Genomic DNA, 57,671 nt, shown 5'->3' with positions numbered 1-57,671 from the left:
CAAGGATGACGACTTTGAGATTTATGTTCTTACGTGTGTCTTCATCCCATTCTCTCTTTACAATTTCACTCCAATTATTGATTTTTTGGATTTCATCAATCACAAGAAGATATTCTCGTTCTTTGCGGATTTCCATAGTGACTCGAGCCGCCTCCCATACTCGGTGTATCCAGTCACTATCGTTTGGATCTACTCCGTCAGCCACTTCTATTGAGTGTGGAATTGAGATGCTTCTTAACACTTGAGTGATAAGCGTGGATTTCCCAACTTGTCTTGGACCGGCTAAAACTTGTATAAACTTTCGTGGTTCAAGAATCCGGTCTTTAAGTATATTGTATTGTTGACGAATGTATTCCATATTGTGTAATTGTTTCCTAAGTTTTGCCTTTTAGTTCAAATTGAGATGTAAATTTACTCAATTCTATATGTAAATTTACTCAAATTGAGATGTGAAATTACTCGATTCTATATGCAAAATTACTCAATTTATTAGACTTATTCAAATACTCGTATAAATTTATTTGGCTTTTTTTCTCCCCTTTATGGGGGGATGAGTCTGGATAGCTTTTTTTATGTAAGCGTCCAATTTTGACGTATGGCATGGGAATTAAATAAGATCTATCATTGCACTGACAAATTTTTAACTCGAAAAATATGTACAGTGACTCAGATTTTGAAAGATTCTATGTCGGCTATATGGCCGAAGCAATGCCTCGGGGGAGTATCGATACAGGCATACTGTAAAAAGAACAATGTGCCATACAACCTGTTTGACAAGTGGTATACCGATACACGGCTCATGGTTGTACCGGTAACCGTGAAGGGCAACCTTATCACGACTCCGACTCCGGGAAACCACTCCGGATCCGTTTGATGATCCATATTCAGCAATGAGTCCAGACGAGAAATCAAAACTGATCATACTCCTGCAGCAGATGCTCGAAGACTCAAGGGAGCAGGCTCAGGCTTCGGAACAGCGAGCAGAGATGGCGAGGGCTATTGCCAGGGAGAACCGTGTTCGGATAGAATGTTTTTGGTTTTTTCGGATTTTGTTTGTAAATTTGCTTGACAAATTATTTAACTGAAGTTTCGCAAGCTGCACTTCAGTGGTTTACAGTTTATTGTTTAAGGTTTAAGATTCACGGCAATCTATGAATCTTTTCATTATACAAAACGTAATGATAATAAACCATAAACTTTAAACCTTAAACCATTTAAGCATTATGATTGACCGCATAAAGATACAAAACTTTAAGTCGATAGTGGATCTGAAATTCAATCCGGGGAGTTTCAATGTCATTATTGGCCCTAACGGTTGCGGAAAATCTAATATTCTTGAGGCTATCTCTTTCGCAAGTGCTGCATCCCAAAATAAACTTGATTATGAATATCTTGTGAATAGGGATGTGAGAATGTCTGAACCGAAATTCATGTTTAACGCATTTGATGATGAGGAGGATGCTCCTACAGAAGATAATGATGATGGTAGTAAGAAAATTAATGCTATAAATATCGCTATTGATTGTAGTGATACTCGTCATGTAAACAAAATAATATATCTGGATGAGGTCAAAAGATGGATTGATCTTGCATTTATGGCCAATCGTGGAATATATGAAATGCTGAAGACGGATAAGGATTTGGCTGTAAGTATATTAAAACCCATGATTGAAAGCAGTGGTGAGAAGGTATATGACGTCAGTGATGTAGAGGATCTTATCAAGTCGTTTGCCACAAAATCTACCGACCTGGAAAGGTTTCTAGTATATCGCCCGACAGAACATTTCTTACGCAAGACTTTCGATACATCGATTTTTCCGTTGGGTGTGCATGGAGAAGGTCTGTTGAAGTATCTTAAGGAGATGGCTGAGGAACGTAACAGCCAATTGTTTGATGAGATAAATAATGGCCTTTCGTTGCTTGACTGGTTTGACGGATTCATGGTGCCGGAAAATCTGATGTCGGATGAGTATCGCCTTTCTATTGGCGACAGGTATCTGAAGGATTCCTTGCATTATTTTGACCAAAGAAGCACTAATGAGGGTTTTCTGTTTATGTTGTTTTATCTTACTCTCTTTAACAGTCATGACATGCCGCGTTTTTTTGCTGTTGATAATATAGAATCGGCTCTTAATCCGAAACTTCTCACACGTCTTATAAATTATCTTGTAGAGAGAACGATTGCCGGGGATAAACAAGTGATTGTCACTACGCATAGTCCTTTTGTGCTCGATGCGTTGGATCTGGAGGACGATAGGATACGTCTGTTTGTGGCACGGCGAGACATTGATGGTCATACCCGTCTGGAACGTGTGCCATACAGAAAGGACCGTAAGATGAAACTTTCTCAACTTTGGATGAGTGGTCTTATTGGTGGATTGCCGGATAATTTCTGAATGGATTTATCATGAGCGTTAAAATTGGAATAGTCTGCGAGGGAATTTCCGACTATCGGATTCTTAAACATATCACGGAAAGGTTTTTACGTGAGTATGATGCGTATGTCATTCCTTTGAAACCTAAGGAGACTCCTGATGGTAAACAAGACGGATTCGGATCCTGGCAAGGTGTATTGCAATATATAAAGGGTGAGGATCAGATGATTCTGGAGGCTATATCTGAGGGTTGCCGTTTTGTCATTGTCCACATAGATACTGATGTAAGAGAGGATTATGGGTTGATGGGGGAATATGAGGATCATGAGAAACTTTATGAGGAAGTTGTAAGGATGCTGACCTCTCATGTGCATCAGGATTTTGATAGGGATAATTTGGTGTTTGCTATCGCTATTCATTAAACGGAGTGTTGGCTGATTCCTTTTATTTCTGCTGACAGTAAGATGACCTGTAAGACCAATAATTGTGTAGGGGTTATCAATCATCTGTTGAAAGACCGAGGAAATATCAATAAAGATAATAAAAATTCAGATAAGGCAAGAGCAGCCTATGAATTGATTCTGAAACAAAAGAAAAAGGGGAAGGATATTAAGGCGGCATCATTAAATAATGTAGGATTCCGTCGTTTCATAGAATCGCTTGAAAATATAAAAGAGCGTTTGTCATAACTTAAAAATTTACGTAAACGTCTCGTAAGTGGTAATTTCTTGGTCCTTGTGAAAAATATATAGCTTTGCATCGACAAAAATAAAAATTGATGGGGAGGCGGTATCGAAGTATTGGGAGCTGGTACACTACTGGTTTCAGTAAAAGACAGAGGTGGAGATCCACGCATACCGCTTGAGAAATTCTGCCGGGACAGAAGATATCCTACAAGGCACTTGATAACCCTAATACCTCGCTCTTTCTCTGGTCGGGAACTAATCAATATCTCCATTTTTTTAACACATGCAAATTAATAATGATGGCTATCTGGTCAGCAATTGTCATGCATTTTTAATATGGAACCGGATAATTACCACTTACATTCGTTCATAGTTTGTAAATTATAAAGTGGTACTTTAGATTTTACAAAGTTATAATTAATATTCTTAATATCTAAACTAAATAAGGCTGAATTATGTCAGATAGAATCTGCGTTTACCTTTGTCTTACCCACATGAGCGGTAAGGATATGCGGTATAGGGCAGATGATGATCTTCTTTAGGGGGATATGTTTGCGATGACCGGATGGATAGCTTTGTTTTATGCGGATTGGTGGGATTGAGTTTGTGAGGAGTGGGGAGGGGCTTTCTCCCCGGGGTTGTCCGGAGTTTTGGTTTGTGACGCGGGATGGGATGTCGGCGGCACGATGGATGGGGTATTATCTGGAGGTGCCGGGGGTGGACGGTATGTTGCGCGTCAGGAGGCGGTGCCATGGGGGATGGATGCTGACGAATGTGCCGGTGTATGGGGATGTGGTGTTTCTGCCGGAGGATGGCTCGCCGGAGGGGAATGGCTCCGGTGGTTTGCGGGAGGATGGTTCTGACGGTAGGGGGAGGATTTTCCGGCGAGTGTCGGAGGCGGGGGAGGATGGCATTCTGATTGCGGATTTGTGGGAACGGTATTTTCTTTTGACTCCGGATGGGAGGAGGAGGGAGGTGACGGCACCTCTTGTCCTCTGAAGGGGAGGGACGTGAGGGACGGCACTTCTCGGCACCCCTCGCCCATGGGCTCGGGCACGGAACTCCAGTAACTTGAAAGCGCACATGAGATTGCAATCTCATGTGCGCTTTTTTTGTGGGTTGGCGCAAGCCCCCGGGGGCTTGCGGTTCTATTGATTTGCAAGCCTCTTGGCTTGCTTTCCTGAGGAGCTTGCGGTCTCGGGGGCTGTCGGGGGATTAGCGGGGGGTGATGGTGAAGGTGATGGAGCCGCGTGTGGAGGTGGCGCCTTTTTTTGCTGACCAGCGGGCCTGGCGTGCGGCTGCCTCGCATTTGCGGCGTATGGTGGCGTCGGCACTCCCTTTGGCGGTGGCTTCTGTGACGCGTCCTTCGGCGTCGATCACGACGTTGACGGTGACTATTGTCTTGTGGCGTAGGGCTACGTCTGGCTTGGGACAACTGATGAAGCTGCGTCCGTGGGCGTTGCCGCTGACCCCGACTCCGGTGCCTCCAGCTCCGGTCGCGCCTTCGGGTGTGCCTTCGGTGGATCCGTTCTTGGGCGAGAATTTGTTTGCCACGGTGCTCGTGGCTTTCTTACGCTCTTTTTCGGTCTTGTCGGGCTCCTCTGCCTTGACTGCGCTCTCCTTCTTCTGTGTGTTGAGTTTCGGTTTGGGAGGGGTGGGCTTAGGTTTCGGTTCCGCCTTCGGTGCCGGCTCGATTATCTCGGCGTTATCCTCTGGTCCGGGGTCGGGTTCACCTTTGACGGCGGGTGCCGGCTTACTGTTTTTTACCGCATTCTCCTCGCCAAGCTCTTTCAGTTCCGGCTCGATGAATAGCTCTTCCTCCTCTGGCATCATCAGGTCGGGGGGCGTGGTCTTCGCTACCTGCACGCTCTCCCATGAGATCTTACCATAGAAGAGGGTGATGACGATTGCCACCGAGAAGAGCAGCGTCAGTAGCAGTGCGGACAGTCTGTCGTTGTTATCTTTTTTCATTTCTGGGAGCTACGGGTTGCGAGAACGAGCCGCAGGTTGTTGCGTGCGGCGAGGTCGAGCACTTCAATCACGCGGGCATACGCGACAGTGCTGTCGGCGTATAGTGCGACGGCACGGAGCGAGTCCTGCTGCTGTATGAGGAGAAGGTCGGCGAGGAGTTCATCGCGGGTTACGGGTCGGGCTGTGGAGTTCTCTTCGATAGAGTCGTTGCGGTCAGCCACGAGATATAATTTGGATTCGGCATCGATGTATACTTCCGTGATTGGCTTTAGCGAGGTCTGTTCGCTGCTTTGCGGGAGGTTGACGTCGATGGCTGCGGGGAAGATCAGAGTCGATGTCACCATGAAGAAGATGAGCAGGAGGAATATGACGTCTGTCATCGACGACATGGAGAAGGTGTCAAGCGTCTGAAATGGTTTCTTCAGTGCCATTCTTATCGTGGATTATGGATTGTTACAGATTCTGGGAGAGGATTGTCATGACGGCTCGTTGAGGAGGTCCATGAATTCCATGGTCTTTGCCTCAAGGGAGTTCATGATGCGGTTTACGCGCGACACGAGGAAGTTGTAGGCGAAGAGGGCGGCGATACCGACGACGAGACCGGCTACGGTAGTGACGAGGGCCTGGTAGATGCCGGAGGAGAGGACGGTGATGTTGGCGGATGTTCCGGCGTTGGCGAGTGCGAAGAAGGCTTCGATCATACCGGTCACGGTGCCGAGGAATCCGAGCATGGGGGCTCCGGCGGCTGTTGTGGAGAGCCATGTGAAGCCTTTTGTGAGGTTGGTCACTTCAATGTTGCCGGTGTTTTCGATTGCTACGAGCACGTCGTTCATGGGGCGTCCGATGCGGTTCACGCCTTTGAGGATGAGCCGGGCGTAGGGTGTATCGGTGCGTTTGCAGAGGTTGACGGCGTTTTCGATGTCGCCTTCCATGATGTAGTCGCGTATGCGCTTCATGAAGGTCTCGTCGTTGCGTGATGCGCGCATGAGGGCGAAGCATCGCTCGATGAATATGTATATGCTGACTATAAGGAGCACAGCAAGAGGGATCATGATGTAGCCGCCGTCCATGACGAGCGACCAGAATGAGAGGGTGTTCATTTGGTTATGTTGTTTTTTTGTTTCTTTTTGCTTTGGGATTTGCTTTGGGATTTTTTCGCGGGATTTTCGCGCTTCGCGCTCACACCTGGATCAAAACGGCTGCGCACTGCCTGCCTTCTTTGCTTCGCTTCTTTGCTTCGCTGCCTGGCTTCTTTGCTTCGCAGCTTCGGCTTTTGATTAGAGGCAGGCGCGGTAGCGGCGGATGGTCTCGGAGATGCCGAGGTAGAGGGCGTCGGAGATGAGGGCGTGCCCGATGCTTACTTCATCGAGGAGGGGGAGGGAGGCGTGGAAGTAGGCGAGGTTGTCGAGGTTGAGGTCGTGTCCGGCGTTGAGTCCGATGCCGATCTCGAGGGCTGTCTGCGATGCTTTGACGAAGGGGGCTACGGCTGCGGCAGGGTCGGTGGCGTAGTTGTCGGCGTATGGCTTGGTATAAAGCTCCACGCGGTCGGCTCCCACTTCGGCTGCTTTCCTCACCTGGTCAGGGTCGGCGTCAACGAATATTGATGAGCGTATTCCGGCTTCGCGTAGTCGGGCACATATCCCTCGCAGGAAAGCCTCGTTGGCGATGACGTCCCATCCGGCGTTTGATGTTACGGCGGAGGGTGAGTCGGGCACGAGTGTCACCTGGTCGGGGCGAACTTCGATGACGAGATCCATGAATTCGGGGGCGGGGTAGCCCTCGATGTTGAATTCGGTGGTCACCACGGGACGGAGGGCTCTCACGTCGGCGCGTGTGATGTGGCGTTCGTCGGGACGCGGATGTACGGTGATGCCCTGTGCGCCAAATCGTTCGCAGTCAATGGCAAATTTCACTACATCCGGCACGTTCTCCCCCCGCGCGTTGCGCAGAGTGGCGACTTTATTGATGTTTACGCTTAATCGGGTCATTGTCAGATAATTGTTTATAATATAGAACTGTGGGAAACACGGCTGCGGCGGTTTGATTGCTAAATTTTTGTGTCATGTTATGAAATTCGGCACAAAATTTGTAACTTTGAACCATCAGCAGCGTTTTCCGCATGGATTCCCTATTTTCAACCCTTTTCGGGGCGTGAAAGTTCGGTCTTCCGTGATTAAACTGCAAAAATATAAAAAAAGGACGTTGAGACAAAGAAAAAAACGCACGGATGACGTTTTTTAATTAGTAAGTAATAGTTAAAAATAGTAAGGAGCAGACAAATATGACAGCAAAAGAGATATTATCACCCGGAAAGACAGTAGCGGACCGTATGCCAGGCAGGATAGTCGAGGCAGATATGCCGCTATTGGAATTGTTGCCACGTCTGCTTGATGCTCCCGGACGAGAGGTGGGAGTCAGCGACGGGGAAACAACACTCGGAGTAGTAGACCAGACCTCGATGCTTGAGGGTCTGGCAAGGATGATAGCGGCACGCGACGATTGCAGTGAGGTCACTGTGGAATGCCGTCCGGAGGACTACAGCGCGAGCCAGCTGGCGCATGCCGTGGAGGATAGCGACGCGCATCTGGTCGACCTGTTCTCCTCGCCGTCGGCAGACGGGCACATCCGCGTCACGCTTCGCTTGCGTCATTCCGATCCGTCGGCAGCCGTGAGGAGTCTGGAGCGTTATGACTTCAAGGTGCTTGAGGCACACGGCTCTTCCGACGGCGTACGTGATGCCGCGATAGCGACGGAGCGGCTTATGGCACTTCAGGCGTTGCTTAACGTATGATTGCGCACCGATCCGTGCAGGGTCGGGACGTATTGACATAATATAATGGAACTGACAAATAAAGTAGCAATATTCGGAAGCCGCAGGCAAGATCCCTATCTGAAGGAGCTTGCCGGGCTTTTCGCGCATTTTGAGGGTATCGGTTTTAAAGTGGCGGTCCATACTAAGATCGCCGGCTATCTTGCTGCGCATGGCATAGACATGCACGGGGCAGAGGTGGTGGAGGATATTCCGGAAGGGACGGGGCTGGTCATAAGCATCGGCGGCGACGGCACGTTCCTGCGCGCCGCACGTTGGGTAGGTAAGCGGGAGATCCCGATTCTTGGTGTCAACACGGGTCATCTCGGATTCCTGGCAAGTTGCCGGCTTGAGGAGGTGGGGGAGATGATAGGGGCGATATGCCGTGGCGATGTCATCGTGGAGCGCCGGATGCTTCTCTGGGTGCAGAGTTCTGCTTTCCCGGATGGTTGCTGGCATTATGCCCTCAATGAGGTGGCTCTGATGAAAGAGGAGTCATCATCGATGATTTCCGTCAACACGGAGATCAACGGCAGTTATCTCGCCACTTACCGCTGCGACGGGTTGATAGTATCGACCCCCACGGGGAGCACCGGTTATAATCTCTCTGCGGGGGGGCCGATATTGGAACCTACAATCGATTGCATCACGCTGTCGCCTGTCGCGCCTCACACGCTGACGGTACGTCCTCTCGTGGTCGGGGGCGGTTCGGAACTGGAACTGACGGTAGAGAGCCGCACGGGACGGTTCCGGCTGAGTCTTGACGATTGCTCGTATCTGATGCCGGAAGGGGAGAAGATATGGGTGAAACGCGCGGGTTTTGTGACGCGGCTCGTCAGACGGAAGGATTCGACGTTTGCGACGATTCTGCGCGATAAGCTGCTCTGGAGTGCGAGCGCATTTTAAAAATTTACTGGTAATTGGTGGTGATGTTGACGTAGGTGTCGACGGTCGGGGTGCCGAAATCGATGGACCCCATCTCTTCATTGGAGTTGATGACCACGTTGTAGATATACTGATAGCCGGGTTTCCACTCGGAGAATGAACTTGTGGAGAGTGGGAATTTCAGCAGGCCGTCGCCGTATGTGCTACCTTCCACGATGTTCTCTTTTGGGGTGTTGGCGTTAGGCCAGAGCTTGTCGCCCGTGGTGGCATCGTATACGGAGCACATCACCGCGAGGTAGGTGTCGTTGCCCATGCCGCTGCTTCTCCATGTCAAAGGCTGCGGGATCAGATATTTCGGCCCTCCCAAGGCAAGGTCGGAGCTGCTGAGGTCGTTCGGCGTAGTGGTGAGCAGGATTACGTCATCATGACTCTGCGACATGTGGTATATATATGTCGAGGGGGTATTCTGGTCAGTCCAGTGTCCGGTGTTGAGATCAGAAGATTCCGTGGCGGTGGATTCTCCGGGGAAGTGGAAATTACCTTTCGTGGTAATATTTGACATGGCTACATTTGTCACCCTTACTGCCAGACTCGTATTGGTAGAGCTCAGCTTGACCGTCACTTTTGACAGGGCATGTCGGAAGTTGAATATCACCTGAGGATTTGCACTTCCCGTATTCCCCGAAAGATTGGGACTTACGGCATACACGATATCCTCCACGCCCCCCTGGTCAACGTATTCCACTGGTGCAAGCGGTCCTGTCGCACCTACCCAAGAGGTGGGTGCGAAAGCATAGAAATCGACCGTCTCCTTTGCAGGCCAATACTTTACCGGAGAATATGTCCATACGTTGGAGGCAGTCTTGCTGACAAGCACGTTATCCATGAATATCTTTGGGGCGGTGGCGTTCCCGGTATAAGCATAGACGTTGAATGAATTCAGATTGTTTGTCGTGATATCCCCGCTGCGGGTGAGTTCGGTAGATGCGGCAAATCGTATACGGTTGCCAGATGACGGTTCTATCGGATCGTTAGTCTCATCATTTGAACAAGCCGACAGAAGAGTCGCACCGGAGGCGATGATCAGGGCTGATGAAATCAATGTTGTCTTTTTCATATATATATGTATTAAGATTATAAATTCTTATATTTGCGGATATATTCCATAGTCAGGTGGAAAGGTCAATCTCTATCACGTTCCAGCCGTCTACATCCACGTCAATGCCTACATCATCGTCTTTATCGGGAGGAGTAGGTCCCGGTTCCGACGGAATCGAGAGTCCGCTTATTGTAATATAAACGCAGTGGATAGAGAAAGTGTTGACCGTCAAATCGGATGCGGTGAATTTCTTTGAATACGATTTGCCGGATTTTGACGTGACGTTGAGGGTCACTCCATATTCCGTCGTATCATCAGGCAAAGGAAATCCGCAGGTGGTGCCGTCAAGCGTGCCGCCTATCAGGTCGGTTGTCATTGTGCAAGGCATTGACAGCGATGGCGCGACAGGCGTCAGTGAAGAGAGGTTCATCCCTTTGGCGGGACCCTCCACGTATGCCTTCGCACTGCGCAGATACTCCATCCCCTCCACGTCATTGATAATAAGATGATATATTGTAGACAGGGTGTCGGGATAGCATTTTATGACAGAGGCTCCGCATTCTTTGACATCGTTATCTTCCCCCGTGTATCCGACGCCGCATGGTGATACCGTCACATCCTTCATACGGCAACCGTAAGACATACCGGGACACATGATTGCGACATGGTCGGCACGCTCGGTCGTGGATAGCATCACGGAAGATTCCTGATCCTGTCCGGAAAGTATTATCCCGGCAATGTCATTGTTGACGGCAAGCATCCTGTAATGTCCGAAAGGCAATTCTATCTGACCTCCATCTCTTCCCGCGATATCAAATCTCCATATACCACCCCCCTTATCCGAGGAATAGAACAGCAGGGTCATCCCTTCAGGATCGGCATTAATGGCATTATCCCAGAAAAAACGCACATTTACCACGTCGCCCTCCTGTTCTGAGAGGGCGAAGAATCTCTGAGTGCAACCTGTGAGAGCCAAAAGCAATATGGGCAAAAGAGATAAGCGTCGGTGTAAACGTAGAATCATACATTAATAACACCTTTCCCTTTTAATGGTTTATACTTGATTTTTTATTGAAAGTTAAGTTAAAAAAGGGGATAAATGTCAATCTAAAAAATTTTTTTATCTAAAAAATAAATTTTGTTTATAAAAACATTGGATTGTGAAAAATTTTAATTAACTTTGGCGCAGAGAAAAGATATCTTTTTTTGAGACATACGCCTGAAAGGGTTATGATTCTCACGTGTCACTCATTTGCTTACGTAAAAAAAGAGATCTACAACCTTTAATTTACACGTTTACCGTACTGTAAGAACCGGCGTTATGATAATATCTGCCTTACATACTGACTCATTCGCCAGATTGATTGGGAAAAAGGAGGTTTTGAAAAATACCCCCCCCCCGATTATAATGCGCTTATAATCAGCAATTTAGTTTATTATTAGATATATCCTGCAATCATTAGGTTGCGGGACGTTGCCGTTTATGCCTACATCAAGGATAACCGTGAAAGGTAAAGCAATTGTAAAATATTCCATTGCAGAGAATTGATAAAACAACACAACAAATTATATAACGTATGAATAAACATTATTTTCTACCGGTAGCATTATCCGCATTGGTGCTTGGGGCTTGCTCTAACGAAGATCTCCCCGGCAATCCGAATATGCCGGAAAAGCAGAACACTGTATTGCTCAAGTCGCTTGATGTAGCATCTCAGGCAGGACGTATCACTGTGAATAACCCAACCCGTGGACCGAAAGCCGAACGCCTTCAGCTCGTGGCAAAGATTGCCCCTGTTGAAACCTCGGATGCCGCCCAAAAGAATTGGTCTGCCACTGCCATTGCCGTAGATGGAGGTAAGGCCTATATCACATGGCATTCCAATCATCAGGCTACCACGGCTGCCACCGCATGGGGCGGCGCGATTGATGAGATCAACATCCCCGTAGCTGAAAGCGACCAATGGGCTTTTGCCAACATCATGGTCAATGAAGAGCTTAAATTCAACCACGTTATCGTAAACGCCTCCAACCTCTATCTTGCATCCACCAGCTCAAAGAACGGCGCAGTGGTAGGTCGTCTTCCTATCGGAGCCGGAGAGTTGGAATATATCAATATTCCCGGATCTTCAGCCAATGCAGTGGCTGCCGATGGTGCCGACATCGTGGCAGTGTCAGGCTATAGCGGTGCTGCTGTCCGTTTCCCGTCAGCATTCACGGCTGAGACAGAACCGACTGTAATCGTAGCTGAGGCTATCGACTTCGGTGGCAAATATATTGACGGCGGTTATATCCTCCGTACAGATGACGCTGCAGCGGAGCTCCTTCCTGTGGCAGGCGGTCAGGGTGTCGCACTTGATGCCGCGCTCGTATCTAATGAGAAATCTGCTGAGTCTTATAATCCCACCACCGGGGAATGGACAACAGTGGAGGGTGACGGCGCGAAGCATTATGGCAAGCACACTATGGCAGTCAGCGGCGGCTACGTCTACGTGGCAGCCGGTCATAACGGTCTCCGTTCCTACGCTGTAGGTTCCGGCACAGCGGCATGGTCAAATGAGACTTACACTACAGCCGTATATGCCGATGACCAGTACGTATATGCAGCCACCGGTGCCGGTCTCCGCGTATATGAGAAGAAAGAGTCCGGTAATCTCGAACTGTTTGCCTACGAGGTAAAGGAGTATGACAATGCCGGCAACGCAGGCACAACCGAGGCAGGCACGGAGGGTCATTCCGCCAACTTCATCGCCATTGCCAACGGCTATATCTTCGTGGCATACGGACAGAGCGGCGTCTACGTATTCAAGCTCAATCCGCAGGGTTCCGAGCAGCCTGAACCTCCGGTAGAGGAGAAGGTTACACTTACTCTCAATATCCCGGCTATCGAATCTAAGCAGGATAAGGAAGTTGAGAAGGGAGAGAATGCAGAGTTCACTATCCCGGAGACTACACCGGAAGCACCGGAAGGTAAGGAATTTGCAGGATGGTCAAAGACTGAAGGTGGCGAGACTCCGGATTATCAGCCCGGTCAGCCTATCACTGTGACCCCGGAGAATCCCGATGTGACTCTTTATCCCGTCTGGACAGACAAAGTTGTGGAATATGAGTATGTGCTGTCATTTGATATTGAGTCAGACATTCCTGAAATGGGTATGACAGGTGTGGCTCCGGAATCCAAGAATGTGAAGAGTACAGAGGAGTCTGTTGAGATTACACTTCCCGGTAAGGATGGTTTTGACAGAGAGGGCTTTGATTTCAAAGGTTGGTGTGAGGTTTCTACTGCCTATCAGGAGGTTTCAACTAAAGTATATACAGAATCTTACACAATGACCAAAGATAAACTTAACGTTACGCTTTATCCGGTCTGGACAATCAAGCAGACAGTTACCCCGGCACCTCCTGTAGGTGGTGATGATCTCTGATTTGGGATAATCCAAGCAAACAGGATATAGTTTGCAAGCAACTGAAAACATTCTCCTTAAATAGAAGTGAGGGTGGATTCCCGATACCTCTATTAAGGAGAATGTTTTTTACATCTGATACCATTTACTTTTTTACACTTGAATATTATGAATTATAAATCAATATTGGCATGTGCTTTTGCAGGCATGGCACTTACTGCTTGTAACTCTGACGAAAATTCCATGCAGCCGACAGAATCCGGCGAGACAGTTCACATGACAGTCACAGTTTCCAGAGAGACAATACAGTCAACCCGTACAGAATTTGAAGAGAATGCCGAGGGAGGTCTTAATTGTGTGTGGAGTGGGAATGACAAACTTTATGTCACTGATGATAAAGGATTCAACAAAGGGGTTCTTACGGTGGCAGAACTTAAAGACAATGGGGCAAATGCCGTGTTTGAGGGTAATATTTCCGGAATTGTAGGTAATAAAGCCACTCTCAATTACTATTATTTGGGTACAGCTTCCGAATCCCTTGTTGTTGATGATACTAAAGTCTATACAGCAGACTATTCCGTTCAGGATGGCAAGTTTGAATCACTTCCTCAGAAGGATATATTGTCGGCGACAGCGGAGGTGATCATCAGCAATGGAAAATCGTATGTTGCTGATATGACGCTTGCCCGTCGTATATCTTTCGCCCGTTTCAATCTGAAATTTGCCGAAGATATGAATGTTAATCCGAATTTTAAGGTTACTATTTCCGGTAAAGGTCTTAATAATGTTGCAAAGATTGATACCAAGGATTGTAGCGCAACCTACAATGCAGGAGAAGTGGTGATGGAGAATGTGTCTGCGACAGAAGATATATATATGGTGCTTCTTCCTAACACATTGGAAAGTGGCTTTGATTTGAAATTTGTAGTGGAAGATGGAGAGAATACTTATGAGGGTATCTGTCCTGTAGGTAAAAAGATAACTCAGGCAAAATATTATCGTAAGTCGCTTGACGGTGGCAAGTTCGGAGGTCTTGAGGTGCCGATGTCGTATGCAAATGAATATACTCTCCGTTATCATGCAAACTTTGACGGTGCAGATCCGGCATATATTGATGACGTGAAGCATCAGGCAGCTCCTGTTGAATTTGTTTACAAAACTTATGAAGAAACAGGTCTTCCTGTTAGGGACGGTTATGAATTCAACGGATGGGCTGGAAGTGAAGATGCTGAATCGGGAGATGAACCGGGAGCAACTCTTACTATGTATGAATTTATGAATAACAAGGTAAATGACGTGTATGCCATTTGGAATAAGATCTTCAACTATTCCGTTGAGTTTGATATAACAGGAGCAGATGCAGGTCAGAACGCTCCTGAGACACTGACTTATTCGGGTACTGAAACGGAGCATAACTTCACACTTCCTAATCAGACTATCAACAGAGATGGCTTCGAGTTTAAGGGATGGAGTGAGACCCCGAATGCTTCGGATAATGCCATTACCGGCAGCATCATTGTCAAATCAGATAAACCCCAGATAACACTATATCCGGTATGGGTTCTTAAGAAATCCGTGATTGAAGTTCCCGGTGCAGGTGGAGATGAACTCTGATTCAAACGTTTTGGCAGGATATTTTATTCAGAAAAGATAAAATAAAAAAAGGGAAACAGGGGATCCCCTCTTTCCCACCAATACTTTAGATATCGGTCATGAACAAATATTTAAAATATACATTGGCAGTCTCTATTGGGGCATCAAGCCTTTTTTCATGTAGTTCGGATGAAACGATTGTAGAATCATCCGGTTCCGGAAAAAGTGTGCAGATGACAGTCGTTGCCTCCAGAGAAGATAATGGGCTGACGCGTACTGAACTATCGGAGAATGCCGGGAATCTGGATTGTGTATGGACATTGAATGATCAGTTGCTCGTGACCGATGTCAACGGTAATCGCAAGGGTGTCCTTACTGCTACTTCCATAAGCGAAGATAAGACTAAGGCTACATTCACCGGAGAATTGCATGGGTTACAGAACGGTGCAGTTACTTTCAATTACTACTATTTCGGTAATAAGGTAAATGCGGAAGAGGTAGGATCTGATGGAAGCTATATCGCTGACTTTTCCCGACAGGATGGTTCGTTTGGTTCGTTGTCAGATAAAGATTTACTTACTACTCAGAAGGAGATTACGATTGGTGGTGGGTCATCTTACGTGGCAGACCTGACACTTGTGCGTCGTGTCTCTTTTGCTCATTTCAAACTTGCGTTTGCAGATGATGTCGCATTGGCAGAGAATGCAGAGATAGTCATTTCCGGAGACGGACTAAATAATATGGCTACGGTCAGTCTTACCAGTCCTGATGCAGTATATGCTCATGGAAATGTAGTCGTGTCTCCTGCTTCGTCAGATATTTATATGGTGCTTCTTCCTAATGAAATTGAAGAGGGCTTCAGACTTAATTTCAGTGTAGAATCTGATGGCAAGACATATAAGGGAACCTTCCCTGTTGCTAAGGCGATAGCCAAAGGGAAATATTATCGTAAGGATAATAAAGATGGCACTTACTCCGCTCTGACTGTCAACATGAGCGGCGAAGACGGTTCGGATGATTCGATGGATGATGGTGATGTTGTGGGTCCAGTATTTGAGGTGAATGGCAAGAAATTCCGTTTCACACGTGCCAACCTGCAGTATAATACCAAGACATCTACCTACTCTATCCCGGAGAAACAGACTGAATATATATGTGCGTCTGGTCGTAGGGTAGGAGCAAGCACGGTAACGGGGAATCCTGAGATTATCGGACTTTTCCGTTGGGGTGCAACCGGAATAGATGATAACGTGTGGCAACCACAACCTGCCGATTTTTGGAAAGTCAATTCATGGGATAGTTCTAATTCAACGGTTAGTGATAATCTTCCAAGCCAGAATTCTTCTGTGAATAGAACTCTTACGACAAATTCAACGTTGTGTCCGAATGGAGAAGCTCAAGATACTCCTTTTGACTGGGGTGTGGCATATACTGCCCAGCAAGGGACCGGACATTATTTTACTCTTACATCAACAGAACTTAAATATGTCATAAATAATTGGTTTGCGGCATGTTGTACGGTTGATGGAGTGGAGGGAGCCATTATCCTTCCGTTCACCACGCTTAATGAGGCAAAAGAGGCAATAACGGCAGTCGGAGGGAAATATAATGCTCTCTATAAGCTTAATGATCATTATACTAATAGAACTCAGTTCGGATATGATCGTATGACTCTTGATTACGAGCAGTTGACAAAATTGAACGGTGTTTTCTTTCCGGCATCAGGTATGGGTAATCCAAATACAGGGTCTGTATCAAAACCGGCTGCCACAGATTACCAAGGCAACTGTTATTACTGGACATCTTCACCATCCACTACACCCAATGCTATTATATGGTATGTGAATGGAGGTAAGACTCAAAGTAGTAGGGAGTACCATGTCTATGGTATGGGTAAATGTTTTGGAGCGAGTGTCCGACTGGTGAAGGAAGTGACAGAGTGAAAACCTAACATTAAAATTTTATATTATGAATATATTCTATAAATCATCATTAGCACTTGTGTTGGTGGCAACAGGATTGACATCCTGCTCCAACGAGGAGATTCCGGCTACTATGGATGCCGGACAGTCTGTGCACATGACGGTGACTGTATCCCGTGAAAATATGGGACAGACCCGTACGGAGTTTAGTGAGAACAATGGTAATCTTGATTGCCGATGGAATAAAGATGATATCCTTATTGTAACTGATGAGAATGGTATAAATAAGGGAAATCTTACGGTTAAGGAGCTTAAGGATGGCGGTGTGAATGCTGTCTTTGATGGCGAGATTAAAGGAATAGTAGGAAATAAGGCTAAACTTAACTATTATTATATCGGCACGAAGGCGGAATATAAGACTGATGAGAATAGGGTCTATACGGCTGACTATTCTGTTCAGGATGGTAATTTTACGTCTCTTCCGGAGAAGGATCTTCTTTCAGCAACAGCTGAGATTGTTATAAGTGGCGGTCAGTCTTTTGTAGATAATATGGAACTTTCGCGTCGTATCTCGTTTGCTCATTTCAATCTTCAGTTTGCTGATGGCACTACGCTTTCTTCTAATGCGACTGTTACTGTTTCCGGAGAGGGTCTGAATAATGCAATTTCAATCGACACTAAGAATCGTGAAGCATCTTATACGGCAGGAATCGTGACAATCACGCCTGCGGTTGCTGATCTCTACATGGTTCTTCTTCCGAGTACAAAGGGTTTTGATCTGACATTCACGGTAACGGATGGTGATAAGACGTATAATGGCACTTGTAAGGTCAATAATCCCATTGGTGAGGGTAAGTACTATCGTAAAACACTCACTGACGGTACATTTGCTGGTCTGCCCGTGGAAATGATTAAAAATGAAGAACAGCCTAATAACCCTGGTAACACTGGAAGTTGGGGTGGAGAGGATCTCCCTCCTGCTTGGCATCGTGAAAATATATCATTAATTTCAAAAGCCGATGGTTGGACATTGAATGTTAGCACAAAATTTGCTGAGTCTTATGGCGGTTTTGGTTATTATGTTGGCTACGATCATAATGGAATTGTTAATGGTATGCTTACTTCTAAAAACAATAACCGTATCGATAGTTCAGCAATATTCTATCAGTGGGGACGTTGGCTTGGTTTCCCATGGTGTGCTAACTGGATTTATTTGATACCTACAGGTGATGGAGAGATATATTCACCAGACGGGAATATTTATACAGAAATGCTACCGCTTGGTGTAAATTATGGTGAAATTAAAATTGGTTATTCTTGGTGGAATAGTGGAAGTGGTGCTTATGTAAGTGCTTATATGGGTGCTAATGATACTTGGACAAAGAAAAGAGCAATTGATTGTTCAATTTGTTATGGTTTAGGTAATAAGCTTACACACATGGATTACGTCTTTGATAATGAAGTGTGCACGTGGGAAGAAAGGGGAGGTAATCCTGCTCCAGATGGTTATGCGGTCCCAACCGTAGCTCAGTTGAAAGCTCTTATTCCGAATGATGGTCAGATCGTTTCAAATTCAGTACAATATAAGACAATTGAAGGGATACGGTATGCCATGAAATGGTCAATATTTATAGATTCAGAAGGAGAACTTCCTGGGGTAGAAATCCGCTCGTTTGCTACAACAGAAACAAATGTAACGGCAAGTGATTCAAGATTTGCATCGGCTAATCCTGTGAAGTTAATTACTTATGGATACTTGTCACAAGAAGGAGATCTTATGAACGAAGGGTCACGAGGATATTTTTGGTCATGTGAATCTGGGGTTAATGATATTGATGGTACGAAAGGAAATGGTGGTAAAGCATTATATGTTTATGTTAATGGAAATACTATTCAGATGGGAATTAAAGTACTTCCAAGAACATTTGCTGCCAATGTATATTTGATTAAATGTGAAAATAAGAAATCTGATTCCATTAAACCTTGGTTCCCATTGACAGGAGTAGGCACTCCTCATTGGTGATAATAATCCTAAGAATATTTCTGGATGTTGAGATAGAGTGGAGGGGGCGACCCCTCCACTTATACCCATTAAATGTTTGAGGATTCTCAAACTTTATCTAAATAACCAAAAACGAATTGAAATGATAAGAAAGCGGTTAGTAAGTGTCGCTCTGTTTGCATGCGGAGTTGTGGTCGGGATGACGGCGATTGCAGGAAATGGCAGCCGGTTCATTTCTCGCTTCGACACGACGTTTGCCGCACTTGATTCCCTAATTTTCCGCACGTCTGTCGCGGCTGACCCCTCCGACGGTGCGTTTGATGGATTCGGATACCGTGCGACAACCCCCATCTCTCCGCAACTCGATGAAGCTCTCTCCCGTAATACTGAGGCCAAGATCCTCGAAGGTAACAGTAAGACCGGTCTACAACTTACAGGTCAGGCTTATTGGAGACCTACAAATTCTTTCGGACTCGATGATGAAACAGGCGAGTCAAGATACCGTGCTAAGTTCCAGGCTGAGCTGAGATGGTATATCCTGCAGAGCCGCCTACTCGGTGCCGACGGGCGTCGGAAAGTGGCGTGGCTACAGGAGGATATACAGCGCGCAACTTATGAGAAGGAGCGCACGGATCTTAATGATTTCCGGATAAAGGAGATGCTCGCTCAGCATTACGACAGCCTTACTTCCGGAGTGCTTCAGCATCGTGTCAATACCCTGCGCCTTCTTGATGAGGCGCAGAATTATCTGCTTGCTTCGGAGAACATCAGCAGCGATGAACTCGTGCGCACGCTTGATGACCGCATGGAGGCTGAACGTAAACTTGCCGGGATTCCCGGCACATATCCCCCCGCCAAGTCGCTGGCGGATTTTGACGGGACATGGGTCACAATCGACTCCGCCGCTTTCCTGAAGCATGTGGAGGCAACCCAGTCCGACATGAAGATTCTTCAGCTGCGTGTCCGTCTGCTCGAGGAGCAGGAGAGGAATGTCAGCTATTGGCAGACCGTAAATCTCGCCCCTTTCATCAGATATTCCTACTACGACCGCCGACATCTCCCCAACTCCTCAAATCTCGACCTCGGCGTGACGTTCACCATACCTATCTCCGGGGAGACATCGCGAAAGAAACAGACCTTGCGCACAGAGCGTGCCGTGCTTGATGCCGAACAGGATAGACTTAGCCGCCGTGTGGTGGATAAAGTCAGTCTGATTATTGCTGAAATCGACCGACTCAACCGCGCTTCCGCAGGGGAGGGACGACGGGTCAGTGAGTTGAAAGGCTATCTCGCCATGCGCACGAAAGCCTACGCCAAAGGGCTTGGCGAGTACAACCGTCTTGCCCGCGCACGTGAGTATATCATGTATGTGGCATGCCTTGAGAGGATGATTGAATATCAGTATCGCCGCGATTGTCTCGTGGCAGATCTGCAGGCTCTTCTCCCCGATGAATCAGTGCTAAGATTCTGCGCCATACAGCCCCTGAGAGACAGAATAAACCAATTACCATAACGTCAAAATTTCCGGAATCGTGAAAAACTTCACCTACCGCTCATTTGAAGAGAAAGAAAACATAGAGACGATTCTCAAACGCCGCAAGCGCAAACTCAACCGACAGCAGATACTGTCGGGGTGCATACTCGGCGTTATTCTCGTGACCCTCGCTTTATATATAGGGCATCATCTGTATTACACGGAGCTTGACGGCTACGTGCATGTGGATGCCAACAAGGTGCGTACCCCCTTCGACATTTATCTCGACAGCGTATACGTTCATACCGGGGATTTCGTCGAGCCGGGCGATACCCTCTATTCCTACTATATGCTCGACATGCTCGTGGATAATGCCAATCCCAACGAGGAGCCGGCTATGATAGCAGTCGGCAGAAATTATACTCTCCAGCACACCATCGCCGTGCAGGAGATCGAGGTGATGAAGGTGCGCATCGAGGAGCTGCGGAAGCAGATCCTTGCCGAAGATCACAACATCTCGTTCGGGCTGAGCGACAATTCCCATAAGCTCGACCTGCAGCGTCAGCTTCGCGAGGCGGAGGCAAAGCTCCGAGCCCTGCAGGGGGAATTGGATGCGCTGCGACGTTCGCAGCCGGAGGCAAGGGTGCTGTATGGCGGCAATTCCCGTTTCCGCAACGACAGCACGCTCGTGCCGCAGATATATGACGATGCCCGTTCGGCATATATGAGGAGGGCAATATCCTACCGTCTTGCCAGCGACTCGTCGCTAATCACCGACGTGAAGGCTCCTGTCCACATGATATTCTTCAAGGAGGAAGAGATTCTGTCGAAACAGCATCTCAACCTGGAGGCAAACAATCTGAAGGTGGTGGCTTACGTGCCCATCAACAAGATGCACCGTATCAACAATAACTCGCGTGCGGAGGTGGTCGTCAACGACGACGTGAAATTCACTGCCTCGGTGTCGGTGCTCGGCACGCGCACCGAGATGATACCGGAGAATCTGCGCAGCTATTTCTCGAAGAAGAATACGGCGGTAATCGCCATACTTACACTTGACCCGGGGCAGACGGTGCCTCTATGGAGCCTCGCGTCAGGCATACCCGTCACGGTGAGGGTGAAGAATTATAATGCCGAGAAGCAGGATTGCGGCAAACCGGATTATCTGTGGTTTACGACAGGACGGGGAACGTCTGCCGACAGCATTCGCAGCCCGCAGGAGACAACACTAATGCAACAATCTTCAAAAACGTCTACTGAAAATGACACAACGCCAAGAGACTCAATATAATCGCGAGGCTCCATACAGCATCGTGACCAACCGTAACCAGCGGCGTATACTGGTGATCAATGATGTGGTCAACGTAGACCACACTCCCGAAATCCATTTCGAGGATTTCGATGCGATATTCATCAACGTGATCGACAGCATAATGGACAGGGTGATGCTTGCCATACGCCTGGCATCCCCGCTGCAGTCGGAGAAATGTCGGTTTAAGCCGTGCTACGTGACGCGTCGTCTCACCGGATGGCTCGGTAAGGCGCAGGTGATAATCGACGGATACGCCACGTCGCCCGATGATAATTCCATGGCACGCGGCATAGAGGATATATATGCCAACATGAGGAGGCAGAATTTCCTGTTGGGCACCGACCCTGTGGTGACTCATGCCGAGGAGGTGGTGCGTCTGTGCCGCTTCGCGATATCACGCGGAAAATATACGTTCTCCTCCCAGCCCACGCCGGGATTGAGCGAGGGGTATATGGCCCTGTACTACTACACCCTATGGTTTGCCGGACAGCAGACCATACAGGCAGAGGAGCGCGATTTCTTCCATAACCAACTGTTGCGCCTCGGCTACATACGGCGAAACCGCTTCATCGACCGTATCCACGTATGCCCGATATGTAATAGCAGCCACCTTCTTTTCTTCGAGACGTGTCCCCACTGCGGGAGTTCCGACGTGCATGAGGAGCCGGTGCTGCATCATTTCCGATGTGCCAATGTGTCGCCGGAATACACGTATAAGGCAGACGGAGAACTGGTATGCCCAAAGTGTAAGCGTGTGCTTAGGCATATCGGTGTGGATTATGACCGTCCGTCGTCGGTATATACCTGCCGTCAGTGTGAGCAGACATTCATGTATCCCGACATGCGCGCTCTATGCACCAACAACCGCCGGTCGTGGAAGCCGGATGAGCTGCGTCCGGTAGATGTGGAGGAGTATGAGTTCACTCCGGAGGGCATAAAGGCATTTGCCAACAACGAGGTGCGCCGCACGCTGAGCCACGTGGGATTTTACGGCTATTCCTCAATGACGGATTTCGTGTCGTATCTGCGCCAGTTTTCCCGTCCGGGAGAACTGACCGACTCAATGATCATCGTAGGGCGGTTCTATATTTTTGATCCCGCGATGGACGACGTGATAGGCGACGACATGACGCCTCCGCTGGTGCATGCCATGAAACGCTTCTTCAACTATAAGCAGGCGATATGGGGCAATAATTATTATTTCCTATGCCGTGTAGCCGATGGGGAAGTGGCGAAAGGTTTGAGCGACATGGAGTTTGAGATAAAGGAGCAACTCCGCGACTATCTGGAGATGCATCCCGGATTCCAGTTTGAGATGATCGACACCTACACCTACCATCCGGGCGATGACATCGATGCCTTTATCCATCGGATAGAGGAGGATAGGGCAATCTAAGAGATTTTTTATGGATTACGCATTTGGAATAATTGACGGTATAATAGCCTGCTTCACGGCGAATCTGTCGTGGGATTATCTTGCCACGACATATTGGTTTCTGATTTTCGTGGAGTTTCCGCGCTATTATCTTACTGATATAGTGGCGGCAGTGCGTTATGGCGTCACGTGGCGGAGTCGCCGCAGACGTGAGGCGATAGCACGTCGTCAGCTATTTGTGGAGCGTCCGCTTGTCACGATTCTCGCGCCCGGAAAGAATGAGGGGGAGAACCTTTACCGACTCTTGGAGTCGTTGCGGGAGCAGACGTATGACAATTTTGAGGTTATAATCGTGGATGACGGGTCGGATGATGCCACGCCGCTTATATGTGCCGATCTTCAGAAAGCCGGGATGATAAAGCATTATTTCCGGATGAATGAACGCGGAGGAAAGGCATCGGCAGCCAACTACGGGTTGGAACATGCGTCTGGTAAATATCTGGTGCATATCGATTCCGACAGTTCGCTCGACCGCGATGCAATAGAGCAGATCCTTATACCCTTCTATATGGATCGCGACGTCAGAGGGGTCGGCGGATGCATCAAGGTGAGGAATATCGACGACTCTATGTGCACGTCGATGCAGGCTCTCGAATATCTCCGCACGATACAAATCGGACGAATGGCTACGGATATGCTCGGCATCTTCCACATTATCTCGGGTGCGTTCGGAGCCTTCGAGACTGACACCATCCGCCAGATCGGGGGATGGGATATAGGTCCGGGACTTGACGGCGACCTCACGCAGAAGCTGCGTAAGGCGGGCTATAAGGTGACGTTTGCCAACAAGGCGGTGTGTCTCACCAACGTGCCGGTGAAATGGAGCAAGCTGTTCATGCAGCGTCTGCGCTGGTCGAAGTCCCTGATACGTTTCCGTGTGCGCAAGCATCGCGATATATTGTGGAGCGACCGCAATTTCTCCTTCCTCAACATGGCGTCGAATCTTGACTGTATCATTTATGACTGTATCTTCAATTATATCTGGGTGTTCTATATCATCACGCTTGTGCTCAGCAATGTTGATCGCATCGCTGATGTGATGCTTGTCGGCTGGCTGATACGCCTGTCGTTCTCAATAATGGCGTTTGTGGTGATGCAGTGTGTGTCGGAGCGCACACATCAGGAGAGGCGTCTGGGAGCATTGCTTCTGTTCCACTCCATCTATATGGGATATTTCCTTAGGGTGGCGCGTCTTATCGGGCACACTGTGGAACTCTTCTTCTATTCCTCCTATCATGATAACTGGAATCCGAGAAAGACATCCATGGTGGCGCAGGAGGAGGGTTTATGAGCGGGAGAGTTTAATGTTTTGTAAAAAAAGAGAAAGATGAACCATAGGAGTTGCAGCGAGATAATAGGGATACTTGGATTGGGATATGTAGGACTTCCGTTGGCATGTCTCTTCGCCTCAAAGTATGAGGTGAGGGGCTATGACTTGAAGAAGCGTAGGGTCAGCGAGATTAACCGCTATTATGACTCCACGCGTGAGGTGACGTATCATGAGCTTGAGGATGCATTTTCAAGGCGACTCACGTGCAGCACAGATGTGGAGACGTTGCGTGGCTGTTCGTTCTACATAGTGGCGGTGCCGACTCCTGTCGACAGCAACCATAATCCTGACCTGTCGTATCTTGAGGCGGCGTCACAGACGGTGGGAAGCGTCATAAAACGTGGTGACGTGGTGGTGTTTGAGAGCACTGTCTATCCCGGCACCACGGAGGATTTCTGTATCCCTATCATCGAGAGAGTGTCGGGGCTGGTCTGCAACCTTGATTTCACCGCCGGCTATTCACCGGAACGTATCAATCCGGGCGACCGAGAGCATACCGTGCGCAATATCTGCAAGATAGTTTCCGGCTCCACGCCGGAGGCGGCGGAGCGTATCAACAGGGTGTATTCCTCCGTGCTGACCGGGGGAACGCATCTGGCATCCTCGATAAAAGTGGCGGAGGCGGCAAAGATAATAGAGAATACACAACGTGACGTAAATATCGCGTTTATTAATGAAGTGACGAAGGTGCTCAATTCTCTCAACATAAATACCGACAGAGTGCTGGAGGCTGCATCCACAAAATGGAATTTCCTTAAATTCCATCCCGGACTTGTGGGGGGACACTGCATCAGTGTCGATCCTTATTATCTTATCCGTCAGGCTGAACGCCACGGAGAGCATCCGCATCTGATGAAGGAGGCGCGGAGAATCAACGAGTCGATGGGATTCTATCTGGCGGAAAATGTGGTGAAGACAATAAGGGAGCGTGGTAAGGAGCCATCGGAGATGCGGATTCTTGTGCTGGGATTCTCTTTTAAGGCTAATTGTCCGGATATAAGAAATACAAAGGTGTATGACACAATCATGAGGCTTCTGGAATATACTCCCCACGTGATTGCCTACGATCCGGTTGTCAACATAGACACAGTAAGGCATGAATATGGAGACGTGCCGGTGTCGACCGATTTCAAGGAGATTGTCGCGGCAGGGTCTTTTGACGTGGTGGTGAGATGCGTGAATCATTCCTGCTTCTCTCGTCTTGACCTGAGATCAGTGACGCGTCGGGGGTTTATTGAGCAGGCTATTGTCAATCCTGATTTATGATCCTTAATCCCGACTTATGAATATAAAGAATGAATAACAAGAAAGAATAACCCTATGTCGGCATACCGTTATTTCACTCCTTTCTTCTTTAAGGTAATTCTGATTCTCACGTTGTTGCCGATGTTCGGCAGTGCTATGGCTCAGGAAGAGAGGCGTCTCGTGATTCTCAACGCCTATAATGAAGGGGCACCCTGGGCACAGGATATCATCACCCCGATAATGCAGGAGATATCCCGGCGCGAGAATTTCCGTGCTGCGGAGGTGGTGCATCTCAACAGCACGCTCATCCATAATGCCACGGACTACAACAATATGTCGGACGGAGTGTTCCACCGTTATTCCGATGCGCATCCCGACTACGTGGTGCTGGTGGGTAATTTCGCGTTTACACTCCGGGACAGGATTGTCAGGGAATGGGGCGACGTGCCTATGCTTCTTATCTCCCAATCTGACCTCTATGGACCGCAGGATTTCTACTATACGGATACCGACAGTATTGATGATTCGGTGGCATATCCTCTTCTTCCACTTGAGACGTTGAGAAATGACTATAACTTCACTATTGTGATGGTTCCTAACCTGTATGAACAGACCATCGACATGATGGCGTATATGTTTCCGGAAATGAACAAGCTTGTGTTTATCGCGGATGCCCTATATATCAACCGCTATCTGAGCGGATGCATACGTAAGTATCTTGGAGAGCGTTATCCTTCGCTTGAATATGAATGGCTTGTCGGAAATCAGGCGAATGGGGAGAAGCTTCAGAGGTATCTTAATGATGCCGACTACAACACCGGGCTGTTGCTCTCCACATGGTTTTTCGAGAGGATGACGGTGCACGGCTATCCGCAGCTGATAGCCGGCGAGGCACGCACGATTTCCGGTGTGCATCGTCCGGTATTCGGACTTAGGGAACCATATTTCCGTTATGGCATAACAGGTGGTTATTTCCCGTCGCCGGATATGCTCCATGCGTATATCCAGAAGGGGCTTCATGACCTTATCTCCGACAAGGATATGAGGAAGGTGCCGTTTCTTTACGTGGATAAGGCTTTCCCGATGATTGACTATGAGCAGCTCACCCGCGACGGAATCTCGGTCGATGCTTGCCCTCCGGGCACTGTTTTTCTTAACCGTCCGAAGACTGCCTGGGAGCTATATCGCGTGCATATTATTGCGATAATGGTGATTCTGATTGCAGTGATCACGGTGGCGGTCATCATAGCTCTTTTCCAACGACGTAAGATTGCATTCCTGAGTGCCCATAACCGTCTTGTCAACAATATGCCGATAGGCTATACGCAGGCGACGGTGGTATACGGGGGAGAGGGTATAATCGACAGGCTGGAATATCATGGAGGTAATGAGACATTTTGCCGTCTGGTGAAGGGGAAGGATTTGCCGATAGATAGTGATGAGCATTTTGAGGATGATTTCCTGCCGCGCCTGTCAGAGTCGTTGCGTGGTGGGGAGCGTGACATGGTTTTCCCATATCATTTCACGGTGCCCGACACTTACTATGAGTTTATAATGTATGTGGACGAGGCTGAGTCGAGGAATCCGGTGAGAGAGATAAATATCTTTGTAGTCGACACGACAGCCAAGAGCCGGACTGACCGTCAGCTCAGAGAGCTTGTGCGCAAACTTGATATGACGCTTGACGTGGCTCGTATCATCCCGTGGCGATGGGATCTTAAGAAGCATGAGATAGCGTGCGAGATACAGCGCGTGGCGAAGCATGATGGATTTGAAAAGGGGATGCCTTCACGCCAGGATTTGAAAGTGATGCATGAGGACGTATATTTCTCAATGATTCATCCGGAGGATCTGGAGAGGGTGGTGGATACCCATCATCAGCTCACGGTTGGCACCATCCGGACAGCAAGTCTGGAATATCGGCTTCTATATGGCAAGGGTGGCGAGGAGACGGAGGAGTGGATAGAGGTGAGCGCGATGGTGACGGAATATGATGAGGATAATATGCCGTCGGTGCTCATAGGCTCGATGCTCGTGATAACGGAGCGTAAGCGGCAGGAGGCGATGCTTATAGATGCACGTGAGCGTGCGCTTGAATCGGATAAGCTGAAGATGGCGTTCCTTGCAAACATGAGCCATGAGATCCGCACTCCGCTAAATGCAATAGTGGGATTCTCAAACCTTCTCTGTAGAACTGATGATGCGGAGAAGAGGGAGCGGTTTGTCAATATAATAGAGACCAACAATCAGCTTCTGCTTAAATTGATAGGTGATGTGCTTGACGTGGCTAAGGTGGAGTCGAACACTCTTGATTTCAACATACGTCCCACGGATCTTAACCAACTTTTGATTAAGGTGGACGATATGATGAAACTGAAAATTCCTGCGGGAGTCGTGCTTAACCACGTGTTTGATGCGCCTCAGGCAGTGATAGAGACGGATTCCAACCGCCTTAGCCAGGTGCTTATAAACTTACTGAACAATGCTGTGAAGTTCACTCCGAAAGGTTGCATCACGTTTGGATATGAATTGCGTGAGGATAATGTGTATTTCTATGTGCGCGACACCGGAATCGGCATCCCGGAGGAGGATCTCGACAAGGTGTTCACCCGATTCACCAAGCTGAATAATTTTGTGCAGGGCAACGGACTCGGATTGTCGATAAGCAAGAGCATCGTGGAGAAACTTGGTGGAGAGATTGGAGTGGAATCGGCAGGACGCGGGAAAGGGACTCTATTCTGGTTTACGCTACCTGTAAAGCCAATGATTTCCGGACGGCATTTGGGTGGAGGATGTGATTTAAATTGAAAAGAATAACTTAAAAAATATATAACTATGTCGTTAAATCTTGAAACAATCTTGCAAGGTGTCAAGGCAGATGTAGTAGTTTTAGACCGTAGACGTCAGATAGTCTACCGCAACCATCCGGTTGACGGCGATGCGATTCTGACGGCTGCTGTCCTGGCTGCTGTCGACATGACATTTAGTCAGAAAAAAGGCTTTGAGGCTTTGGAAGCAAGTGCGGCTGTTGCTGATGGCGACAGCGGCGTTACAGATATTATGGTGTCGGGCGAATATGTCGAGATGCCGGATGGCGAATACGTGGTGCTGACATTGGAGAATCCCACGCGTCTGCAAAAGGAGAAGATGGCTCTCTCGGAGGCTCTTGAGAAAGCGAAGAGTGAGGCGGCTATGAAGATGTCGTATCTTGCGAATATGAGCCATGAGATCCGCACTCCGGTAAACGCCATATCCGGATTCTCACGCCTGATTTCGCAGAGTGCCGACAAGCAGCAGCAGGCTGCCTATGCGGAGATTATCGATAATAATACAAAGATGCTTCTGCAGCTTATCGATGATGTGCTTGACATTGCCAAGATGGAGGAGGGGAGACTCCAATTCCGTAAAAAGGTGGTTGAACTAAATGAGTTGATGCGCTCCGTGGAGAGCACCGTGAGGATGAGGGTGCAGTCTCATACGGTGCTCAACTACGTGCTCGGGGCTGCGGAATGCAAGATAGAGACTGACCCCGGGAGACTGTCGCAGGTGCTGATAAATCTTCTGACGAATGCCTGCAAGTTCACTCCGCGCGGAAGCATCACGTTTGGGTATGAGGTGAGGGAGCAGTCGGTATATTTCTTTGTAAAGGATACCGGATATGGAATCTCGCCGGAGAAGCAGGCATTGCTGTTCAAGCGTTTTTCCAAACAGAATGATGTCTCTCCGGGCACCGGACTCGGACTATCGATATGTAAGAATATTATCGACACGTTCAACGGAGAAATTGGTGTCGAGTCTGCCGGAGAGGGTCGCGGCTCGTTGTTCTGGTTCACTCTCCCGGTCACTCCGATAGAAACAGAGGCGCTGGAGCCGGTTTCTGTGGATAAAATCCTGTCGCCCTCACAGACTGCATCGGATAAGAACGACAACCGCCCACTACTTCTTATCGCGGAGGATAATGAAAGTAATTATCTTCTCTTCCAGATGATTCTTGAGAAAGATTATCGTCTCGCACATGCATGGAATGGCAGGGAGGTAGTGGATATGTTTCCGAAGACGAATCCTGATCTCATACTGATGGATATCAATATGCCTTTTATGGATGGATATGAGGCTACGCGCCATATACGGCAGCGTTCTACTACCGTTCCCATCATAGCGGTGACGGCTTATGCTTTCTCTTCAGATAAGGCGCGTATCATGGAGAATGGCTTCAACAGCTACGTTTCCAAGCCCATCAATACTGACCGTTTGCTCGGCGAGATAAAGCGTTGTATCGGCTGATACCTTCTTACCCCACCTTCACTTCCTGTCTGTTTACAAAATCTATTCTTTCTAAGTGGGGGTGGGGTCCGGAGGTGGCTGAATCAGTGATTACAAATTAAGGTGATAAAATAAAAGAGCCGGTTCTTTTGAAGAATCGGCTCTAAGTCTATTGTCGCGTTATCAGATTTTTTTATTCATCTGCAGTTTTTAGTTTCCGGCTGGAGTTTCGGAAGCAGCGGGTGTTGCATCCTGAGTTTCGGAAGCAGCTTCCTGAGGCGCGGGGGTGTTGGAGGGAGCGGCAGCGGGCGCGGATGTTGCAGCGGGCGCGGGTGCCATGCTTGATACGTTGACCGGAGTCTTGATGGCGAATGATGCGCAGATGCTCACCACGCAGATGAAGATTGCAAGCGACCAGGTTGCTTTTTCAATGAAGTCGGTGGTCTTGCGATAACCGAGATACTGGTTGCCTTGAGAATAGTCGGAAGCGAGTCCGCCCCCTTTTGATTTCTGAATAAGCACCGCGCCGATCAGCAGAAGGCATGCGAGCACGATGAGAATGCTGAGAAAGATATACATTTTTTTGTTGTGTTGTTATTGCTTTCGGCTGTTAAGTAATCTTTTTACGATTACTGAAATCAGCTTCCGCAGTTGTTTTTTTTCGTTTGATTGAGAATAAGTTTTTTCAGAAAACGTATTTGGTCTGCAAAGTAAATACTTTTTTCCGGATTATTCAAACTTATACGCATAATAATTTCCAAGGCGGTTTGATAATCACGTTTTTTTATGTATTCGTTGGCAGATGCGAGGTTCTCGGGTGGGGTGTCGGTGGGGACGTTAAGGTCATTAAGGTCATTATTGACATTATTGACATTATTGACATTATTGACGCTATTGGCGTTATTGTCATCGAATTGCTTGTCGGTATAGTCGGTGCCGATCTCTTCGGCGGCTTTCGATACGGGTGCGTCCTGACGTCCGAACCGGGAGAGGAATGTGTCGATGGTGTCTGACGTGGAGGGTGTGGATGCTTTCATGTCGGGGTAGAATCTTGCAAATTCTTCCGAATCGAGCCCGAGCATCAGACGTAATGCCGGTATGTCGCCTACGTTTGCGGCTATTTTCCGGATTATCCGTTCTCTCTCCTCGGGGGATAGACCGGATTCCGGATTCCGGAGGGCAATTACGTCAGGGTATATGAAATAGGGATATTTGTCGGTCATATCAGAGGGGATGAGAGGGTGTCACCAGTTGCCGAGAGTGGCGTTAAAGATGAGGTCTACAAGCTCGTCGCAAATTTCGTTGCAGAGGTCGTCCTGCACGTCGGTGAGCATCAGGGAGCTTGAGAATTGCCGGTAGGCGGAGAAGGATTGATCGATATCGTTTGCGGGGTTCTTTGTGTCGGTGTATTTCACTCTCACGGTTATCGTGAGCCGGGTCTCGGTGGCATATGCGTCGGTGCCTACCGATTGCGGTGAGAGCGAATAGCCTGTGATCTCTCCGGTCATCTCAAGGTCGGAATTGCCGTCAACTTCCTGTAGGCGGGTCTGGCGTGTCACGGTGTCAAGGAGCTTGTTCTCAAACACCTGCTGGAGTGGCGGATATACGAGAGCGGCACGTATCGGAAATTCGGATATGTCGATAGTCTTGTAGACGTCGTAGTTGATTGCGGAGCCGTTGAATTTATACGACGGCACGCATCCGGCGAGAGGCAGGCATGCCATGATGATGCATACGTTTGCGATTAATCCGTGCAACATCCGGTTGCGGAGTGTCATATCTGGCTGCCTGCGACGGATCGCTTTGGCGATGTGTGGGAGAAATTTAAAAATCATTGTTCGTCGTTATCTGATTCTGAGCCTTCTGTGAGGTCAAGTCCAAATTCATGTATCTTGCGGTATAATGTGCGTTGGGATATGTTCAGCTGTTGTGCGGCGAGTTTCTTGTTGCCGTTGTTTCGTCGTAGAGCGGAGGCTATCGCGTCTTTCTCGGAATCCTCAAGTGTGGGGGTTGCCTCCACGTCTTCGATTGTAGGTTCGTCGGTCGACTCATAGCTTACGGCGGCATCAGGATGATATTTTATGAGAGACTGTGCCGCAGAGTAGGTTGAGGTCATTCCCGGATTCTCCTTGCCATCTATTTTCGCACGGAGTTCGGCTATATCGTTGCGCATGGCATACACGAGCTGCCACAGCATCTCGCGTTCGGTCTCATAGCTTACGTCGTGAGGTTTTGCTACGAGCGATGATGCGCCGGAGTAGTCGAGCGGCAAGGTCTCGATGAATATGCGCCGGGTAATCTCATTTCCGGCTTCGAATAGGGCGAGCTGCTCCACGATATTCTTCAGCTGCCTGACGTTGCCGGGCCAGCGGTATAGGGTCATGGCACGCCTTGCGTCTTCGGAGAATGTTATCGGGGCAGTGAGATATTTCTCGGAGAAATCGGCTGCAAATTTACGGGCAAGCAGAGGAATGTCTTCCCCACGGTCGTGAAGCGAGGGGACGTTGATCACTACTGTCGACAGACGGTAGTAGAGATCTTCGCGGAATCTCCCTTTCTCCACGGCTTTCAGTAGGTTGACGTTGGTCGCAGCCACTATGCGTATGTCGGTCTTCTGCACGACGGATGAACCCACTTTAAGAAATTCTCCGGTCTCCAGCACCCTCAGCAATCGCGCTTGTGTAGTCATGGGTAGCTCCGCGACCTCATCAAGGAAGATAGTGCCTCCATCAGCCTCTTCAAAATAGCCTTTTCGTGCGCTTATCGCACCCGTGAAAGACCCTTTCTCATGCCCGAAAAGCTCACTGTCAATGGTGCCTTCCGGAATCGCACCACAGTTGACCGCGATATATTTCTTATGCTTCCTTGCTCCGAATGCATGAATTATCTTAGGGAAGAACTCCTTTCCGCTGCCGCTTTCTCCTGTGACGAGTACCGACAGGTCAATAGGCGCCACTTTCACTGCTCTTTCGATGGCGGCGATGAGTGCGGGGGAATTTCCTATTATGGAAAATCGTTGCTTGGCTTTCAATACGTTGTCTGAAATCTTATCCATAATCCCTGGTTTGGAATTTAAAATTTAGAATTTAAAATTTAGAGTTTAGAATTAGAGGACTTTCCATACCCCTTAAATTTCAATTTTAAACTTTCAATTTTAAATTATTTTATCGATCTCAATTTGTAGGTCTGCTCGCGAAGGAATGTCCCGAGCTCCTCTACCGACTTGTATCTGTTCTGCTCCTCTACGGATATGGGGTTGCCGATACTGACGTGCACTTCCGATCCTCTCTTCCGGAAAATCTCTTTAGGGAGGCGCAGGGTGCGCAGACGCCAGTCGATCATACCGAGAATGTTGAAGAATATTGAGTTGTGTCCGTGGAAGAATATTGGGATGACGGGCACTTGTAGCTGTTTGATAAGGCGGATGATAGTGGGCTGCCAAGGGAGGTCTTCGATGCGTAGCGACTTGTTGAGCTTGGAGATGGCTCCGGCGGGGAAGAACCCGAGGGGATGCCCGTCTTTGACGTGCTTCATGGCAAGACGGATGCCTTGCATGGTGATCTTTTTCTTTTCCGGATCATCGCTTTTGAGAGGGTCTACGGCAATGAAATTGGGACGCATCGCCTGTATGTTGTTCAGAATAAGGTTGACCATCACCTTGTAGTCCTCACGGAATCCTCCGACGATATGGAGTAGCAGGATACCGTCATAGCTTCCGAAGGGGTGATTGCTGACAGTTATGAATGGTCCGTCCTTGAATCCGGCGAGGGTCTGGAGGTTGTCAATTCGAAGTTGGAATTTAAACTCCTCGTTGATAAGCCGATGGGCGAACTCAATTCCCGGAGTGTCGCAATAGTCTCTATGAATGCGGTTCACTTCATCAATGCCGATGAAGTGAAGCACATTGTCCACGAGCTTTTGGTGTCCGTCAAGGGCGGGCACCATCTTGCGTATGTCGTCGTATGTGAGAACGTCGGGACGTATCTCCTGAGTATTATTATCCATACTACAAAATTACAAAAAAATCGCGAACCATGAAAATAAACCACGGAGAACACAAAGAACACGGTGATTTTAAGCAATACAACTTAAATCTCACCGTGTTCAGAGGGTTATGAGATTTGCCTTTTATTGAAGGTTAGGCAGATTTAATTATCAGCAGGCGGAGAAGGCGAAGCGGATGGTCTGACGGTAGGTCTCACCGGGGCGGAGTGTCTGTGAGGGGAATTGAGGGTTGTTGGGAGCGTCAGGGAAGCCCTGCATCTCTATTGCAACGCCGTCATAGTCCTCATAGCTTTTGCCTGAACGGTTGAGCGGGCTTCCGGCAAGCCAGTTGCCGGTGTAGACCTGCACGCCGGGCTGAGTGGAGCCTACGCGCAACACGCGTCCGGAATTTGCAGCCTTCAGCACAACTACCTCTCCAAGCATCTTGCCGGGTTCCCAGCCATCGTTCACCCAGCAGTTGTCGTATCCCTTGCCATATTTCAGGGCAGCGAAATCAGCCTCTATATCCTTGCCGATTCTCTTCTCCTTACGGAAATCCATCGGAGTGCCCTCCACCGGGGCGAGTTCGCCTGTCGGGATGAGGGTGTCGTCGGTGGGTAGCCATTTCGATGCGTTGATTTTCATTGTGTGGTCAAGCACAGAGCCGGTATCGGCACCGTCAAGGTTGAAGTAGGCATGGTTCGTCAGGTTGACAACAGTGGGAGCGTCAGTAGTGGCTGACATGTCGAGAGTGAGCACGTTGTCCTCACTCCAACGGTATTCTGCCACGGCAACGAGATTACCGGGATAGTTCTCCTCACCATCGGCTGCACGATACGTGAATCTTACGCCATTGGGCAATTCCTCAGCTTCCCAGATACGGTTCATGAAACCTTCCGGACCGCCGTGGAGTGCATTTGGACCATTGTTGATAGCAAGCTGATATACCTTGCCGTCGATTTCAAGATGACCCTTGGCGATGCGGTTTGCATATCGCCCAGGAATCTTGCCGAGACACGGTCCGTCGGCTATGTAGTCGGCGGGATTAGCGTATGAGAGCGCGACGTTCTCAATCTTACCATCCTTGTCGGGCACAGATACGCTCACGATGCCGGCTCCGAGAGAGGATAGCTCCACACTTGCGCCGGAGGCGTTCTCGATACGGAAGATGGTGATCTCTCCGAGTGGTGACGGGGATGTCGTTTTTGTGATCTTCATATCAGGCTTTTTTCACGAGACGAGCACCGTCGGATATAACAACGTCATAGATCATAGGCTCGTGACCATATTTCTCATTGAAACGGCTGCATACCTCTGCCACGAATTTGTCGTGAAGCGCATTGGGAAGGAGGTTGATTGTGCAACCGCCGAAGCCGCCGCCCATGATACGTGATCCGGTCACTCCCATCTCTTTTGCCACGTCGTTGAGGTAGTCGAGTTCCACGCAGCTCACCTCATAGTCTTTTGAAAGACCTTCGTGAGTCTCATACATCTTCTTGCCTACAGTCTCATAGTCACCGGCAACGAGAGCGTCGCACACTGCAAGTACGCGCTCTTTCTCCTCGATGACGAATTTTGCGCGGAAGTAGTCTTCAGCAGAGATGTCGCCCTTGATGGCGTTGAGCATATCCATGTCGGCGTCGCGGAGAGTCTCAATTCCGAGGCGTTTTGCCACGCGCTCGCAAGACTCACGGCGTTTGTTGTAGGGGGAATCCTTAAGCTCATGTTTCACGCGGGAATCAACAAGCACGAGACGATAGCCCTCAGGGTTGAAGGGGTAGTATTCATGCTCGAGCGAACGGCAGTCAAGACGCATGAGGTGTCCTTCCTTACCGAATACGGAAGCGAATTGGTCCATGATGCCGCAGTTTACGCCGCAATAGTTGTGCTCTGTTGACTGACCGATCTTGGCGAGCTCGAATTTGTCGATGCTGTTGCCGTTGAAGAGATCGTTGAGTGCGAATGCGAAGCAGGATTCAAGGGCTGCGGAAGAGCTGAGACCGGCACCGAGGGGCACGTTGCCTGCGAAAACGGCGTCAAATCCTTTTACAGAGCCGCCGCGTTTCTGGATCTCGCGGCAGATGCCGAAGATGTAGCGAGCCCATGACTGAGAGGGTGCGTCCTCCTCTTTAAGACCGAATTCTGCATACTCGTCGATATCGATAGAGAAGACTCTTACTTTCTCCATGTCGTTGGGACGGATCTCTGCCATGATCACTTTGTCGATGGCACCGGGGAATACGAATCCACCGTTGTAGTCGGTATGTTCGCCGATGAGGTTGATACGTCCTGCGGAAGCGTAGATGTTGCCTTCGCCGCCGAAGCGTTCTGAGAAGATCTTCTCGATTTTGTTCTGCATTTCTTCAGTTGTCATGATTATTGATTTTATATGGTTTTTGGGTATTTTTGCTTTTGTGTGGTCATTTCCGGCACTTTATGTTCCCTCGCCCATGGGCTCGGGCACAGAACTCCAGACGTATGTATAACCGATGGCACGGAACTTCAGACGTATTGATAACCGATGGCTCGGAACTTCAGACGCATGGGTAATCTTGCCTGTGGGCTTGTTTTGGCGCCGCTTCGTCTTGAAATGACTTTACAAAAGTAGGGATAAAAAGAGTGCGTTGCAAGAGGGTAATTGGATTTTGACGCAAAAAGACCTATTTTTTATGTATTTTTTGATATTTGTGAGAGGTGGGTGTAAAAATCTGTCCGGCGATTGGTGGAAATGTGTCTACCTGCGGTAGTGGGGATGATGCTCAAGAAGCTCACGCCGTAGCTTCGATCTGTCGAGGTGCAGATATAGTTCGGTGGTGGCGATCGACTCGTGTCCGAGCATCTCCTGTATTGCGCGGAGGTTGGCACCCCCTTCAAGCAGGTGAGTGGCGAATGAGTGGCGCAGTGTGTGTGGACTGACAGTCTTTGTGATGCCCGCCATGGCTGCGAGGTCGCGGATTATGTAGAACACCATCACTCGTGAGAGTGGGGCACCCCGACGGTTGAGGAATATCACGTCCTGACCGGCAGGCTTGATGTTGAGCCTTTCGCGAGTGGGCAGATATTCCTTTATGAGGGATATGGCAGCAGGGGAGAGTGGCACCATTCTCTGCTTGTTGCCCTTGCCCTCGACGATAAGCACCTCTTCACGCAGATTCAGCCGCGATATGCGTGCCGCCACAAGTTCCGACACACGCAGTCCGGAGCCGTAAAGCGTCTCTATTATGGCATGGTTTCGCAGACTCTCATCCTTTTCGGGGGGGATTGCGGCGATCATAGCGTCAATCTCCTGAATGGTAAGTACGTCGGGCAGTTCGCGGCTGAGCCTCGGCAGGTCGATGAGCCGTGAGGGGTCATTTATAACGTAATCCTCCATTATGAGAAACCTGAAGAAAGCTCTCATGCCGGTGATCATACGAGCCTGTGAGCGGGGTGACAATCCTATGTCGTGAAGGGTTGAGAGAAGATTGTGCAGAGTGTCTTCCGAGATTTGAGTGAGAGGGATACCCTGCCCGTTGATATAGTCTATCATGTGGCGGGTATCGACGCAATAAGCCGAAGCCGTGTTGGCGGAGAAACTGCGTTCAAGCAGAAGATATGCTTCAAAATCCTTTAGGAGCGAGTCGGTATCTTTCAACGGACGGCTTCCTTTATTCTCAATGACATTCACGTTGCGATGTTTTTTCTTAAAATTTCATGGAATAGGACACGAGAGCCATATCCCGGCGCGGTATCCCGAGGACTATGCGGGTGCCGGTGAATATGGTGCCGTTTGATATGGAGGAATTCAGTGCATCAGTCATGGCAGGGGAGGGATTGGTCATCATTATGGCGCACCCGTTTTTCAGAAGTGTGGCTATTTCATCAGGCGACACACTCTCCCCGCGTATTACGGCGCAATCCCCCTCTTGTGGGGCACACTCGGATGGGTTGGTGCCGGCGGATATCCTGTCCATCTCCACGCATCCGATTCCGGCACCCTCGGCAGCAGCACGGAACGGTTCCGGGTCGGCAGCGGCAATCAGGAGCCGGCGGCTTCCGAGCGCAACGAGAAGACGCAACAGGAGACGTGCGTCACGACGCACGTCTCTGTCATATCTTTTGCCGGGAGTGAGAATCACTCTGTCGATGAGTTCGTAGCCATAATAGCCATACTTGCCCGGGCGCACCGCCATAGTCACCAGATTATAGGCGAAGGGGGAGTGCACTCCGAAGCCGTGGGAGTGCCGCCAACGCAGATAGGCGTTTGCAAGGAGAGTCAGCGGATTCATTCCTGTTGACTCTCCGGCTCCTTACGGATGTGAGCCATGTGGATACACCATAGGAGGAATGCCACAAGGCATGAGATATAGATTATGACTACCGAAGTGATGGCTATTGCATTGGTCACTTTCAGCGACTTGGGATCAAACGAGAATATGATTTCATGTTCACCGGAGGGTATGCGCAATGCACGCAGCACGTAGTCGGCACGTCCGATGGGCACTTCCTTTCCGTCGATCGTGGCAGTCCATCCCCACGGGAAGAAGATCTCGCTGAAGATAGCCAGATTCTCCTTTGAGGAACGGCTCTTGTAGGTCAGCTTGTTGGGAGCATACGACGTCTCATAGATAGTGTCGCCCGGATTCTTGGGAGTGGCATCGCCGAGAGTTGACTTGAATTTGCTGTCGGCTATGGCACGGGTTCCGGTGTCGAGGGAGTCGAGAGCAGTCATCTCCTCTGTGGGAGTGCCTACGTAGGCTATCCCGTCGACAAACCAGGCGTTGCCGAGCGCACCCGGATTCACTTCATATTGGTCGCCGTTGAGAATGTATTTTGCATTCAGCATGTTCAGCACTCCCGGATTCCCCTTTGAAATCTGGTGGGTGATGAGATCGTTATATCTTGTCAGCTTTGCAGCATGGTAGCCGCCTATAGTCTTATGGAAATAGGATGAACGTGCATCGTTGAATCCGGCAACGTCCATGACGCGGTAGTTGCTTTTGTCGGCGAGGATAGCCCTGTCGGCATCGGTCATCTTGAATGCCGTTTCCATCGGGGCGGGGGTCACGAAGCTTTCGGAGTCAACATAGCGTTTGTCGACGGGGTAGAGGTCGATGAGTGTGGCGGCGGTGAGGCAGCACACGAAGAGAGCCTTGTTGGTGAAGACTTTCTTAAACCAAAGGAACATGAGTCCGCAACCTATTGCGATGAAGATGAGCGAGCGTATTGAGTCGGCTGAAACGAGGCTCAGACGAGTCTCCCGCACGGCATTCCATAGGTTGGCATACTCCGGGGCGGTGAATACGCCCATCTGGGTGAGTTGCTCCACTTCACGCGCACTGAACGGCGAACCGAAGATGGAGGGGGATATCCATCCCAACAGGCAGACAGCTGCGCCGCAACCCATCACGGTGATGAGAGTCCATTTATATTTTGCAATGAAATCGGGCGTGTCGATTATTTTGCGCACGCACATGGCTGCAAGAAGCGGGATTGTAAACTCCACAATCACCAGAATACTTGCCACGGCACGGAATTTGTTGTATCCGGGGAGATAGTCGATAAAGAAGTCGGTGAGCGGACTGAAATTATGTCCCCAAGATAGTAGTATTGCTAATACGGAGGCTGCGAAGAGAGCCCATTTCATGGATCCGTCCACCACGAATAGGGCAAGAATCGCAAGCATCAATATGAAGGCCCCGACGTAGACAGGACCGTTTGTCATGGGCTGGTCGCCGAAATATTGTGGGAACTGTGCCATGAATTGTCTTTCCTGTTGGGATAGGGATAGCTCGTCGGCTTTCTTAGTCTGATCGATGCCGAGGAGCTGGGTCTGCCCTGCCACCGGCTTTATAGTTGCGCCGCCTTTCACGTTGGGAATCAGTAGAGAGAAAGTCTCGTCCAATCCGTAGCTCCACGCTGTGATTGCATCCTTGTCCATGCCGGCAGCCTCGGTCTGTCCGGGTGTGCTGATTTCAGTTGCCTTCCCTCTGACGGTCTCCTTTGCATATTGCAAGGTGTTGTATAGGCTTGCCGAGTTTGCACCTAAGGCGAGGATTCCGGCAAGGAGTGTGCATCCGGTGGCGGCTACCCAATGCTTTATCATCCTTTTCTTGATGGCATTGCATAGCCATGCGATGATCAGGAATAAGATGACGAAGGCAAAATAATATGACATCTGCGGATGATTGCTGTGGAGCTGCAACGCTCCGAACAATGCCGCGAGTGCGGTGCCGGTGATGTACTTCCCACGGTAGCAGAGCATTATACCGCCGATTGTCGGTGGAATATAGGCGAGGGTAGCAAACTTCCATATATGGCCTGCGCCGATTATAATAATGAAATAGGTGGAGAATCCCCAAGCTACGGCTGCGAATAGCGAGGTGTACCATCTGCATCCTAAGCAAAGACACATGATGAAGAAACCGAGCATCATCGTGAAGAGGAGGTTGGCGGGTGCCGGTAGCCATAGGGAGTAGGCCTTCGCCACGAACGATAGCGCACTGTTGGCAGGATATGATGGTGCTATCTGGAAGTTGGGCATGCCGGAGAAGAGGGAGTTTGTCCAGCGAGTGGTCTCTCCGGTCTCCTCATGGAACGCTAATCCTTCCTGTCCGTTGGCTATTCCCTGCATGGTGTCATGCTGCTGGAGCACGTTGCCTTCAATATCGTCAGGGAAGAAAAATAAGAAAGCCACCACCGCCAATAGCAGGGCAGCCAGCAAGGAGTAAATGAATCTGTTTTTCATCATCATCAGCTTAGGGAAATTAATATTGCCGGCCGGCATTTTTTGCCGGCCGGATAAGACGTTTTCAGTCGACAGGGATATTTATCTGCCTGTTCATGCTCTGCTCCAGCGATATTAGGGTTTCAGTCCTTGTCACGCCGGGGATGTGTTGGATTTTGTCATTAAGCAGCTCCATCAGATGCTGATTGTCTTGTGCGTACACTTTTATCAGCATTGAGTAAGGACCTGTTGTGAAATGACATTCCACTACTTCAGGGATGTTTTCCAGTTGCTTGACCACTTCGCGATACATGGGTCCTTTTTCGAGGCATACTCCCACGTAGGTGCATGTGTTGTAGCCGAGCATCTTAGGATTCACGTTGTAACCGGAGCCGGTGATCACCTTCATTTCAATGAGACGCTGAATGCGCTGGTGTATTGCTGCACGCGACACACCGCATTCGATTGCCACGTCTTTGGAGGCAATACGTGCGTTGGTCATGATGATGTTTAGAATCTTTTTGTCTAAGTTATCGATACGATCCATGGTTAAAGATTAGAGTTGGTTCTGCAAATTTATTATAAATTTTATAAATCTGCAAAAATATGGATTGTTTTTTGGCAATTTGCTTAAAAAACAGGAATATTTTTTGAATAATATGGCATTGTGATTATGATTTGGTCATAATTTCGCGGCTCTGGAGCGTGCGTAGGCATCGGATATGGATGCTGTGGCGAGTCCGATTATCATCACGGGTAGGAATGCCACAAGTATGTCGGTCCATTCCACGACCACGGGATATGCCGTGATTATCATCACGGAGGGATCGCCGGAGAGCTTTATGATGCCGAAATGTTGCTGTATGAGCGACAGGGCTAAGCCGATTACCACTCCACATACGCCGCCTGCCGTGCTGACGTAGATGCTTTCCCACCAGAAGGTCATGCCGATCTGCCGGCGAGTCATGCCCATGGCGATGAGGGTCGACATGGATGACTGCTTCTCAAGAATCAGCATGCAGAGTGTGCTTATTATATTGAATGAGGCTATCATGAGAATGAAGGAGAGAAGAAGAAATGTCACCCATTTCTCTATCGATACCATCCTGTAGTTGGCTTCCTGCTGCTGGTAGCGGTCTTTCACTATGGCAGAGGCACCGAGCCGATCGCGTATGCGGGCTGCGGTAGAGGAGAGGTCGTCGGGAGCTGTGGTCTCGATCTCAATTGCGGTTGCCTCCGTAGTGTATTGGAAGAGATTGCGGGCGATGGAGATGTCGCAGATTATGCTGTTTTCATCGATATCATGCTGTAGCGACTGGAATGTGCCGGATATCCCAACCGAGTCGGTGAGGAATGAGTTCATGGGATTTGCCATGTTGACACGTCCCTCACGTTTGGGCGCGAACAGGAAGATGCCGTCAGGCTCCGCGCCTATGCCGAGTTGCTGGGCTACTCCGACAGACACCGCCACCTCCCGGTCGGAAGCGTCATTGGTAAAGAACGATCCTGCCACGAAGAGGGAATCGATTGCCGTCATGCGTGAATATTCCTTCGGGACTATGCCGCGCAGAGTGACCGGCATCTCGCGGGAATCATATAGAGCGAGGGCGTTATCTATTACTGCCGGCATTGCGATTTTCACACCGTCGATTTTCCCTATGATATTCGTCATGGAATCGGCATCGGCAAATGTCTTCCCCCTTGCCGGAGTGACGAGGATGTCGGGGGCAAGAAGATCGGTAGTATCGGTCAGGATATCTTTGAACCCGTTGAATACTGACAATACACAAATAATGGCGGCGGTGGCAACAGCCACCCCCACCACTGATACTATGGAGATTGCGCTGACCGCGCTGTGCGATTTTTTAGCCCATAGATATCGCCATGCTATCCGGGCGGGAAGTGTCGCTATCCTCATTCCTCTTCCTTCTTCTCTTCGTCGTCTTCTTTGTGCGGACCGAGGAGACGGTCGATATTCTCGATGTAGTCAAGGGAGTCGTCGAGATAGAACTGCAGGTCGGGGCATTTGCGCAATGTCTGTTTCACCACCTGGGCCAACTCATATCTTACGGTCTTTGTCTGCTTCTTGATATTCTCAAGAATGCCCTGACTCTTGTCGGCAGGGAATATGCTGAGATATACTTTAGCGATGCTTAGATCCGGGGTTATGCGGACCGCGCTGACCGACACGAGCACTCCGCCGAGAGCGGCAGTCTGGCGTCGGAAAATCTCGCTCAGCTCCTTCTGTAGGAGACGAGCTATTTTTGCTTGACGTTTTCCTTCCATTTCTTAGATAATTTTTACTTTGATAAACCGCGCAGGGGTTGTGCGGCATTCGCTTTACCGCGCGATATATATAGATAACGCGTCAGTGCGGCTTATCGTTTATGCCGGCTGGAGAATAGCCGGTAAAAACGGTTTCAGTCGGCAATTTTCCGCAGTATGGTGAGCCCGTCGCGAAGAGGTATGATTGCGGTCTCCACCCTCGGATCGTTTGCCACGAGGTCGTTGAAATCGATTATCCCCTGCGTCTGTGAGGAATGTCGGCAGGTCTCCACGACGTGTCCGTCCCAGAGGGTGTTGTCGGCTATTATGAAGCCCCCCTTCCGGAGAAGGCGGATTGCACGGTTGAAGTAATCGATATACCGTCGTTTGTCGGCATCGATGAAGATGAGATCAAATTCATTGTCGTCCCATTGCTTCATTACCTCCAGCGCATCCCCTATGTGCAGGCGCACCTTGTCGGCGTCTGGCGACATGGATATGTTCTGAAGGATGAAGTCCTCCAGTTCATCGTCCACTTCAATAGTGTCGATGGTCGCACCGGGTTGCAACCCTTCAGCGATGCAGAGGGCGGAGTATCCGGAGAATGTGCCGAGTTCAAGCACTCTTTTCGGGGCAGCCATAGTGGTGAGCATCTTCAGTAGCCGACCCTGTATGTGTCCGGAGCACATGCGCCCGTTGATCATCCGTAGGTTGGTGAGACGGTCGATGCGGTATAGATAGTCGGGTTCGCGGCTTATGTGCGAGTTGACGTATTCTTCGATTTGCGGAGTCATCAGTGTGCATTGAAAAAGCGTAGCGCGAGTTCGTAGCCCTTCATCCCGAATCCGCAGAGCATTGCTTTGCATGACGGGGCGGTTACAGACTTGTGGCGGAACTCATCGCGGGCATGTATGTTGGAGATATGCACTTCCACCACCGGCAGCTGTATCGAGGATATCGCGTCGGCTATGGCGTAGGAATAGTGGGCGTATGCACCGGGATTGATCACTATCCCTTCACAAGAGGGTGTGTCGTAGCCGAGAGCGTGTATCTTGTCGATGATTGCGCCTTCGCAATTTGATTGGAAGTATTCGATTTCAGTGGCGGGGAAAGTGGCTTTCAGCTCATCAAGGACGTCTTCGAAAGTCCGTGAGCCGTATATCTCGGGCTGACGTTTGCCGAGAAGGTTTAGGTTTGGTCCGTTGATTATGCAGATCATAATTGAGTCCCCTGCTTCATTACGGGGTGGAAATAATGATTAATACTGTTTTGCCGGATAGATTGTGAAAACCGGATAGATTGTAAAAAAAGAGGAGCAGGAAACCTAAGTTTACTCTGCTCCTCTTCCTCTCTCCTCAGCGGTGCGGACGGGACTTGAACCCGCGACCCCATGCGTGACAGGCATGTATTCTAACCAGGCTGAACTACCGCACCAAAGTTTTTGCTTTCGTTCCGTATCATCGTTTCCCGATTGCGAGTGCAAAGTTACGATGTTTTTCCGAAACCACCAAATTTTTTTTAATTTTTTTTGAAATATTTTGATATGTATTTCAAGATGGGATTGCTGGTCGCTATGATAGCGTTGCTATCCAGTCTGTTACGGTCTTGTAATGTGTATGTCTGTGTCTGACCGGAATTCTGGATAGGGTAGGATATGTATATGAAAAAAGAGGAGCAGGAAACCTAAGTCTACACTGCTCCTCTTCCTCTCTCCTCGGCGGTGCGGACGGGACTTGAACCCGCGACCCCATGCGTGACAGGCATGTATTCTAACCAGGCTGAACTACCGCACCAAGGTTTTGCTTTCGTTCCGTATCATCGTTTCCCGATTGCGAGTGCAAAGTTACGATGTTTTTTCCGAACTGCCAAATTTTTCTGCGTTATTTTTTAATTAAGATTACAACTTTTCTTTGATTTCTATTTTAATCCCCTGTGAGGATGTATGTTGTGAATGGTCTTTTCAACTATATTTTTTTGTCATCGGACAGCGCCGGACTTCTTGGACTTCTAAGACTACATGGACTACTTACAGGTCAGAAGATAGGAGCGGTGGGGATTGGATAATAAAAAAAGGTGTTGAAACTTTGTTTCAACACCTTCACTCAGTCGGGGTGACAAGATTCGAACTTGCGACCACACGCCCCCCAGACGCGTACTCTAACCGGGCTGAGCTACACCCCGAATAACAAGCTTAATCAAGACCAACCAGTATCAATTGTGAAGCATCGGGCTTCAAAATACCATCGTTTGAAACCCTAAGATTTCAACGGGGGTGCTTGATTAAAGCGGTGCAAAGTTACGAACTTTTTTAATTCCCTGCAAATTTTTTTGGATAAATTTTCTTGCGATTTTAGAGGGTATATATTCAGTAATTTGATTTATAGTCGGATATGCGGTCTTATTTTTTGGAGAGTGAATGGGAGAAAAAGTCGGCAACCTTGCTTGCAGTCTCGTCATTCGTGTGAGAGAATACATGGTCGTCCTTGTCGACAAGATTTATCTCACTCCCTTTTATCACTTGGTTGAAGCGTTCGCCGTAGGTGTAAGGCACAACGCGGTCTGCCGTGCCGTGTATGATGAATGTCGGTCCGGTATAGAGCGCGGCTGTCTCATAGATAGGCAGGCTTAGGGCGGTGGTTATGTAATCGCGTCCGAGTATCTGTCCGCCCCATGGCAGTTTGATACCTTCCGCCGGAACGTTGAGAGGGTCGTAGACAGCACCCATGGTGGAACCACGCAACGCATCGTCGCGCAACGCTGCCGCCGGAGCCATAAGTGCAAGAGCCTTAATCTGGGGATAACCGATCTGTCCGGCTGTCATGGCTGCCACGACTCCCCCCTGTGAGTGACCCACGAGCGATATGTCGCGTGTGAAGGTCTGATCAAGCGTCCATTCGATCACTTTCTTCAGATCTTCAATCTCATTAGGCACTGTCATCTCTTTAAATGCACCTTCGCTTGCTCCATGACCGTTGAAATCGAATCTCACCACACCTATACCTTTTTCCAACAAATTGTTGGCTATTGCGTCGTGCAGAGGTCCGTTCATGTTGCCGGAGAAGCCGTGGCAGAGAATCACTATGTTGCATTTCTTGTCGTTCCCCAATTGGGGCAGTTCGACACGGGCGGCGAGTTTCCCTTTCGAGCCGTCGATAGTCACATTCTCCACGCTATGTGCGGAAGCGGATATTTCTGCCGCCATGATAAGTAATGCCGCGAATATATTTTTCAGAATCATAATGGTGAATCAGTTTAAGTAATCGTAAAAAGATTACTAAGGATAATCAGATTAAAAAGATAGAAGCCCCACGGATCTTGGGGCTTCTGTCTTCTGTATTTTGAAAATTAGTTTTCGTCAAAATGGAACCAGTCGACATCCACGTATCCACCTGTCTTTTTGGTGGCGTAGTTGAATATGGCGAATTTGGTGCCCATGAAATGACGGCGATAGTCAAAGGTCATGCGGATTTCGCGTCCAATCGTTTGCCATTTCTCCCCGTCCATACTGTAGGAGAATGATGCCATGTCGCGTCCGGGATTGAAATCACTATGCACGCGAAGATAGATGAATTTATCGGAGTTTCCCTTGAATTTCAACGGTATCTCCTTTATCACCTCCACATCAACATGGTCAATGTCGTGAGGCTGTTTGAACACGGATTTCTCTTCAGTGAGCTGAAGGACGTATTTACCCCCCTTCTTTATCACGCGCAACAGACCACTGTCGCTGTTGAAGGCGGCGAGCCCGCAGACATCACCATCTTTCATGCCGGAGAGATCGATCTTCACGGAACCTGTGCATTCCGGACCGGACATGCGCTGGGTGAGTGTGTTGGGTGCAATCTGGAGATTGTTGACCACACGCGCAGTCTTCAGACGCAGGAATCCGGGACGCTCCGAAAGGCTCCATGCCTCATCGATGGGGTTATGGTTCCATTGCCAATAGAGGTTCATGCCGTGGCGGGCATGATAGCCACCTTGCGGGTCAACGGGGAGCATATCAAACTCATCGCTGCCGATAAGTCCTTTCACGGAGGGGTGCTTCTTGCTCAGGTCGGATGGAGTGCGGTAGGCACGGCGGTCAAGATGGATGTTGCCGGTAGGGTTATCCACCTTGTTTTCGGAGATACTGTTGTTGATCTCTCCGGTGAACTCGCCGACCATAGGCCAACCGTCAACCCAGGTCACCGGCAATGTGCATGGCACGCGTCCGATTCCGTCACGATCCTGGAAAATGAGTGCCCACCAGTTCTGATCGCTCTGGTCGTCGCCTACGAGAGATCCCTGTCCTACGCCTCCGTAAGTCTCGAATGGGGTTTCCAGGATTATCTTCTTCTCGTATGGTCCGGCGATGTTGTCCGCACGGTAGCACACTTCGCGTCGCACACGTCCGTCGACTCCCCATTTCATGGAGATCATGCAGATATAATATTTGCCGTTGTGCTTTATCACACTGCTCCCTTCGAGGAGAGCATCGCGCTCTTCAGGATCGGTAGAGGCATCTACCACCTTTTTATTGAGCCCGCCTGCCTTTGGTTCGAAGTTCTCGTCAAGCTCCACCACGGTGCATCCGCCGCTTCCTGTGAAGAGGTAGCGTTTGCCATCTTCATCGAAGAAAAGAGACGCATCGTGCATGTGTGGCGGACGTGTCACGAGCTTCCATGGACCCTCCGCCTTATCGGCACAGAATATGAATCCTTTGCCCGGCTCACCGTTGGCAGTGAACCAGACCCAGAATTTACCCATGTGATAACGTAGGCTTGATGCCCATTGCCCCTGTCCGTATACGGTCTTGCCGTCAATCAGATTGTAGCGGTCGCCGTCATCTATACGGTCAAAGACGTAGCTCACCACTTCCCAGTTGACCATATCCTTTGATTTCATGATGGGTGCGCCGGGCATGAGGTGCATGGTCGTGCTGATCATGTAGTAGGTGTCTGCCACTTTGCATACGCTTATGTCAGGCACGTCGGCATTGATTACCGGATTACGGAATGTCTCTGCTGCCATCCCCAGCAAGCCGGGGAGACAGAGTATGATTGAAAGAATAAGTTTTTTCATGATGTGCATGTGAGGACTCGGATTAGAGATTGATTTCATACATTACGAATGACCATGGAGCGAGCTTCACATTCATCTTCTTGCTTACCTTCACATCTTCAGTTGTGGTGGAGATGGGCTGTGCGTCAAAATTGTTCTCATCCTCAGGATTACCCTTCAGCACGGTCATCTTCGCATTCTTCTTGATATTGAATCGGGAAAGGTCGATTTTTGCGGTTTTCTCCTTGTCGGTAGCGTTGCAGACTTTCACGAAGAGCTTGCGGTCTTTGGTGTTGAGGATCACCGACTGCTCCTGGAGGAAGCCATCGCCTTCCGATTTATCGGGATTCTCCACCTCCACGCAATCACCATAATAGTAGTCGCCCTGCGACTGTCCGAACATCTGCTGCACGTAGTAGCTGCATGTGGGATAAACGCGCTCGTTGTCGAAGTAGATAAGGTCTGGGTTCCAGTTTGTGGCGTTCTTGCGGGCGAGGAGGGGTGCGTAGGAGGTCATGACAACCACGTCGCCATTGCGCTCCACATGAAGGAGATAGAGAGCCTCAGCGAGAGCATCGATGAGTTTCTTATCTTTTGATGCGTATTCACCGAGATATACCTTGCTCTTCCTGTCGCGGGGATAGGAATCATACTGGCGCGACTTCATGAAATATTCGCGGGGTTCGTAGTAATGCTCGTCGTTGATGGGTATCTCAAGCTCTTCGGCAAGTTTCCATCCTGCCTCATAGTCGGGGTTACCGGGATGAGAACCGGGACCGTCGGTGCCCACGATGATTATTTCGGGGTGAGCGGCAGTGATTCTGTCATACATGTATTTGAATCGTTCTGCAAATTCGGGAGAAATCTTCTCCTCATTGCCGATGCCGAGATATTTGAGGTTGAATGGTTCGGGATGACCGGCTTCGGCTCTCACCTTGCCCCATTTTGTGGAAGCATCACCGTTTGCCCATTCGATAAGGTCGAGGGCATCCTGTGTCCATCTGTCCATATCCTTCATGTCGACAACATCCTGAGCCTGTTCGGGCCATAATCCCCAACCACCATTGCTGCCTTGGCAACTTACGCCGCAGGGTAGGATAGGCACAGGCTCCATGCCCATGTCTTCACAAAGCTGGAAATATTCGTAATAACCGATATTCATCGACTGATGGTAGCCCCATGTGTTTTTCTGCTGGCGTCTTGTCTCCTTCGGACCTACGGTCTCTTTCCAGTGGTAGGTATTCCAGAAGCCGTCGCCGCCACCATGTACCACGCATCCTCCGGGGAAACGCATGAATTTCGGATTCAGTTTTTCGATTGTCTCTGCAAGATCCTTGCGTATGCCATGACCCTTATATGTGTCAAGCGGCATGAGCGAAACCATATCGACGTCAAACACGCCGGTCTCAAGAGCGAGGAACTGCAAGGCAGCGTTGGTGCAGTCTTCCGTAGGACGTAGAGTGCAGCTGTATCTCTTCCAGTTGTTGCTGTCGATTGAGATGGTGTCATCCGCGAGAAGTTTCGGGTCTTTGCCCCAGCCTTGCGGCTGCACGAGTGCCACACGAATTTTCATTCCCTTCTTGTTGACATCGCGGACGAACATTGAGAAGTCGTAATCAGCATCCTTTTTTACGCTTATACCGTCAAAACCATCGTTCTGCATGCCAAACCCGATCCATCCGCTATAGTCGCGGAACGGACGCACGCGCTCTACGTAGACGCGCATATAGTTGGGGTTGTTGGGATGGATCGGGTCTTGCTGTTTCACTTCCAGGTTGCCGAGAGCATGTCCGGGGCGTATCATTTTCCAGTTTGTACCCGGACCCCATCCGTCACGCTCCATAGGATTGTATTCGAATGAGCCGTTCTGGATAAGTTCGGCGTTGAGACCTCCGTCGGCGGAAGAACTGATATCTTCAAAAAAGATACCGATTAGATGGTCGCTGATCTGTTTCCCACCTTTTGGCGCAGAGACAGGTTTCTGAGCAGCAATCATTGCGCTTGTGGCTGTGGCTAATGCCACAAGTGTTAGAATAGGTCTTTTCATAAGAAAATATTAGGTTAATTGTATGGTTTTGCATAGGCTCCCTGAAGGGGGAGATAAGGAGAGGGGAGTTTTTATTCTTTTGATGGGTATTATTCTTTTAGGAGGGAGTCAATGATTATAGTGACAGGTCCGTCATTCACGAGAGACACCTGCATGTCGGCTCCGAAGACACCACGTTTCACCGGTTTGCCCAAAGCCGTTGAGAGTTTCTCGCAATATGCCTCATATAGAGGTATCGCAGTGTCATGTCCGGCGGCATGTATGTAGCTCGGTCTGTTCCCTTTCTTTGTAGAGGCGTTGAGGGTGAATTGGCTGACGGCAAGGGCTTCCCCATCGACATCGAGGAGCGAGCGGTTCATGACGCCATTGTCGTCAGGAAATATCCGCATTGCGGCGGTTTTCCCTACGAGCCAATCTACATCCGCAATGGTGTCTCCCTCGCGGATTCCGACGAGTATCATCAGTCCGGTGCCTATCTCGCTGTGTATGCTTCCGGCTATCTCAACTGAGGCACGGCTGACTCTTTGAATCACTAATCTCATGTGGGCGAGTTTATATGGAATGAAGTTAAGTTAACTTCAATTGTAATCGTATTAGGTTTGATGCTATAAAGTTAGTAATAATTTTATAGCCATACAAAAATAAGTGTATTTTTTACAATTATTCACAGTTTTTTTATGATTTGGCACCAATAATATATGAAATATAAGCGATTTTACGATTTTTGGAGGTAAGTTTGTGCTTTGAAATCTTTGTTGAGGTGATGAATGTCAGAGTTGGAATCTAATTCCCAGGTCAAGACCCAAGCGTTTGAATCCGTTGCCGTTTTCAGGTATGCCGAATTTATCCTTATCCTGCCTGACATAGTTATCGAGGAAATTTAGTCCACAGCTGAGCCATAGTTTCCCGGCAATTTCATATTCCGCGAAGATACCCACGTTGTAGCCGAATCCGCAGACGGTCTTGCGAGATAATGACCTGTCGTCACAAGGGGAGCAGTCGCCGGTTATCCTGTCGGTATATATTGCGAGTCCGATTCCGGCTCTGCCGCCGAAAGCCCATTTGGATTGACGTATCCGGTATGCGAATTGCGGCGCGATATAATTAAGGAGAAAACGTTGCTTGAAATTGCCGTAGGTGGTATTGGTTTTTCCGGTGGAAGTGAAGCCGGAGTATAACAGACCTGCGCCAAAACGTTTCTTACCTATCCAATCATATCCGGCACACCAGTCGGGACCGAGGCGTGCATCGCCGGAGGTCCAGTCGCTGTATACTTTCGAGACGATATGTCCTATGCCTGCTGACGCATAGAGGAAATGTCCGTTGTCGGCAGTGGCGGGCGGTATGATTCTTCTCTTCTGTAAGATTAGAATTTTAAATTCCGATATGTGGACTTCTCCGACAAACTGGGCATTTGCGTGAAATCCTGTCAGAAAAAGGAGAACTGAAATCAATAATATGCGGATCATCTCTTATTGTGGGTTATATATAGTGAAGCATGGACAACTTCAGTGGAATTTTCTTCTTATTGAAATCATTTAGGAATAAGTTAAAATGACTTCATTAACTACAACAAATCCGAGGTATAATTAGATGAGCGGAAGAGGGTATTGTAAGGGGCTATTTTGTAAAAATCTGAAAATTTTTAATCTTTGAAATCCGATTGAACCTGTTCAATCGGATTTATTCACTAATTTTGTGGTTAGTAATCTCCAAAAAATAATTTGGACGGGTGGTATGTTGTTTACCATGGTTACTTAAACATTACTCTTTTCAATTAAAATATTAAAAAAATGTCGAATAAACAGAATGCCGGCACTATATGCGTGCAGGGTGGATGGAAACCCGGAAATGGCGAGGCGCGTGTGCTGCCGATCTATCAGAGCACAACTTTCAAATATTCATCTTCCGAACAGATGGCACGTCTGTTTGACCTGGAGGAGAATGGCTATTTCTACACACGTCTTGCGAATCCCACCAATGATGCTGTCGCTTCCAAGATTGCGGAGCTGGAGGGGGGCGTGGCGGCTATACTGACCTCTTCCGGTCAGGCAGCAAATTTCTATGCAGTGTTTAATCTTTGCGAGAGCGGCGACCATTTTGTGTGCTCATCGGCTATATATGGCGGCACGTTCAATCTGTTTGCCGTGACAATGAAGAAGATGGGGATAGAGTGCACGTTTGTAAGTCCCGATGCTTCGGAGGAGGAACTGTCTGCCGCGTTCCGTCCGAACACTAAGCTGCTTTTCGGTGAGACTATATCCAATCCAAGTAATGATATCCTTGACATTGAGAAGTTTGCACGTGTGGCACATTCTCACGGAGTACCTTTGGTAGTTGACAACACTTTCCCGACTCCGATCAATTGCCGCCCGTTTGAATGGGGTGCGGATATCGTGACGCATTCCACCACCAAATATATGGACGGACACGCCACAAGCGTAGGTGGTGCTATTGTCGACAGCGGCAATTTCGATTGGGAGGCACATGCCGAGAAGTTCCCCGGATTGACCACACCCGACGAGTCGTATCACGGGCTTACTTATACCAAGGCATTCGGCAAGGGTGCTTTCATCACGAAGGCGACCGCACAACTTATGCGCGACCTCGGTTCCATACCGTCGCCTCATAATTCATTCCTTCTGAATATAGGTCTTGAGACGCTTCATCTCCGTGTGGCGCGTCATTGCGAGAATGCGTTGAAGGTGGCTCAGTGGCTGGAGAAGAATCCGAAAGTGGGTTGGGTGAATTATGCAGGACTGGAGAGCAGCAAATATCATGAGCTTGCCAAGAAGCAGATGCCTAACGGCACGTGTGGCGTAATATCTTTCGGGCTGAAGGGTTCGCGTGAGGAGGCGATTGAGTTCATGGATCGTCTTAAATTCATATCCATCGTTACACACGTGGCTGATGCGCGCACGTGTGTGCTTCATCCGGCAAGCCATACCCACCGCCAACTTACCGACGAACAGCTCCGTGAGGCTGGTGTCGCTCCCGATCTTGTGCGGCTTTCAGTCGGCATAGAGGATGTGGACGACATTATCAATGATCTTCAACAGGCTCTTGGCGAATAATTAAAATGCAGTGGGTTCAGACCATACTATATGATAAGACACCGATTCAGGCGGTGATAATCATTGCGATTATCATCGCTGTCGGTCTCGGACTCGGCAAGATTCGTATAAAGGGTATCTCGCTGGGTGTGACGTGGGTATTCTTCGCCGGAATATTTGCCGGGCATATCGGCTTGTCGATAAATCATGATATGCTCCTGTTTGCACAGAATTTCGGACTTGTCCTGTTTGTCTATGAACTTGGTTTGCAGGTGGGTCCCGGTTTCTTCAGTTCCTTCAGGAAGGGTGGCGTGCGTCTAAATCTTCTCGGGTTGGGTGTGATCTTCCTCGGCACTGTAATGACGGTCGGCATAAGTTTCGGATGCGGCTTGCCGCTGAGCGACATGGTGGGAGTGCTTTGCGGAGCAACCACCAATACCCCCGCACTTGCAGCCGCCCAACAGGCTCTCCAGCAGGTGGGATTGCCTGCGAGTGCCACGGCATTGAGCTGTGCGGTCACTTATCCGTTGGGTGTAGTCGGTGTGATACTTGCCATGATACTGATACGCCGTTTTATGGCGCGTCCGTCAGATCTGGAGGTGCCGGCACATGATGATATCAATAAGACTCATATCGATGCTTTCCGTGTGGTGAATCCCGCCCTTTTCGGGAAATCGGTGAAGGAAGCGGTGTCGTTGGTAGGCGTGAGTTTCGTGATTTCACGTCTTTGGCGTGATGGAAAAGTGACTATCCCTACGTCGGAACTTACGCTTCAGGAGAATGATCGTGTGCTTGTGGCTTCTACAGAGAAGGATGTGCCTGTGGTGACGATGCTTTTCGGAGAGCATGAGAATGAGGACTGGAACAGTGAGGAGATCGATTGGAATGCAATCGACAGCCAACTGGAATCGCGCAATATCACGGTGACGCGTCCGGAAATCAATGGAAAGAAATTGGGTTCGCTCCGTCTTCGCAACAGTTACGGCATAAATATAAGCCGCGTGCGTCGCGCCGGAGTGCAGCTCCTTGCAAATCCGGGGCTCGTGCTCCAGCTTGGCGACAGGCTCACCGTGGTCGGTGAGGCGAAATCGCTCGATAATGTGGCGAAGGTGCTTGGAAACAGGTCGGCATCACTAAATGAGCCGAATATGGCGGTGATATTCATCGGTATGCTCTTGGGTCTGCTCCTCGGCTCAATACCATTCTTCTTGCCGGGGATGAGTGCTCCGGTGAAATTGGGACTTGCCGGCGGACCAATTGTTGCCGGACTTGTGATCGGGCGTTTTGGTCCGGAGTTACACATGATCACTTACACCACCACCTCCGCCAATCTCATGCTGCGTGGAATCGGACTGTCACTCTATCTCTCTTGTCTCGGACTCGAGGCGGGCGGAAGTTTCTTCGAGACTCTGATGCAGGGAGATGGATTCTTGTGGGTGGGACTCGGTTTCCTGATAACTGTGATTCCGGTGCTGATAATGGGCTTGATATGCATGCGTATCGGACATCTTGACTTCGGCAGTAGTTGCGGAGTGTTGTGTGGTTCAATGGCAAACCCAATGGCATTGACGTATGCTTCCGATAATATAAATGGGGATGAGGCAGCAGTGGCATACGCTACTGTCTATCCTCTCGGCATGTTTGTGAGAGTGGTGATAGCGCAGGTGATAATCCTGGCGGCGTTGTAAAAAAACACCTCGGTCCCCCAATCCCCTGAAGGGGGAGTTTTAGTGACAATACTGTCATATTAACTACCCTTTCAGAAGATTGGGGGACCGAGCCGTTATTATTGGGCTTCTCTTACTTCACAAATACGAGATACTGTCCCGGAGTGAGTGTAGCGGGAAGTTTGGCGGCTTCTTCAGTGAAGAAGTTCTTCATGCCGTTTACGTCGGGCGTTGTGCCGGTGAATTTCACATCACACTCCTCTTTACCGAGGTTTGCAAGCACCACTACCTTAGATCCATCCTTCTCGCGTGAGAAAGCTATGATGTCGTTGCTTGTGGTGGGGAGGTTGACCATCTCTCCGCCCTCCAATCCGGCAGCAAGAGCGTGCTGGGTGTGTTTCAGACGGTTGAGGTTCTGATAGAATGTGAAATAGGCGTTGCGCGGTTCCCATGTCGGAGCCTTATCTTTTTCAAAAAATTCAAAGGCACGGTTCATGCCTGTTTCCTGACCGGTGTAGATGAGAGGCATACCGGGGAGAGTGTATGACAATACGGCAAAAGCATCGGATAGATTTCCGAGACGATCAAACTCTGTGCCTTCCCAAGAGTTGAGGTCGTGGTTAGTCACCATATTCATCAGATAGGTGTCTTTCGGATAATCGGCAGCCTGACGGTTTACAAGAGAGTCGATTGCATTTGCGTGAGTGGTGGGAAATTCCCTTACCTTTCCGTCAGAACCCTTGAACGAGTATTGTCCGGATGTGGCGGCGATTGCGCTGAAGAGATCTTTCATAGGCCAGTTGTAACCCATGTCGAAACCATCCTTCTGCAGCTCCGGCACGCTTGCCTCGGCAAGCATGAAGAGATCCTCCTTCACAGCCTGCAACTGCGGACGAGCCTCCTCCCAGAAGTCTGTCGGCACTTCCATAGCTACGTCGCAACGGAATCCGTCAACGCCTACATCAGTAAGCCAGAATTTCATAGCGTCAATCATACCCTTACGCATCTCTTTGTTGGAGTAGTCAAACACGTAGACATCAGTCCAGTCATATACCCCTTTCATATTGCCGAGGGAATCCTTCTCATACCAGTCGGGATGTTCAGTCACCCACTTGTTGTCGCGACCGGAATGGTTAGGCACCCAGTCGAGTATCACTTTCATGCCATTGTCATGGATCTGTTTCACCACCTCCTTAAACTGGTCGATGGTGCCAAATTCGGGATTGAAAGCCTTGTAGTCTGCCACTGCATAGTAGCTTCCGAGTGTGCCTTTACGACCATCCTTGCTGATGGGGTGGATAGGCATCATCCAGAGAATATCCACACCAAGTTCCTTCAGGCGGGGAAGCTCACGGGCAAACGCGGTGACAGTGCCGGAATCGGTGTATTGGCGGAGGTTTACCTCATAGATCACTGCATTGCGGCTCCATTCGGGATGCTTCACGTTGGTGAACGTGGAGTCTCGTTCCACTGATGCAGATTTGTCAGATTTTCCTTTGCCTCCACATGCGGAGAAAAGGATTGCGCCGATCAAGCCGAGCGCACAAAGAATTTTTCTCATAATGTAAGAATTTGTTGTTAAGTCAAATTGGGAAATGAGTTTTCATGTCGGATTATGAATTTTATCTCGTAAAATGCAGAATCGCCAACAGATGTGCAAAGTTAATAAAAACTTCGCTTAAATAAAAAAGAAATCAGCCCCCAACGGGGCTGATTCAATTATTATTGCGGGAATTTGTTGATTGCGTCTATGAATGCTTCTGCCGATGCGGCGATGATATCGGTGTTGGCTGAGAATCCGTAGTAGTGCTGTCCGTCGTATTCCACTGTCATGTGCACCTTGCCGATGTCGTTGCTTCCTTTGTTGATTGCCTGTATGAGGAATTCTTTTACGAGCATCTGACGGCGAATGATCACTTTGATTGCGTTGATGGCGGCGTCTACCGGACCATTACCGGATGCACAAGCCTCGAAGCGTTCGCCGGCGATGAGCAGACCGATGGATGCTACCGAGCGGAGTCCTACGCCTGATGTCACCTGCAGATAATCGAGCTTGATGCGGTGTTGTTCGCGGTGTGCGCCGGCAAGCATGAGCACGTCGTCGTCCGTGATCTCCTTCTTGCGGTCGGCGAGTTTGAGGAATGCCTCGTATGCCTTGTCGAGTGCCTCTTTCTCAAGATCGCAGCCGAGTACGTGGAGACGATGCTTCAGTGCGGCACGTCCCGAACGTGCGGTCAATACGATTGAGTTCTCGTCGATGCCTACATCCTTCGGGTCGATTATCTCGTAGCTCTCGCGGTTCTTTAGCACGCCATCCTGATGTATGCCGCTTGAATGGGCGAAGGCGTTGCGTCCTACGATTGCCTTGTTGGGCTGTACGGGCATGTTCATGAGGCTTGACACCAATCGGCTGATGCCGGTGATCTTGGTGGCGTTGATGTTGGTGTCGATGTTGAGTTCCTTGTGGGAGCGGAGTGCCATGACCACCTCTTCAAGAGATGTGTTGCCGGCACGCTCGCCGATACCGTTGATGGTCACTTCCGCCTGACGTGCGCCGCCGAGGATGCCACTGATGGTGTTGGCTGTTGCCATGCCGAGGTCGTTGTGGCAATGGGTGGCAATCCTTACGTTATGAATGCCGTCGACGTGCTCCATGAGGTAGCGAATCTTCTGTTCGAACTCCCAGGGGAGGCAGTAGCCTGTAGTGTCGGGGATATTGATGACGGTTGCACCTGCATTGACCACAGCCTGCACCACGCGTGCAAGATATTCGTTGTCGGTGCGACCTGCATCTTCGGCATAGAACTGCACATCCTCCACAAAGCTCTTGGCATATTTCACTGCCCTTACCGCACGCTCGATAATCTCTTCGCGGGTGGAGTTGAATTTATATCTGATATGCGAGTCGGAGGTGCCGATACCCGTATGGATACGTTTATGCTTTGCATATTTTAGTGCATCGGCTGCTACCCGTATGTCGTTTTCAACGGCACGTGTCAATGCGCATATCGTGGGCCAGGTCACTGCTTTGGAGATCTCTTCCACTGATTTGAAATCGCCCGGGGATGAGACCGGGAAACCTGCCTCGATGACGTCGACACCGA

The 57,671-nt window shown here is 49.2% G+C and carries 49 protein-coding genes and 3 tRNA genes (2 of these 52 running past the window's edge); 20 read left to right on the top strand and 32 right to left on the bottom strand.

Annotation, left to right across the window (positions count from 1 at the left end):
* Positions 1-358, bottom strand: partial view of an ATP-binding protein gene (locus tag E5331_RS06165; RefSeq protein WP_123482595.1) — the 5' portion only. The gene continues 851 nt to the left of window position 1, outside the view; 358 of the gene's 1,209 nt are visible here — the first part of the coding sequence; its start codon is at positions 356-358; its stop codon lies beyond the left edge, outside the window.
* A gap of 303 nt (positions 359-661) precedes the next feature.
* On the opposite strand from E5331_RS06165, the gene E5331_RS06160 reads away from it, so the two are divergent.
* The 5 genes from E5331_RS06160 (at position 662) to E5331_RS06140 (ending at position 4,060) form a co-directional block, all read left to right on the top strand.
* Complete coding sequence (locus E5331_RS06160) at positions 662-874, top strand: hypothetical protein (RefSeq protein WP_275441104.1); 213 nt, start codon at positions 662-664, stop codon at positions 872-874.
* Positions 875-1,223: 349 nt separating this feature from the next.
* Positions 1,224-2,396 carry an AAA family ATPase gene (locus E5331_RS06155; RefSeq protein WP_123482593.1) on the top strand — a complete coding sequence of 391 codons (1,173 nt, stop codon included), beginning with the start codon at positions 1,224-1,226 and terminating at the stop codon, positions 2,394-2,396.
* A gap of 11 nt (positions 2,397-2,407) precedes the next feature.
* Positions 2,408-2,797: a hypothetical protein gene (locus E5331_RS06150; RefSeq protein ID WP_123482592.1), complete on the top strand. Its 390-nt coding sequence runs from the start codon at positions 2,408-2,410 to the stop codon at positions 2,795-2,797.
* 87 nt (positions 2,798-2,884) lie between these two features.
* Positions 2,885-3,064 carry a hypothetical protein gene (locus tag E5331_RS06145; RefSeq protein ID WP_135984254.1) on the top strand — a complete coding sequence of 60 codons (180 nt, stop codon included), beginning with the start codon at positions 2,885-2,887 and terminating at the stop codon, positions 3,062-3,064.
* A gap of 579 nt (positions 3,065-3,643) precedes the next feature.
* Positions 3,644-4,060 (top strand): hypothetical protein, encoded by a 417-nt coding sequence (locus E5331_RS06140; protein WP_123482590.1) that lies wholly within the window; start codon positions 3,644-3,646, stop codon positions 4,058-4,060.
* 216 nt (positions 4,061-4,276) lie between these two features.
* On the opposite strand, the gene E5331_RS06135 is transcribed toward E5331_RS06140, so the two are convergent.
* From E5331_RS06135 to E5331_RS06120, 4 genes are all read right to left on the bottom strand, one after another.
* Positions 4,277-5,032 carry an energy transducer TonB gene (locus E5331_RS06135; RefSeq protein ID WP_123482589.1) on the bottom strand — a complete coding sequence of 252 codons (756 nt, stop codon included), beginning with the start codon at positions 5,030-5,032 and terminating at the stop codon, positions 4,277-4,279.
* A complete protein-coding gene (locus E5331_RS06130; RefSeq protein WP_123482588.1) occupies positions 5,029-5,463 on the bottom strand; it encodes an ExbD/TolR family protein in 435 nt (144 codons plus the stop codon). The genes E5331_RS06135 and E5331_RS06130 overlap by 4 nt, the downstream gene beginning before the upstream one ends.
* 45 nt (positions 5,464-5,508) lie before the next feature.
* Positions 5,509-6,132, bottom strand: a complete 624-nt coding sequence (locus tag E5331_RS06125) for a MotA/TolQ/ExbB proton channel family protein (RefSeq protein WP_123482587.1) — start codon at positions 6,130-6,132, stop codon at positions 5,509-5,511.
* 177 nt (positions 6,133-6,309) lie between these two features.
* Positions 6,310-7,020, bottom strand: coding sequence for a pyridoxine 5'-phosphate synthase (locus E5331_RS06120; protein ID WP_123482586.1), 711 nt, complete (start codon positions 7,018-7,020; stop codon positions 6,310-6,312).
* 293 nt (positions 7,021-7,313) lie between these two features.
* Between E5331_RS06120 and E5331_RS06115 the strand changes: the two genes are divergently transcribed.
* Positions 7,314-7,823, top strand: coding sequence for a hypothetical protein (locus E5331_RS06115; RefSeq protein WP_123482585.1), 510 nt, complete (start codon positions 7,314-7,316; stop codon positions 7,821-7,823).
* 45 nt (positions 7,824-7,868) lie between these two features.
* Positions 7,869-8,747, top strand: coding sequence for an NAD(+)/NADH kinase (locus tag E5331_RS06110; protein ID WP_123482584.1), 879 nt, complete (start codon positions 7,869-7,871; stop codon positions 8,745-8,747).
* Between the two features lie 4 nt (positions 8,748-8,751).
* On the opposite strand, the gene E5331_RS06105 is transcribed toward E5331_RS06110, so the two are convergent.
* Both E5331_RS06105 and E5331_RS06100 read right to left on the bottom strand, forming a co-directional pair.
* On the bottom strand, positions 8,752-9,843 hold the full coding sequence (locus E5331_RS06105) for a fimbrillin family protein (RefSeq protein ID WP_123482583.1): 1,092 nt from the start codon (positions 9,841-9,843) through the stop codon (positions 8,752-8,754).
* 52 nt (positions 9,844-9,895) lie between these two features.
* Positions 9,896-10,849: a DUF5119 domain-containing protein gene (locus tag E5331_RS06100; protein ID WP_123482582.1), complete on the bottom strand. Its 954-nt coding sequence runs from the start codon at positions 10,847-10,849 to the stop codon at positions 9,896-9,898.
* Between the two features lie 553 nt (positions 10,850-11,402).
* On the opposite strand from E5331_RS06100, the gene E5331_RS06095 reads away from it, so the two are divergent.
* From E5331_RS06095 to E5331_RS06045, 11 genes are all read left to right on the top strand, one after another.
* Positions 11,403-13,250: an LVIVD repeat-containing protein gene (locus E5331_RS06095; protein ID WP_123482581.1), complete on the top strand. Its 1,848-nt coding sequence runs from the start codon at positions 11,403-11,405 to the stop codon at positions 13,248-13,250.
* Positions 13,251-13,397: 147 nt separating this feature from the next.
* Positions 13,398-14,843 (top strand): fimbrillin family protein, encoded by a 1,446-nt coding sequence (locus tag E5331_RS06090; RefSeq protein ID WP_135984251.1) that lies wholly within the window; start codon positions 13,398-13,400, stop codon positions 14,841-14,843.
* A gap of 98 nt (positions 14,844-14,941) precedes the next feature.
* The gene (locus E5331_RS06085) at positions 14,942-16,765 is read left to right on the top strand and encodes a hypothetical protein (protein ID WP_123483782.1); all 1,824 of its coding nucleotides are present in this window, start codon (positions 14,942-14,944) and stop codon (positions 16,763-16,765) included.
* 25 nt (positions 16,766-16,790) lie between these two features.
* Positions 16,791-18,767: a fimbrillin family protein gene (locus E5331_RS06080; RefSeq protein WP_123483781.1), complete on the top strand. Its 1,977-nt coding sequence runs from the start codon at positions 16,791-16,793 to the stop codon at positions 18,765-18,767.
* A 121-nt stretch (positions 18,768-18,888) separates the two neighbouring features.
* Positions 18,889-20,259 carry a hypothetical protein gene (locus tag E5331_RS06075; protein WP_123483780.1) on the top strand — a complete coding sequence of 457 codons (1,371 nt, stop codon included), beginning with the start codon at positions 18,889-18,891 and terminating at the stop codon, positions 20,257-20,259.
* 19 nt (positions 20,260-20,278) lie between these two features.
* Complete coding sequence (locus E5331_RS06070; protein WP_135984249.1) at positions 20,279-21,511, top strand: HlyD family secretion protein; 1,233 nt, start codon at positions 20,279-20,281, stop codon at positions 21,509-21,511.
* Complete coding sequence (locus E5331_RS06065; protein ID WP_123483778.1) at positions 21,483-22,928, top strand: TackOD1 domain-containing metal-binding protein; 1,446 nt, start codon at positions 21,483-21,485, stop codon at positions 22,926-22,928. Before E5331_RS06070 ends, E5331_RS06065 begins: the two co-directional genes overlap by 29 nt.
* Before the next feature lie 10 nt (positions 22,929-22,938).
* A complete protein-coding gene (locus E5331_RS06060; RefSeq protein ID WP_123483777.1) occupies positions 22,939-24,258 on the top strand; it encodes a glycosyltransferase family 2 protein in 1,320 nt (439 codons plus the stop codon).
* Between the two features lie 36 nt (positions 24,259-24,294).
* Positions 24,295-25,563, top strand: coding sequence for a nucleotide sugar dehydrogenase (locus tag E5331_RS06055; RefSeq protein WP_135984247.1), 1,269 nt, complete (start codon positions 24,295-24,297; stop codon positions 25,561-25,563).
* Positions 25,564-25,617: 54 nt separating this feature from the next.
* Positions 25,618-28,350 (top strand): sensor histidine kinase, encoded by a 2,733-nt coding sequence (locus tag E5331_RS06050; RefSeq protein ID WP_123483775.1) that lies wholly within the window; start codon positions 25,618-25,620, stop codon positions 28,348-28,350.
* 27 nt (positions 28,351-28,377) lie between these two features.
* The gene (locus tag E5331_RS06045) at positions 28,378-29,826 is read left to right on the top strand and encodes a hybrid sensor histidine kinase/response regulator (RefSeq protein WP_123483774.1); all 1,449 of its coding nucleotides are present in this window, start codon (positions 28,378-28,380) and stop codon (positions 29,824-29,826) included.
* Positions 29,827-30,015: 189 nt separating this feature from the next.
* Here E5331_RS06045 and secG read toward each other — a convergent pair whose 3' ends face one another.
* The 23 genes from secG to E5331_RS05930 all read right to left on the bottom strand — a co-directional run bounded on the left by secG (position 30,016) and on the right by E5331_RS05930 (position 51,316).
* Positions 30,016-30,384: a preprotein translocase subunit SecG gene (gene secG, locus E5331_RS06040; protein WP_123483773.1), complete on the bottom strand. Its 369-nt coding sequence runs from the start codon at positions 30,382-30,384 to the stop codon at positions 30,016-30,018.
* Between the two features lie 59 nt (positions 30,385-30,443).
* On the bottom strand, positions 30,444-31,028 hold the full coding sequence (locus E5331_RS20900; protein WP_123483772.1) for a hypothetical protein: 585 nt from the start codon (positions 31,026-31,028) through the stop codon (positions 30,444-30,446).
* Between the two features lie 21 nt (positions 31,029-31,049).
* The gene (locus E5331_RS06030) at positions 31,050-31,565 is read right to left on the bottom strand and encodes an LptE family protein (protein ID WP_123483790.1); all 516 of its coding nucleotides are present in this window, start codon (positions 31,563-31,565) and stop codon (positions 31,050-31,052) included.
* A gap of 71 nt (positions 31,566-31,636) precedes the next feature.
* On the bottom strand, positions 31,637-32,860 hold the full coding sequence (locus tag E5331_RS06025; protein ID WP_123483771.1) for a sigma-54 interaction domain-containing protein: 1,224 nt from the start codon (positions 32,858-32,860) through the stop codon (positions 31,637-31,639).
* A gap of 104 nt (positions 32,861-32,964) precedes the next feature.
* Complete coding sequence (locus E5331_RS06020; RefSeq protein WP_123483770.1) at positions 32,965-33,810, bottom strand: lysophospholipid acyltransferase family protein; 846 nt, start codon at positions 33,808-33,810, stop codon at positions 32,965-32,967.
* Positions 33,811-33,960: 150 nt separating this feature from the next.
* On the bottom strand, positions 33,961-35,007 hold the full coding sequence (locus E5331_RS06015) for an aldose epimerase family protein (protein WP_123483769.1): 1,047 nt from the start codon (positions 35,005-35,007) through the stop codon (positions 33,961-33,963).
* Between the two features lies 1 nt (position 35,008).
* Positions 35,009-36,148 carry a galactokinase gene (gene galK, locus E5331_RS06010; protein WP_123483789.1) on the bottom strand — a complete coding sequence of 380 codons (1,140 nt, stop codon included), beginning with the start codon at positions 36,146-36,148 and terminating at the stop codon, positions 35,009-35,011.
* A gap of 375 nt (positions 36,149-36,523) precedes the next feature.
* On the bottom strand, positions 36,524-37,447 hold the full coding sequence (locus E5331_RS06005; protein WP_123483788.1) for a site-specific tyrosine recombinase: 924 nt from the start codon (positions 37,445-37,447) through the stop codon (positions 36,524-36,526).
* A gap of 25 nt (positions 37,448-37,472) precedes the next feature.
* Positions 37,473-38,057: a hypothetical protein gene (locus E5331_RS06000; protein ID WP_123483768.1), complete on the bottom strand. Its 585-nt coding sequence runs from the start codon at positions 38,055-38,057 to the stop codon at positions 37,473-37,475.
* A complete protein-coding gene (locus E5331_RS05995) occupies positions 38,054-40,522 on the bottom strand; it encodes a YfhO family protein (protein WP_123483787.1) in 2,469 nt (822 codons plus the stop codon). Before E5331_RS05995 ends, E5331_RS06000 begins: the two co-directional genes overlap by 4 nt.
* A 58-nt stretch (positions 40,523-40,580) precedes the next feature.
* The gene (locus E5331_RS05990; RefSeq protein ID WP_123483767.1) at positions 40,581-41,042 is read right to left on the bottom strand and encodes an Lrp/AsnC family transcriptional regulator; all 462 of its coding nucleotides are present in this window, start codon (positions 41,040-41,042) and stop codon (positions 40,581-40,583) included.
* Positions 41,043-41,177: 135 nt separating this feature from the next.
* Positions 41,178-42,413 carry an FtsX-like permease family protein gene (locus tag E5331_RS05985; RefSeq protein ID WP_123483766.1) on the bottom strand — a complete coding sequence of 412 codons (1,236 nt, stop codon included), beginning with the start codon at positions 42,411-42,413 and terminating at the stop codon, positions 41,178-41,180.
* Positions 42,410-42,781, bottom strand: coding sequence for a 30S ribosome-binding factor RbfA (gene rbfA, locus E5331_RS05980; protein ID WP_123483765.1), 372 nt, complete (start codon positions 42,779-42,781; stop codon positions 42,410-42,412). Before rbfA ends, E5331_RS05985 begins: the two co-directional genes overlap by 4 nt.
* A 134-nt stretch (positions 42,782-42,915) precedes the next feature.
* A complete protein-coding gene (locus tag E5331_RS05975) occupies positions 42,916-43,554 on the bottom strand; it encodes an O-methyltransferase (protein WP_123483764.1) in 639 nt (212 codons plus the stop codon).
* A complete protein-coding gene (aroQ, locus tag E5331_RS05970) occupies positions 43,554-43,982 on the bottom strand; it encodes a type II 3-dehydroquinate dehydratase (protein WP_123483763.1) in 429 nt (142 codons plus the stop codon). The genes E5331_RS05975 and aroQ overlap by 1 nt, the downstream gene beginning before the upstream one ends.
* Before the next feature lie 137 nt (positions 43,983-44,119).
* A tRNA-Asp gene (locus E5331_RS05965) sits at positions 44,120-44,194 on the bottom strand.
* Between the two features lie 284 nt (positions 44,195-44,478).
* Positions 44,479-44,553: transfer RNA gene (locus E5331_RS05960), tRNA-Asp, on the bottom strand.
* 313 nt (positions 44,554-44,866) lie between these two features.
* Positions 44,867-44,941: transfer RNA gene (locus tag E5331_RS05955), tRNA-Pro, on the bottom strand.
* A 217-nt stretch (positions 44,942-45,158) separates the two neighbouring features.
* Entirely contained in the window at positions 45,159-45,998 is an 840-nt protein-coding gene (locus E5331_RS05950; protein WP_123483753.1) for an alpha/beta hydrolase, read from the bottom strand.
* Positions 45,999-46,105: 107 nt separating this feature from the next.
* Positions 46,106-47,821, bottom strand: coding sequence for a glycoside hydrolase family 43 protein (locus E5331_RS05945; protein WP_123483786.1), 1,716 nt, complete (start codon positions 47,819-47,821; stop codon positions 46,106-46,108).
* Between the two features lie 22 nt (positions 47,822-47,843).
* Positions 47,844-49,847, bottom strand: a complete 2,004-nt coding sequence (locus E5331_RS05940) for an alpha-L-arabinofuranosidase C-terminal domain-containing protein (protein ID WP_123483752.1) — start codon at positions 49,845-49,847, stop codon at positions 47,844-47,846.
* 89 nt (positions 49,848-49,936) lie between these two features.
* Positions 49,937-50,389: a D-aminoacyl-tRNA deacylase gene (gene dtd, locus E5331_RS05935; RefSeq protein WP_123483751.1), complete on the bottom strand. Its 453-nt coding sequence runs from the start codon at positions 50,387-50,389 to the stop codon at positions 49,937-49,939.
* Positions 50,390-50,617: 228 nt separating this feature from the next.
* Positions 50,618-51,316 (bottom strand): outer membrane beta-barrel protein, encoded by a 699-nt coding sequence (locus E5331_RS05930; RefSeq protein ID WP_135984245.1) that lies wholly within the window; start codon positions 51,314-51,316, stop codon positions 50,618-50,620.
* A gap of 324 nt (positions 51,317-51,640) precedes the next feature.
* Here E5331_RS05930 and E5331_RS05925 point away from each other — a divergent pair, with 324 nt between their 5' ends.
* Positions 51,641-52,921, top strand: coding sequence for an O-acetylhomoserine aminocarboxypropyltransferase/cysteine synthase family protein (locus tag E5331_RS05925; RefSeq protein ID WP_135984243.1), 1,281 nt, complete (start codon positions 51,641-51,643; stop codon positions 52,919-52,921).
* 5 nt (positions 52,922-52,926) lie between these two features.
* Positions 52,927-54,588: a putative transporter gene (locus tag E5331_RS05920; protein WP_135984241.1), complete on the top strand. Its 1,662-nt coding sequence runs from the start codon at positions 52,927-52,929 to the stop codon at positions 54,586-54,588.
* Positions 54,589-54,700: 112 nt separating this feature from the next.
* On the opposite strand, the gene E5331_RS05915 is transcribed toward E5331_RS05920, so the two are convergent.
* Positions 54,701-56,128 (bottom strand): alpha-amylase family glycosyl hydrolase, encoded by a 1,428-nt coding sequence (locus E5331_RS05915; RefSeq protein WP_135984239.1) that lies wholly within the window; start codon positions 56,126-56,128, stop codon positions 54,701-54,703.
* Between the two features lie 161 nt (positions 56,129-56,289).
* A protein-coding gene (locus tag E5331_RS05910; protein WP_123483746.1) for a 2-isopropylmalate synthase crosses the window boundary here: on the bottom strand, positions 56,290-57,671 show its 3' portion. 112 nt of this gene lie beyond the right edge of the window; 1,382 of the gene's 1,494 nt are visible here — the last part of the coding sequence; its start codon lies off the right edge, out of view — the gene reads right to left on this strand; the stop codon is at positions 56,290-56,292.

It is taken from the genome of Lepagella muris (assembly GCF_004793975.1).
Lineage (GTDB): Bacteria > Bacteroidota > Bacteroidia > Bacteroidales > Muribaculaceae > Lepagella > Lepagella muris.
This window is presented reverse-complemented; position numbering and strand designations above follow the sequence as displayed.

Coding starts and splice junctions, on each gene's coding strand:
- E5331_RS06155 (WP_123482593.1), top strand. CDS start 1,224: ATGATTGACCGCATAAAGATACAAAACTTTAAGTCGATAGTGGATCTG.
- E5331_RS06150 (WP_123482592.1), top strand. CDS start 2,408: ATGAGCGTTAAAATTGGAATAGTCTGCGAGGGAATTTCCGACTATCGG.
- E5331_RS06140 (WP_123482590.1), top strand. CDS start 3,644: ATGCGGATTGGTGGGATTGAGTTTGTGAGGAGTGGGGAGGGGCTTTCT.
- E5331_RS06135 (WP_123482589.1), bottom strand. CDS start 5,032: ATGAAAAAAGATAACAACGACAGACTGTCCGCACTGCTACTGACGCTG.
- E5331_RS06130 (WP_123482588.1), bottom strand. CDS start 5,463: ATGGCACTGAAGAAACCATTTCAGACGCTTGACACCTTCTCCATGTCG.
- E5331_RS06125 (WP_123482587.1), bottom strand. CDS start 6,132: ATGAACACCCTCTCATTCTGGTCGCTCGTCATGGACGGCGGCTACATC.
- E5331_RS06120 (WP_123482586.1), bottom strand. CDS start 7,020: ATGACCCGATTAAGCGTAAACATCAATAAAGTCGCCACTCTGCGCAAC.
- E5331_RS06115 (WP_123482585.1), top strand. CDS start 7,314: ATGACAGCAAAAGAGATATTATCACCCGGAAAGACAGTAGCGGACCGT.
- E5331_RS06110 (WP_123482584.1), top strand. CDS start 7,869: ATGGAACTGACAAATAAAGTAGCAATATTCGGAAGCCGCAGGCAAGAT.
- E5331_RS06105 (WP_123482583.1), bottom strand. CDS start 9,843: ATGAAAAAGACAACATTGATTTCATCAGCCCTGATCATCGCCTCCGGT.
- E5331_RS06100 (WP_123482582.1), bottom strand. CDS start 10,849: ATGATTCTACGTTTACACCGACGCTTATCTCTTTTGCCCATATTGCTT.
- E5331_RS06095 (WP_123482581.1), top strand. CDS start 11,403: ATGAATAAACATTATTTTCTACCGGTAGCATTATCCGCATTGGTGCTT.
- E5331_RS06090 (WP_135984251.1), top strand. CDS start 13,398: ATGAATTATAAATCAATATTGGCATGTGCTTTTGCAGGCATGGCACTT.
- E5331_RS06085 (WP_123483782.1), top strand. CDS start 14,942: ATGAACAAATATTTAAAATATACATTGGCAGTCTCTATTGGGGCATCA.
- E5331_RS06080 (WP_123483781.1), top strand. CDS start 16,791: ATGAATATATTCTATAAATCATCATTAGCACTTGTGTTGGTGGCAACA.
- E5331_RS06075 (WP_123483780.1), top strand. CDS start 18,889: ATGATAAGAAAGCGGTTAGTAAGTGTCGCTCTGTTTGCATGCGGAGTT.
- E5331_RS06065 (WP_123483778.1), top strand. CDS start 21,483: ATGACACAACGCCAAGAGACTCAATATAATCGCGAGGCTCCATACAGC.
- E5331_RS06060 (WP_123483777.1), top strand. CDS start 22,939: ATGGATTACGCATTTGGAATAATTGACGGTATAATAGCCTGCTTCACG.
- E5331_RS06055 (WP_135984247.1), top strand. CDS start 24,295: ATGAACCATAGGAGTTGCAGCGAGATAATAGGGATACTTGGATTGGGA.
- E5331_RS06050 (WP_123483775.1), top strand. CDS start 25,618: ATGTCGGCATACCGTTATTTCACTCCTTTCTTCTTTAAGGTAATTCTG.
- E5331_RS06045 (WP_123483774.1), top strand. CDS start 28,378: ATGTCGTTAAATCTTGAAACAATCTTGCAAGGTGTCAAGGCAGATGTA.
- secG (WP_123483773.1), bottom strand. CDS start 30,384: ATGTATATCTTTCTCAGCATTCTCATCGTGCTCGCATGCCTTCTGCTG.
- E5331_RS20900 (WP_123483772.1), bottom strand. CDS start 31,028: ATGACCGACAAATATCCCTATTTCATATACCCTGACGTAATTGCCCTC.
- E5331_RS06030 (WP_123483790.1), bottom strand. CDS start 31,565: ATGTTGCACGGATTAATCGCAAACGTATGCATCATCATGGCATGCCTG.
- E5331_RS06025 (WP_123483771.1), bottom strand. CDS start 32,860: ATGGATAAGATTTCAGACAACGTATTGAAAGCCAAGCAACGATTTTCC.
- E5331_RS06020 (WP_123483770.1), bottom strand. CDS start 33,810: ATGGATAATAATACTCAGGAGATACGTCCCGACGTTCTCACATACGAC.
- E5331_RS06015 (WP_123483769.1), bottom strand. CDS start 35,007: ATGAAGATCACAAAAACGACATCCCCGTCACCACTCGGAGAGATCACC.
- galK (WP_123483789.1), bottom strand. CDS start 36,148: ATGCAGAACAAAATCGAGAAGATCTTCTCAGAACGCTTCGGCGGCGAA.
- E5331_RS06000 (WP_123483768.1), bottom strand. CDS start 38,057: ATGAATCCGCTGACTCTCCTTGCAAACGCCTATCTGCGTTGGCGGCAC.
- E5331_RS05995 (WP_123483787.1), bottom strand. CDS start 40,522: ATGATGATGAAAAACAGATTCATTTACTCCTTGCTGGCTGCCCTGCTA.
- E5331_RS05990 (WP_123483767.1), bottom strand. CDS start 41,042: ATGGATCGTATCGATAACTTAGACAAAAAGATTCTAAACATCATCATG.
- E5331_RS05985 (WP_123483766.1), bottom strand. CDS start 42,413: ATGAGGATAGCGACACTTCCCGCCCGGATAGCATGGCGATATCTATGG.
- rbfA (WP_123483765.1), bottom strand. CDS start 42,781: ATGGAAGGAAAACGTCAAGCAAAAATAGCTCGTCTCCTACAGAAGGAG.
- E5331_RS05975 (WP_123483764.1), bottom strand. CDS start 43,554: ATGACTCCGCAAATCGAAGAATACGTCAACTCGCACATAAGCCGCGAA.
- E5331_RS05950 (WP_123483753.1), bottom strand. CDS start 45,998: ATGATTCTGAAAAATATATTCGCGGCATTACTTATCATGGCGGCAGAA.
- E5331_RS05945 (WP_123483786.1), bottom strand. CDS start 47,821: ATGAAAAAACTTATTCTTTCAATCATACTCTGTCTCCCCGGCTTGCTG.
- E5331_RS05940 (WP_123483752.1), bottom strand. CDS start 49,847: ATGAAAAGACCTATTCTAACACTTGTGGCATTAGCCACAGCCACAAGC.
- dtd (WP_123483751.1), bottom strand. CDS start 50,389: ATGAGATTAGTGATTCAAAGAGTCAGCCGTGCCTCAGTTGAGATAGCC.
- E5331_RS05930 (WP_135984245.1), bottom strand. CDS start 51,316: ATGATCCGCATATTATTGATTTCAGTTCTCCTTTTTCTGACAGGATTT.
- E5331_RS05925 (WP_135984243.1), top strand. CDS start 51,641: ATGTCGAATAAACAGAATGCCGGCACTATATGCGTGCAGGGTGGATGG.
- E5331_RS05920 (WP_135984241.1), top strand. CDS start 52,927: ATGCAGTGGGTTCAGACCATACTATATGATAAGACACCGATTCAGGCG.
- E5331_RS05915 (WP_135984239.1), bottom strand. CDS start 56,128: ATGAGAAAAATTCTTTGTGCGCTCGGCTTGATCGGCGCAATCCTTTTC.